Here is a 57,671-nt window from a genome sequence, read left to right as displayed (position 1 = left end):
ATCAAGGCACATGGCGGGAAGCTGGTTGCGGCCGCGGGCGCGGCGGCAACCGGTTCGCAAGTCGTTGCCGTTGACGGCGATCCGCCGAAGCGCGTCGTCATCTATATGTATCCGAGCATGGAGGCGCTTTGGGCCTGGCGAAACGATCCAGCCTATGTGCAGGTTCGAGCCGTCGGCGAGAAATATGCCAGGTACCGCACATTTGCGGTCGAGGGTTCTGTCCCGAATTAACTCTGATCGCGCCGTCGATCGCGGCGACCGGCAACGCGCATCGCCTAGTTTCGAAACACCAGGCAGCGGCCGCCGATCGCCTCGAGTCGTGCGCAGAGCTGATTGGCGCGCTCACGGGTCGTCTCGGCGACCCGGAGCAGATACCAGGTGGCCGAGCCCGGCCCGGCCATATGCGATCTCAGAACAAGCGGCGCGCGATCGCCGAGCACGGGCGCAAATCGTTTCTGAAGTTGCTGGTAGTCGGCGAGGACCCCGGATTGCGACGGGCCGCCGGCCAATTGAAGGCCCCAAGGACCCCACGCGGCTTGCTCTGCGAGTGTCACGGATTGCTTTGGAGCCGCAGGTAGCGCCCTGATCAGCAGGCCGCGCACGATGTCACCGCAGGCCAGCGCAGCGTCGGTGTGGACCCGGTCCTCCACCGAATTCTGCGCCCATTCCTCGGCTGACTTGCCGGTGATGATCATGACATAGGCGCGGGTTTCGCCCGGCAGGTTGCCGCGCCCCGCCAGCCAATCCTGAACGCGCCGCGGGCCGCCATTATAGGCAGCCGCCGCGAGGCCGAGATTGCCGAACTGCGCGCGCAGCTCGCGGAGCCAGCGTGCCGACTCCTGCAACGCAGGCAAAGGCTCGAACGGATCAGCCAGCCCGCGCCAACGCGCGGTGCCGGGCATGAACTGGGCGATCCCCTGAGCACCGGCCCGGCTGACCGAATTCGGATCGAAATTGCTTTCCTGCCAGATCAGCCGGACCAAGAAATCCGGCGGCAGGCCGTTCTCCAATGCGGCTTCCTCCAACGCCTTGCAATATTGCTGCGGCCCATCAAGCTTCGGACCCGCTGGTGCTGGCGCCGAAGACGGAGCGGATGAGGATTGCCGGTCCGCGCCCGCCGATCGGCCTCGCCGCTGTTCTCTCCGACAGTCGGATTCGGACGAGCGGTTTCAGTTTGCACTGGCTCGGCGTGTTGCCCGGTCGGCGTCAGCGCCGGATTGCCGATCGGTTCTGCGCCGGCCACGCGGACGCACAGCAGCAGGCAAGCCGAGCCGATGGCCGCTCGTCGAAATCGATGAAACCGCCGCGGCCTGAAAAGCGACTGCATGAAGCGATCATCAAAACGGAGTATGTGTCCGCGCGATCATAGCATCGGTGCCGCCTGGCGGGCGGAAAATCTGCCGCTTACAAGCTGCCGACGATCGATGCGCGGCGGGACAGCTCGATCCAGTTGCCGTCGGGATCGAGGATCATGGAGATCCGCGCGACCTCGCCGAGCGTTACCGGCGCGAGGCCCTCGCGCACGCCCTTGGCGCGCAGCTCGTCATGCACGGTGTCGATGTCGGCAACCTGCAACGTGATGTACCGCCAGCCGCGCGCCTGCCGGGTTTGATCGACACTCGCGGCGCGATCTTCCCTGAGCAGGATCAGACTGTCGCCGAGGCGAAAGGCCGGGCCGCCCGACCAGGATTGCTCAGCGAAGCCGAGGATGTCGCCGTAGAACCTGCGGTGCGCGGCGAGGTCGCGCACTGCCATCGCGACCGCGATCCCGGTGATGCCGTCGTGTCCGGGCGCGACGAGACAAACGCTGTTGCCGTCGGGGTCGGCCATGCGCCGCGGCGCCGCAATTCCCTCACGCGCGACGATCAGCTCGCGATAGCCGCTCGGTGCCGCATCGGGCAGCGGCTCGACATGATGGTTGAGCTTGATGACCGAACCGTGCGCGTCGTGCCGGTACTGCTTCTGCCCGCGCCGGATCGGCAGCACATGATCGAAGCGCAGCCCGGCATCCTGCTGCCAGAACCGCAGCATCGGCTCGAGATTGTTGGTCGAGAGGCCGACGTCGATGACATTCTTTGCCAGTTGCATTTGCCTGCAGCCCTCACACATAGTTCCGCGACGGACCGGACCAGCTATGCGGGGATCAGGACCTCCGCGCAAGCACCAAGACATCCCCGATCCCGACGCAGTCACTCCAGTGAGGACCGAAATGCCTGCGAGCCTCGTTCAGACCTTTCGAGCTTTTGCGTACAACAATGCCTGGGCCAATCATCGCCTGCTCACGGCATGCGCCAGCCTCAACCAGGCGGAGTTCGCGGCGGCCCGGACCGGCTTCTTCCCGAGCCTGCAGGCGACGCTGAACCATATCCATGTCATCGATCTCTTCTATGTCGACGCGCTCGAAGGCGGCTGGCTCGGGCCGAGGGCGTGGGCCAATGAAGTTCCCTACCCGTCGGTCGCGGCATTGCAAGGCGCGCAGCGCGCAATCGACCAGCGGCTGATCGTGCACTGCGATGCGCTGACGCCGGGCCGGCTCGATGAAGTGGTGAAGGTCAATCGCGACACATCGGTACAGACCGAGCGGCGTGACCGCCTGCTGATGCATCTGTTCCAGCACCAGATCCATCATCGCGGCCAGGCCCACGCGATGCTGTCCGAAACCACGGTCAAGCCGCCGCAGCTCGACGAATTCTTCGCCGCCGGCGAAGCCCCGCTCCGGGAAGCCGAGTTCAGGGAGCTCGGCTGGAGCGAGGCCACCGTGTGGGGCGGCTGAGAGCTCTGCGCGCAACGCCATTGCGGAATGGTTCCCATTTCGGAACGAGGCCTTGAAACAGCCCGTCTCCACGCTCACCTCAGGTGAAACGTGGGGAACTCTATCAATGCCTTTTGCCAATCACCGGGGCCAGCGCATCCATTACACCGTCGAAGGATCCGGGCCGCTGATCGTACTGCAGCACGGCCTGCTGCTCGACGCGGCGAGCTGGAAGCAATGCGGCGTGGTCGACGCGCTTGCGGATCGCTTCCGCGTGGTCTGCGTCGATTCGCTTGGACACGGCTTGAGCGACAAGCCCGCCGATCCCGAGTTCTATGATCAGGCGCAGCGCGCCGGCGATATCGTTGCCGTGATCGACGATCTCGGCGACGAGCGCGCCCATGTGGTCGGACACTCGATGGGCGGCTGGGTCGCGGTCGGCGTCGCCCGGTTTTCCCGGCGCGGCTGGCATCGCTGGCGATCGGCGGCTGGGACTTTCTCACCGGACTCCCGCGCGGCAACGCCGGCCCGCTGACCTATGGCGCCTTCATCACCTTTGCCCGCCGCACGGTGCCCGAGCTCGCCGAATGGGTGACGCCCGATCTCGAAGGCGGCGTGCGCGCCTGCTTCGACGCGCTCGGCCAGGTCGACGGCGCCAAGGACGCCGTGCTGTCCTCGCGCGTGCCGGTGCTGCTGTGGAACGGACAGGACGACGGACCGCATGCGCCGATGCAGCGCTTTGCCGCGGAGAACGGCCTGTATGCGATGTCGGTCCCCGGCGATCATCTCGGTGCGCTCCTGCAGCACGGCGCGGCGATCGGCCGCGGCATCGGCTCGTTTGTCGGACGCGGCTGAGCGGACACGTCTGGGATCGTGCGACAGCATCCCGTTGGCTGGCCCGCGGATCGCGAAATTCCGGTTGACTGCATTGCGCTGTCGTCATGCTCGCGCAGGGGGAAAAGCGGCCTCGAACACCCCTGAACGCTTGGGGCCTGCGCGGGATCATGTAGGATAGCGGCATGACTCCGCCCGGCGACGCCGCCGGCCGACCCTGGGACCGCTTGATGACCGCGCATGTCATAGTCACCGACGAAGTCGCCACACGCGTGATCCGGCTGCGCAGGCCCGAAAAGAAGAACGCGATCACCCAGGAGATGTTTCGCGCGATCAGCGACGCGATCGACAAGGCGCAGAACAATCCGAAGATTCGCTGCCTGATCATCACCGGCGGCTCCGGCGTCTTCACCGCCGGCAACGACATCGAGGACCTGCTCGCGCAGGGCACCTCGGCCGGCGAGGCGCCGCCCGCCTCCGACCTCGTCAAGTTCCTGTATTCGTTGGCCCACAATGTGAAGCCTATCATCGCCGCGGTCGACGGCGTCGCGATGGGCATCGGCACCACGATGCTGTTTCACTGCGACTATGTGCTGGCCAGCAAGACCGCGCTGTTCTCGACGCCGTTCTCCAATTTCGGCCTGGTGCCGGAAGGCGCCTCCAGCCTGTTGATGCCGCGCATGATGGGCCACCAGCGCGCCTTCGCGATGCTGGTGATGGGCCGCACCATGTCGGCCGACGCGCCCGCGTCGCCGGCTTCGTCAACACCGTGGTGGCGCCGGGCCATGCCGAGGTCGAGGCGCACAAGGTCGCGCGCGAGATCTGTGCGCTGCCGGCGGAGGCGGTGGCAACCTCGCGGCGCCTGATCCGGCTGCCGCCGGAGGACGTCACCCGTCGCATCGAGCAGGAGAACCACCTGTTCAGCGAGCGGATGCGCTCCAACGAAGCGATCGCCGCGTTCAAGGCATTCATGGCGCGCCCCAAAGATTGAACGAAGCGCCGGAATTGAAACGAAGCGTCGCAAAATTGTAGTGGCGTCGCGCCATGATCGTGTGTTCCATAGACCGGTCATGAGACAGCCCCGCCTTACGCTATTCGCCGCGCTCTGCGCGCTTGGCCTCGCTGCGACTGGCCCTTGCCTGGCGCAGAGTGCCGCAGCGCCGGTGGATTTGCGCATTCTCGCGATCAACGATTTCCACGGCTATCTGCGGCCGCCTCCCGGCGGCATCCGCATCACCGATCCCGCTGATGCGACCAGGAAGATGATGGTGCCCGCCGGCGGATCGGAGCGGATCGCCACCCTGGTCAAGCAACTGCGCGAAGGCCACAAGAACAATATCTTCGTCGCGGCCGGGGACCTGATCGGCGCGAGCCCGTTTCTGTCGGCGATGTTTCATGACGAGCCGACCATCGAGTCGCTCTCGATGATGGGGCTTGCGATCTCCTCGGTCGGCAATCACGAATTCGACGAGGGCAAGAACGAGCTGCTGAGGATGCAGAATGGCGGCTGCCATCCGGTCGACAAGTGCCAGGGCCCGCACCCGTTCACGGGCGCCAAATTCCGCTATCTCGCCGCCTCCACGATCGACAAGGCCACCGGCAAGACGGTGTTTCCGCCCTACGAGATCAAGGAATTCGACGGCATTCCGGTCGCCTTCATCGGCTTGACGCTAAAGAACACGCCGAACCTGGTGTCGCCGGCCGGCGTCGCCAGCCTCGAATTCCGCGACGAGGCCGAGACCGTCAATGCGTTGGTTCCCGAGTTGAAGGCGAAGGGCGTCGAGGCGATCGTGGTCTTGATCCACGAAGGCGGCTTTCCGACCGGCGACTATAATGAATGCCCCGGGATCTCAGGACCGATCGTCGACATCGTCAAGAAGTTCGATCGCGCGGTCGACGTCGTGATCTCCGGCCACACCCATCAGGCCTATGTCTGCGAGATCGACGGGCGGCTCGTCACGTCAGGCGACAAATACGGCACGCTGGTCACCGCGATCGATCTTCAGCTCGATCCGAAGAGCCATGACGTGATCAGCGCCAAGGCCAACAACACTATCGTGAAGATCGGCGGCATCGCCAAGGATCCCGAGCAGAGCGCGCTCCTGGAATCCTATGACCGGCTGGCCGCACCGATCGCCAACCGCGCCGCCGGCTCGGTCACCGAGACGCTCTCGCGCACCCCCGGCGAGACCGGCGAAAGCGTGCTCGGCGATATCGTCGCCGACGCGCAGCTCGCAGCGACCGCTTCGGAGCCGAATGGCGGCGCGGTGATCGCCTTCACCAATCCGGGCGGCGTCCGCACCGACATCGTCAAGCGCGAGGACGGCGCGGTCACCTATGCCGACATCTTCGCAAGCCAGCCGTTCCGCAACCAGCTGGTGACGATGACGCTGAGCGGCAAGCAGCTCAAGGACGTGCTGGAGCAGCAATGGGCCGACCCGAAGCGGCCGCGCGCCCTGCAGGTCTCGAAGGGCTTTGCCTATGCATGGGATGCGAGCAAGGGCGACGGCGCGCGCATCATCGCCGCCCGGATGTCGCTCGACGGCAAGCCGATCGACCCGGCCGCGAGCTACCGCGTCACCGTGAACAATTATCTCGCCGAGGGCGGAGACGGCTTCACCGTGTTCAAGGAAGGAACGGCGCAGCAGTTCGGCATCTACGACGTCGATGCGCTCTATGCCTACTTCAAGGCCAACAGCCCGGTCGGCCCGACGGCCGGAAAGCGCATCGAACGGATCAATTGAGCCGCAACCTGGGCACTCCCTGTCGAGCGGGCGAGCGGAACGATACGGCGAGATCGAAGCTTGGGCCTTTCCGGTGGGCGGGTAACGGCCTAGATTAGGGGTCGTTCGCGAATGATCCTCGGAAACCCGCTGCGCATGTTTCCGGATCATGAGTCCTCGCACGCGCCTCCATTGCGCCGGGAATTTGCATGACCCTGCTTCTGACGCACTCCGCCTGCCTCGATCACCTGACCCCACCCGGACATCCCGAACGCCCCGACCGGCTGCGCGCGGTTGCCGAGGTGCTCGGCGAAGACCGCTTCAAGGCACTGGTGCGCGACCTCGCGCCGGAAGGCGACCTCGACACCGTGCTGCTCTGCAATGGTGAGCACTATGTCGGCGAACTGCGCCACATCGCGCCGACTTCGGGCATGATCTATATCGACGGCGACACCTCGATGTCGCCCGGCACCTGGGAAGCCGTGATGCGCGGCGTCGGCGGCGCGGTGGCCGCCACCGATGCGGTGATGGAGGGCAAGCACCAGAACGCCTTCGTCGCGGTGCGCCCGCCCGGGCATCACGCCGAGAAATCGACGCCGATGGGCTTCTGCTTCTTCGACAATGTCGCGATCGCCGCGCGCCACGCGCAGCGCAAATACGGCATCAAGCGCGCCGCCATCATCGATTTCGACGTCCATCACGGCAACGGCACTCAGGACATCTTCTGGGCCGATCCGACCGTGATGTACTGCTCGACGCATCAGATGCCGCTTTTTCCGGGCACCGGCGCGTCAGGCGAGCGCGGCGAGCACGACACCGTCGTCAACGCACCGCTCGCGCCCGGCGACGGCGGCGCCAAATTCCGCTCCGCGTTCGAGAACCTGATCCTGCCGCAGCTCGAAAAATTCTCGCCCGAACTGGTCGTCATCTCGGCCGGCTTCGATGCGCATCACCGCGATCCCCTGGCCTCGATCAACCTGACGGGCGAGGATTTCGGCTGGGTCACGCGCAAGCTGATGGATCTCGCCGACAAGAGCGCCGGCGGGCGCGTCGTCTCCGTCCTGGAGGGCGGCTACGACCTCGAGGGCCTGAAAGAGTCGGTGGCATCTCACGTCACCGCATTGATGGGCGCCTAAATCCCCGCCACAATACGCCCGCAAAAATTCGATTGATTCTGCGCCGGGGCAAGCATGGCCCGCGACGGGTCATGCTTGGACGACAAGATCCGATCACGGTCTGATCGGCGCACTGGGAACATATAATGGCCGAAAATACTCAAGCCGACGTCAAGAAACTCTCCTTTGAACGCGCGATCGAAGAACTCGAATCGATCGTCAAGCGGCTCGAGGACGGCAAGGTCCCGCTTGAGGAATCGGTCGCGATCTACGAGCGCGGCGAGGCATTGAAGCGGCGCTGTGAGGAATTGCTGCGCCAGGCCGAAGCCCGGGTCGACAAGATCACCACCGACGCCTCCGGCCAGGCAACCGGGACCGAACCGCTCGACGTGCAGTAGCGCCGCAGACCACCGCGACCATGCGACAGGATGTCCGCCACGGCGGGCAATTGTTGCTGCGTATTTCCATTGATTGATCGCGCCGTGGGGTGACCGCGCCGACCCGCGCAGCCGTGAATCGGGCCGTTCCGGACCGGCTAGTTGCCGCTAAAATGGCCAAATTGGAACCCGCTCCAAGCCCCAACCATTGAAAAATATAGGTTTTTCAAGACAACGCATAGGAACCCTGCGCCGCCTATCGGGTTGGCTTTGGTTACGGCTTTGGTGTAATGCTTCCAGTTCTATGGGCATTTGAGGGTGGCGGGCGGCCCGAAGTTTTCGGGCGGCATGCATCTCAAATGGTTCGACAAAACTGAACCGGGACGGGTGAAGAGCGACCAAGGTGATGCGTATCACGTGGTCCAATCCGGAGTGAATCTAGGCTTACAACCAGGCACGGTCTGCCGGGGCGGCACCCAGTGTCTGGCTTTCGCTGCGCGATGTGCGCGCCAACCCATCTCGCGTCGGGCGGTTCGTTCCGACAGGCAAAAATTGGAAATTCGCTGTGACCACATTTAGTAAAACGCCGCTTCTTGACACTATTCACACGCCGGACGACCTGCGCAAGCTGAAGGTCGAACAGGTGCAGCAAGTTGCCGACGAGCTCCGCCAGGAAACCATCGACGCCGTGTCGGTGACCGGCGGCCATTTCGGCGCCGGCCTCGGCGTGGTCGAGCTGACCACCGCAATCCACTACATCTTCGACACCCCGCGCGACCGCCTGATCTGGGACGTCGGCCATCAGGCCTATCCGCACAAGATCCTGACCGGTCGCCGCGACCGCATCCGCACCCTGCGCACCGGCGGCGGCCTCTCCGGCTTCACCAAGCGCACCGAGAGCGACTACGATCCGTTCGGCGCCGCGCACTCGTCGACCTCGATTTCGGCCGGCCTCGGCATGGCCGTGGCGCGCGATCTCTCCGGCGGCAAGAACAACGTTATCGCCGTGATCGGTGACGGCGCGATGTCGGCGGGCATGGCCTACGAGGCCATGAACAACGCCGGCGCGATGAACTCGCGCCTGATCGTGATCCTCAACGACAACGACATGTCGATCGCGCCGCCGGTCGGCGCGATGAGCGCCTATCTGTCGCGCCTCTACTCCGGCAAGACCTACCGCTCGCTACGCGAGGCCGCCAAGCAGATCAACAAGCGCCTGCCGAAGATCCTCGCCAACCGCGCCAACCGCGTCGAGGAATATTCCCGCGGCTTCATGATGGACGGCGGCACGCTGTTCGAGGAGCTCGGCTTCTACTATGTCGGCCCGATCGACGGTCACAATCTCGACCATCTGCTGCCGGTGCTGAAGAACGTCCGCGACATGGAGACCGGGCCGATCCTGGTCCATGTCGTGACCCAGAAGGGCAAGGGCTACGGTCCGGCGGAAGCGTCCGCCGACAAGTATCACGCCGTCGTCAAATTCGACGTCGCGACCGGCACCCAGGCCAAGGCCAAGCCGAACGCGCCAGCCTACCAGAACGTGTTCGGCCAGAGCCTCGTCAAGGAAGCGCAGAAGGACGACAAGATCGTCGCCATCACCGCGGCGATGCCGTCGGGCACCGGCGTCGACATCTTCAACAAGGCGTTCCCGGACCGCACCTTCGACGTCGGCATCGCCGAGCAGCACGCGGTGACCTTCGCCGCGGGCCTCGCCACCGAAGGCTACAAGCCGTTCTGCGCGATCTACTCGACCTTCCTGCAGCGCGGCTATGACCAGGTGGTCCACGACGTCGCGATCCAGAGCCTTCCGGTCCGCTTCGCGATCGACCGTGCCGGCCTGGTCGGCGCCGACGGCGCGACCCATGCTGGTTCGTTCGACAACGCCTATCTCGGCTGTCTGCCCAACATGGTGATCATGGCCGCCGCCGACGAGGCGGAAATGGTCCACATGGTGGCGACCCAAGTTGCGATCAACGATCGTCCGAGCGCGCTGCGCTATCCCCGCGGCGAAGGCCGCGGCGTCGAGATGCCGGAAGTCGGCGTTGCCCTGCCGATCGGCAAGGGCCGCATCGTCCGCGAGGGCAAGAAGGTCGCACTGCTGTCGTTCGGCACCCGCCTCGCCGAGTGCGAGAAGGCCGCCGACGAGCTCGCCGCCCATGGCCTCTCCGCCACCATCGCCGATGCGCGCTTCATGAAGCCGCTCGACGAAGAGATGATCATGAAGCTCGCCCGCGACCACGAGATCCTGATCACAATCGAGGAAGGCTCGATCGGCGGCTTCGGCTCGCATGTCATGCAGTTCCTGTCCGACAACGCGATGCTCGACAGCGGCATGCTCAAGTTCCGCTCGATGATCCTGCCCGACGTGTTCCTCGACCATGACACGCCGGCAGCGATGTATGCCCGCGCCGGTCTCGACGCCAAGAGCATCGTTGCCAAGGTGTTCGAAACCCTCGGCAAGGACTACAAGACCGAGACCGTCAAGCTCGCGTAATCGTTTCGGGCAGCACGAGCATTTCCGGTTCTGATTGGATCAGAACCGGAGCTCCGGTTTCCTGTTCGCGCGAAACGCCATAGCACCGGCAAGTCCATGAGAATCTATCTGGCAGGTCCTGACGTATTCCTGCCGGATGCCGTGGAGATCGGCCGCCGCAAGGCGGAGGTTTGCGCCTATCACGGGCTGACCGGGCTGTATCCGCTCGACAACAGCATCAATCCCACCGTCGCCGGCGCCTCGCTCACCATCTTCAAGAGCAACGAGGCGATGATGGAGTCTGCCGACGCCATCATCGCCAATTTGACGCCGTTTCGCGGCCCCAGTGCCGACGCAGGCACCGTCTACGAACTCGGCTACATGGCGGGACGCGGCAAACTGTGCTTCGCCTATTCGAACGATCCCACGTCCTACGCTAACCGCGTGGCGCGGCTCGGCCAGGTCGTGCCGGCATCCGACGGACGCCTGATCGACGCGGAGGGCCTGACGGTGGAAGAGTTTGGATTGCCGGACAATCTGATGATGATGCACGCGCTGGATCTGCACGGCAGCCCGCTGGTGACGCCGCGGGAGCCGGCGACCGACCTTTGGCACGACCTCACCTCCTTCGAGGCCTGCGTGCGGCTCGCCGCCGCGCAGCGCCAGCAGAGCGTCATGTGAGCAGGCAGGTGACCAAGGCGGGCGCCAACGACAACGCCACATCCGCCGGTAAGCGCATCGACGTGCTGCTGGTCGAACGTGGCCTGTTCGAAAGCCGGGCACGGGCGCGCGCAGCGATCGATGCCGGGCTCGTCACCGCCGACGGCAAGCCGATTGCGAAGGCCTCCGAAATCGTCGCTCCCGGCGCCGAGCTCACGGCCGAGCCGGCGCATCCCTATGTCTCGCGCGGCGGCGTCAAGCTTGCCGGCGCGCTCGAGCACTATCCGATCGACGTCGAGGGCCACGTCTGCCTCGATGTCGGCGCCTCGACTGGCGGCTTCACCGAGGTGCTGCTCGCCAACGGGGCGAGCCTCGTGTTCGCCATCGACGTCGGCCACGGCCAGTTGCATCCCTCGCTGCAAGGCCATCCGAAGATCGTCTCCATGGAGGAGACCGACATCAGGAACTATGAGGGGAAGCGGTTGCCGGCGCGGCCCGATGTCGTCGTGATCGATGTCAGCTTCATCTCGTTGAAGCTGGTGCTGCCGGTGGCGCTGTCGCTGGCGGCAGCCCCGATGCATCTGCTGGCGCTGATCAAGCCGCAATTCGAGGCGGCGCGCAAACATTCCAAGCGCGGCGTCATCCGCAACGCGATGGTGCACCAGGAGATCTGCGACGATATGACGGCCTTCGCCGCCTCGCTCGGCTGCACCGACATCGAGGTGTTCCCGTCATCGATACCGGGCGGCGACGGCAACATCGAATTCTTCCTCGGCGCCCGCCGTGGCTGAGCTTCTTACCATCGACCATGTCGGCCACCGCGGCGACGGAGTCGCGATCGACGGATCGCAGTCGATCTTCGTGCCTTATGCGCTGGCCGGCGAAACGGTCGAGGTCGAAGGCGTCCCCGGGCACCATCCCGACCGGCGGCGGCTGGTACGCGTCAGGCATGCGAGTCCCGAGCGCATCGCGCCGTTCTGTCCGCATTTCGGCGTCTGCGGCGGCTGCGCGATCCAGCACTGGAGCGAGGAGCCCTACCACGCCTGGAAGCGCAACATCGTGGTCGAGACGCTGGCACAGGCAAAGATCGCAGCTGACATTGCGCCGCTGCTCGACGCGCATGGCGCGGGCCGCCGCCGCATCACGCTGCACGGACGCATGGGCACCCATGAGGTGCTGAAGGTCGGCTTTGCCGCGGCTGGTTCGCACGACATCGTTCCGGTCGATCGCTGTCCGATCCTCGATCCCGCGCTCGACGGCGCGCTCGAAGCGGCCTGGGCTATCGCCGAGCCCCTGATCTCGACCGGCAAGCCGCTCGACATCCAGGTAACGGCGACGCTCAACGGCCTCGACATCGACGTGCGCGGCTCCGGCGCGCTGCCCACCAGCCTGATCACCACTTTGTCGCGGGTCGCCGAGAAACACCGGCTGGCGCGGCTGACGCGGCACGGCGAGCTGGTGCTGCAACGCGCCTCTCCGGAGGTTGCGATCGGAAAGGCGAAGGTCGTGCTGCCGCCGGGCTCGTTTCTGCAGGCAACCGTCAAGGGCGAGGAGACGCTGGCGGCGCTGGTTCGCGAGCATTGCGGACGCGCCAAGCACATCGCCGATCTGTTTTGCGGCGTCGGTCCGTTCGCACTCCGCCTCGCGGAGAGGGCGCGGGTCGCGGCCTTCGACAGCGATGCCGGCGCGATCACGGCACTTCAGAAGGCCGCGCAGTCAACGCCGGGGCTGAAGCCGCTCAAGGCCGAGGCACGCGACCTGTTCCGCCGCCCGCTGATGCCGCAGGAGTTGCGCGACTATGACACCATCGTGTTCGATCCGCCACGGCAGGGTGCGCAGGCGCAGGTCACCCAGCTGGCGGCGAGCAAGGTGCCCGTGATCGTTGCGGTATCCTGCAATGCCGCGACCTTTGCGCGTGACGCGAAGATCCTGATCGACGGCGGCTACAGGATCGCCGGTGTCACACCGGTTGATCAGTTCCGCCACACCCCGCATGTCGAGCTGGTGGCGCGCTTCGCACGCTGAAGCATCGTTGCGCCTATCGCGGCGTGCGGTGGTCTCGCTATAATCCGCATAGCATGTCCCACGATCCGCTGCTCGCGCACATCATTCCCGTCCTCGCCGCCGTGCCTGGTGTCGCTGCCATCGTGCTCGGCGGCTCGCGGGCGCGCGGCACGGCGCATGACGCCTCTGATTACGATCTCGGCCTCTACTACCGGAACGGCACCGCTCTCGATATCGATCGGCTGCGCGCGGCCGCGACCGGCCTGGTCGACGACCCCGCTGCCGTGAATGTGACACCAGTCGGCGATTGGGGGCCGTGGATCGTCGGCGGCGCCTGGCTCGCGATCGGCGGCCACAAAGTCGACCTGCTCTACCGCAGCGCCGAAGGGGTCACTGATGTCATCGAGGCCTGCCGGAACGGCGAGATTGGCATGCATTACCAGCCGGGCCATCCGCACGGCTTCTGCTCGGCGATCTGGATGGGCGAGGTCGCGCTGTGCCGTGCGCTGCATGATCCCGACAGCCTCGTCGCAGCAATGAAGGCGAAGACCACGCCCTTCCCGCCGGCCCTGCGCGACGCACTGCTCCGGCGCTTTCAATGGGAAATCCTGTTCGCAATCGAGAATGCCGAGCTTGCCGTACCGCGCGGCGACGGCACGCATATCGCAGGGTGTGCCTACCGTGCGCTGGCCTGCACCGCACAGGTGCTGTTCGCACTGAACGGGCAGTATCTGATCAACGAAAAGGGCGCGCTGGCGCAGGCTGCGAATTTTCCGGTGACGGTCCGGGACCTCGCCGCGCGCGTCGCCGAGGTCTGGCGGCAGATCGGAGCGGCGGACTACGCCGCCGCATTGCGGACGCTGCGGATGCTGGAGACTGAGCTAGGCGAGAGATCGGCAGAACCGTAGGATGGGTAGAGCGCAGCGAAACCCATCACTTCGAACCCGCGGCACGATGATGGGTTTCGCTGCGCTCTCCCCATCCTACATGATCGCTATCGTCCCCAGCGGTCCTGCCAGATCTTCTCGCCGATCGTGCAGCTGACCCGCGGCTCCTTCTCGGCGGTCCGCACCACCGGGCGCTCGGGGGTGCGGCCGGCGACTTCGAGCAGCAGCTTGGTGCGGATCGCCTCCTTGAACTTCTCGCGATCCTTGATCGTCACCACGAAGGAGCCGGGCCCGCCGATCACGCAATCCTCGTAGTAGTAGTCGAGATTCTCGATATCCATCGTCGAATAGGACGGCTCCTTCACCATGATCGGCAGACCGTTGATGACGATGCCCTTGTCGAGCGCGGCATCGCGCGCCGGCGTGATCGGCGCGCCGTTATTGTTGGGCCCATCGCCGGAAATATCGATCACGCGGCGAATGCCGCGATGCGGGTTCTCGTCGAACATCGGAATCGCAAAGTAGATCGCGCCCGAGATCGAGGTGCGCGAGGCGCGGCGCACCGGCGTCTTCATGATCTCGGCGGAGACCGCGTCTGCCGATTCTGGGCCGTCGATCACCCGCCAGGGAATGATCACCTTCTGGTCGTTGGACGCGGCCCACTCGAAATAGGTGATCGAGATCTTGCCGTTCGGGCCGGCCTTCAGCGCCTGCAAGAAATCCTTGGACACGATTGCCTGCGCGTAGCCCTCGCGCTGGATCGCGAGCTCGTCCATGTCCATCGAATAGGAGACGTCGACCGCAATGATCAACTCGATGTCGACGCTCGGCGTGGATTCCTTTTCCGCAACGCGATGGCCGGACTGATTGCCCGGGCCGGGCGCGGCAACACCGGCCACATCGCCGCTGGCCAACATGCCCGCGACAAGCACCGCTCCGATCGAGACATACCAGCGCATTGCGGCCCTCCCGTCGTATCCCGTCATGGTGACACGCAAATCAGGCGGCGAAAAGCGCGGATATCATCTATCCTTCACATTCAAGTTAGACGCCTGCAGGTTAGACGTCACGCATGAGGCAACGCGCGCCGTGCCGTTGCCGCAATGACGCCGTGCAAATCGAACGGTTCCAAGATGTGCCGGGAGACGGTAGTCTTACGGAGCAATCGCGAGGGAGTGCGATGCCCGATAGCGTCGTCAAGCCGAAAACCAGGACGAAGACCAAGGTCGAGCGGCCGCGCCTGCACAAGGTGATCCTGGTCAACGACGACTACACGCCGCGCGAATTCGTCGTCACCGTGCTGAAGGGCGAATTCCGCATGACCGACGACCAGGCCTATAAGGTGATGCTGACCGCGCATCAGCGCGGCGTCTGCGTGGTCGCCGTGTTCACCAGGGACGTCGCCGAGACCAAGGCGACGCGGGCCACCGACGCCGGCCGCGCCAAGGGCTACCCGCTGCTGTTCACCACCGAGCCCGAGGAATAGCGCGGCAGCGCCAGTTTGCCGCAGGCCTTGCCGGGCATTTTATCGATCGCAGCCACCCCTGCTTTAGGGATCGCATGGCACCAACGCGGCATGACTGTCGCACTGCGCCAACAGCTTTCACTGCGGAAAACCCGCCCGGAGACCTCGTTCGGGCCGTTTCGCCCCCTACCCGCTTTGCCTTGGCTCGTCATGGCGACGGCGATACGGATCGTCGGCTTCGGCAAGCCCGGCCTGACATTGCCCGCACTGGTGCTGGCCGACGTCTGCGTGCTGCTCGCCTTCTTCGCGACGGCACGGGATTCGATCCAGGCTGCCGGGGGCCAATCATCGCTCGGCGAATTGACGCTGGCCGAGCAGATCAGGCTGTCACTATCGATCCTGTGGCGGATCGTGCTTGTGATCATCATCGCGACACTCGCCACTGCGGCGGTCGGCTTCGCCTCGTTTGCGCCGCACCTGCTGTGGGGCCTCGACGGCATGGCCTTCGATCAAGGCGCCGATCTCGGCCGGCTATGGAGTGCTGCGATCGCAGCGCTGGTACTGATGATCATCGTCAACGCCGAAGGTAATGGCGGCCGCGTCGCGCTGTTTGCCGCCGCCAAGGACCTTGGCCGGCACGCGCTCTGGCTTAGTGTCGCAGTGCTCGCGCTTGGTGCGATCAACGTGGCGCTCGGCTACGGGCAGCAGTTTGTGCGCACTGTGATCTGGCAATTCTGGCAGACCTCCGAGGTGGGCCAGCCGATCAAGAACCTGGTCTACGTCGTTTTCATCTTCAGCTTCGCCATGCTGCGGCTGTGGATCACGCTGTCGATCCTGACCTTCGGCCTGAAGCAGTCTTACGCACGCGGCTAGCCGCCCTTCACCGCTCCGCCGGCTGCGCGAGTTGCGTCCGCTGGCTCAGCACGACGTCGGCGACGACCGCGCCCATCACCAGCGCGCCGCCGATCAGGGCGCGCAGCGACGGCACCTCGGCAAACGCCAGCCACACCCAGAACGGCATCAGCGGCGTTTCGAGGGTTGCGATCAGCGACGCCTGCGCGGACGGCAGCAATCTCGAGCCGACCGTAAACAAAGTGAGACCGAGCCCGACCTGGCATGCGCCGAACATCGCGAGCACGCCGAGATCGGCGCCGCCGACCGCGCCGATGCCGAGCCCCAGCGGCAGGCTGACGGCACTGCCGAGGAAGTTGGAGAGCGCCGCGGCTGGTATCATCGGCGTGCCCTTGTGCCGCCGGATCACCACCGTCATCAGCGAAATCGCCAGCACCATCACGCAGGCAAGCCCGATGCCCCTGTAATCCGTGATGCCGCCAGCGCCGCTCACGGTGATAGCGACGCCCGCGAGTGCTACGAGACTTGCCAGCAAGGTGCCGGGCCGCGCCCGTTCGCGCAGCCAGAGCCAGGCGATCGCGGCGGCCGCAAATGGCTGCATCGCGATGAGAATTGCGACATTGGCGACGCTCGTCAGTTGCAGCGCCGGAATGAACGTCACCATGCCGAGGGTCGAGAGACCGGCCACCAGCCATCCGCTCAATGGCATCGCGACGAGATCGCGCGCGCCGCGCCGGCCTTGCGTCGCGACCAGGAACAGCACGATCGCACCGCCGCCGAACAGCCCGCGCCAGAACAGGATGGTCCAGGAATCGAAGTGCAGCAGCCGGGTAAAGAACGGCGCGGTGCTCCAGGCGGCCGCGGCCGCCACGACCAGCGCAATCCCGGTGCGATGCTGCGCGTCCGTGTCAATCACCTACGCTGCACCTAACTGGCCGCAGCAACCGGCGCCTCGTCGAACAGGCCATAGACCCGTTCCGCCTTCGAGAACCCCGCGATCGGAAACTCGCCGAGATCGCTCCAGCCGCCGTCATGGATACCGGCGAAGCGCTCGGAGGCCACCACAGTGCGGCCGAGACGCCCGGCGATCTTCTCCAGCCGCGCGGCGAGGTTGACCGCCGGACCGATGCAGGTGAAGTCGAGCCGGTTGCCGCCGCCGATATTGCCGTAGAGCACGCGCCCGAGATGCAGCGCGACGCCGAAGCGGAAGCGCTCGACCGCGTCGCCATTGGGGAATTGCAGCGCCTCGACGCCGGCGCGGGACGCCCGCGCGGCGTCCAGCACCCGCGAGCAGACCTTCGCCTCGTCGCCGAGATATTCGTCGACCGGGAACACTGCGAGCAGGCCGTCGCCCATGAATTTGAGCACCTCGCCGCCATGCTCGCGGATCGCCGTGACCTGGCAATCGAAATAGAGGTTGAGGATCTCCACGACGGTCTCGGCCGGCAGGCGGTCCGACAGCGCGGTGAAGCCGCGTAGGTCCGACAGCCAGATCGCGGCATCCATCGTATCGGCATGGCCGCGCCGGATCTGGCCGCCCATGATGCGCTCGCCGGCACGGTTGCCGACATAGGTGTCGAGCAGCAGCGAGGCGGTGCGGCGCAGCGTCACGATCTCGATATAGCGCGACAGCGGCACGGTGATCGAGCGGATCGCATCGAGCTGTTCGTCGGTGAAGCCACCCGGCTGCTTGGTGGTCCAGCTCGAGGCGTTCGGCGGGCCGTCGGTATTGATCAGCGGCACCGCGAAATAGTCGGTGACGCCCTCTGCCAGCAGGTCCTGGACGATCGGAAAGCGCGCACTCGTGGGGTCGTCGAGCCGCGCGCGCACTTCGACGCCCTGCTTGAGGACGATCGGCAGCGGGCTGACAGCAAATTCCGGGGTGTCCTCGATGTTGTGATCGACGGTACCGGTCTCGACCTCGCCGCCCGATTTCCAGATGAAATGGCGGCCGTAGATCTCGGGATGCAACGTGCGCACGAAGACGCCGATGCGCCACAGCGGCAGGCCGGCCCGCACCAGGCGCTCGCAGCATTCCGCCATCATCTGCTGCGGGGTCGGTGCCGATCGCGCGCCGCCGATCATCCACGTGATGATATCCCGTAGCTCCGACGCATTCATGGTAGTCCCCCAGGGCGGTCTGGTACCGCCACTATATAAGGGATCAGCGTCCGGTCTGCCCGCGGTCGCGCAGAAAATGATCGGCCAGCACGCAGGCCATCATGGCCTCGCCCACCGGCACGGCCCGGATGCCGACGCAGGGATCGTGGCGGCCCTTGGTCAGGATGTCGGTATCGGCGCCCTTGCGGTCGACGGTCCGGCGCGTCGTCAGGATCGACGAGGTCGGTTTCACCGCAAAGCGCACCACCACCGGCTGGCCGGTCGAGATGCCGCCCAGCACACCGCCGGCATGGTTGGACAGGAAGCGCGTTCCGTTGTTGCCGGTCCGCATCTCGTCGGCATTCTCTTCGCCGGTCAGCTCGGCAGCGCCGAAGCCCGCGCCGATCTCCACGCCCTTGACCGCGTTGATGCTCATCATTGCCGACGCCAGTTCGCTGTCGAGCTTTGCGTAGATCGGCGCGCCGAGACCGGCCGGCACGCCCTCGGCGACCACCTCGATGACGGCGCCGATCGAGGAGCCGCTCTTCCTGATGCCGTCGAGATAGCTTTCGAAGAACGCCGCCTTGTCCTTGTCCGGACAGAAGAACGGGTTGTTGGCGATCTCCTCCCAGTCCCACTTCTCGCGGTCGATCTTGTGCGGGCCCATCTGCACCAGCGCGCCACGCACCTTCACCTCGGGCAGCACCTTGCGCGCGATCGCGCCGGCCGCGACACGGGTCGCGGTCTCACGGGCCGAGGAGCGTCCGCCGCCGCGATAGTCGCGCAGGCCGTATTTCGCCTCGTAGGTGAAGTCGGCATGGCCGGGGCGAAACTTGTCCTTGATCTCGGAATAATCCTTCGAGCGCTGGTCGGTGTTCTCGATCAGCAGCGCGATCGGCGTGCCGGTCGTGACCTGCACCCCGCTCTCCGGATGCGCCATCACGCCGGACAGGATCTTCACCGCATCCGGCTCCTGGCGCTGGGTGGTGAAGCGCGACTGGCCGGGCCTGCGGCGGTCGAGGTCGTGCTGGATCTCCTCCACCGTCAGAGGGATCATCGGCGGGCAACCGTCCACCACGCAGCCGATCGCGACCCCATGGCTCTCGCCGAAGGTCGTGACGCGGAACATATGGCCGAAAGTATTGAAGGACATGCCGTGTCGTAACGCGGGCAGGCAGCGGGGTCAAACCTCTGCGCCGTCATTCCGGGGCGGTCCGCACGACCGAACCCGGAATCTCGAGATTCCCTGCGCTATTGCGCACCTGAGGGTTCGCTTCGCGCCCCGGAATGACGAGTCCCCTTAACTATACTTCTGCAGGCCCGCCGCGCCGAACACGTAGACCGCGCCCTGCTCGATCGTGAGGTCGGCGGCCGAGGCCGGGGTCTCGAAGCCGAGCGCGACCATCAGCGCCCGCGCCGTGCCGCCATGGGCGACGGCGACCGTGTCCGATGTCACCGAACCGTACCATTCGGTCATCCGCGCCTGCACGTCGACATAGCTCTCGCCGCCCTCCGGCGCGACCTGCCACTTCTCAGCCAGGCGGCGCGCATAGACCACGGGGTCGGCGGCCCGCGCCTGCGCCAGCGTCGAGCCCTCCCAGATCCCGTAGGCGATCTCGCGCAGCCGCGCGTCGAGCGTGTAGTCGCCCGGCGGCAGGCCAAGCTCGGTGCGCGCCAGCTCCATGGTCGCGCGCGCCCGGATCAACGGGCTTGCGACGAACGGCAGCGTCGTCTTGTCATGGCCGTCGCGCGCCAGGAGATCGGCGAGGATGCGACCGGCATGCACCGCCTGGGCGCGGCCGCGCTCGTTGAGGGCGATGTCCTGCACGCCCTGAAGCCTGCCCTCGGCGTTCCATGAGGTTTCGCCGTGGCGGATGTAGTAGATCGTTGGCACCGGCATTCCCGTAGCGGCTGGTCCCTGCTGAGCGAGCTGTCCGGCGGCTGACCCAAGACTTCCACGCTTGGACTTCCACGCTTCGGCTTCTACGCTTCGAATTTTTTCGGTTCGGAGGTACACCAGCACTTTGGCTGGCGACAAGCCCAAATCGGCCGCAGCAGAGGCGCACTGCGCGCAGGTCGGCGCAACCGGAATAGGCACGTCGTTCGGGTGTTATGTTTGCCAAGGCGGCCATCGCCGCGACCATCGAAGACTGGATGCATGACCGCGTTTCGTCAAAGTGTCGAAGCCATGATTCCAGCGCTCCGCCGCTATGCGCGCGCGCTGGTGCGTGACACGGATATCGCCGATGACCTGGTGCAGGACACGCTGGTGCGCGCGCTGCGCTCGGAGCGGCTGTTTCTCGGCGGGGACGTCAGGAGCTGGCTCTATACGATCCTGACCAACCTGAACAAGAACCGCAGGCGCTCGCTGGCGCGGCGGCCGCCCCTGATGCCGCTGCTCGACAACAACGCCGACGCCAGCGGCACCGAGGCCGAGGGACGCGACATCGAGCGCGCGCTGTCGACGCTGGTCGAGGAGCAACGCTCGGTGCTGCTGCTCGTGATGCTGGAGGGCATGAGCTACCGGGAGGTCGCCGACATCCAGGGCGTGCCGATCGGCACGGTGATGTCCCGCCTCGCCCGTGCGCGCGCCCATGTGCGGGCTTCGATCGAGGGCCAACGCCCGGCGCTCAGGCGGGTGAAATGATAAGGTGCGCGATGGCAGCCGTTACGATGAGCGATTTTCGAACAAGATTTGGCAGAGACGACTGATATGACCGACCCGAACATTCCCGTCACCGAAGACGAGCTGCACGCCTACGTCGACAACGAGCTGCCGGCCGAACGCCGCGGCGATGTCGAAGCGTGGCTCGCCACCCATCCTGACGACGCGGCGCGGGTGCAATCCTGGCGCGCGATGGCCGAGACGCTGCATGCGCGCTACGACAGCGTGCTGGACGAGGCGGTGCCGAAGCGGCTCGAGCTCGAGCGGCTGGTGCGCCAGCCGCGCCGCTGGGTCTATGGCGCGGTGGCGGCGACGCTCGCCGCCTTCATCGCCGGCGGCGGCGTCGGCTGGATCGCGCGCGGCGCCTCAGCAACCCCGTCCACCTTCCAGAGCTTCACGCTCGATGCGCTCGATGCGCATCGGCTCTACGTCGTCGAGGTCCGGCATCCGGTCGAGGTGCCCGGCAGCGAGCGCGATCATCTGCAGCAATGGCTGACCAAGCGCTGCGGCTGGGACGTCCGCGCCCCCGACCTGACCGGGCTGAAGCTGGTCGGCGGCCGCCTGCTGCCCGGGCCGAGCGGGCCGGCGTCGTTCCTGATGTATGAGAGTACGTCCGGTGAACGCTTCACGGTCTACACCGCGAAGGCGAAGACCGAGGCGACGCAGATGCGCTACGCCGTGCAGGGCGGCGACGGCGCGCTGTTCTGGGCCGATCGCGGCGTCGCCTATGTCGTCAGCGGCGGTACCGACCGCACCCGCCTGACCCAGGTCGCCCGGGCGGTCTACGATCAGATGGAGAAGAACGGGGGCTGACCTCCCGTAATTTTACGGGAGATCACGGCGTCGAGTGCACCATTTCGAGCAAGTGAATCCAGCCTCACTCAGCGTCCCAATTCCGACATTGAAAATTTCGATTCGCGTCATTGCCGCGTCTCATTATCGCACCGGATGCTCACGCGAAGATGATCTGCGCCCGATCCGCCGATCGGCGCACGCGGCCTCGATTGGGGTTTTGTGTACCGCGCTGGTCCCCCTCTCGAGGCCGCACTCCTTTTTCCGCCATCCGGTCTGCACGCCGCAGACCAGGAATTCGGACAGCCGGTCATCCTTTGACGCGCTCACGGCGCGGCGTCTACCCCGATAGAGTCCGGGGTAGTTGCAGTTTCGCGTCTTCGCGTCTCTGGAGCGCGCTCCCGGCGGTCAGCGAGATCGCTGCGCGGATTGTAGGGATTTCGCTCCCGCCACGTCTGCATCAATGCCTCAAGCTCGGCATCGTTCCCGTCGGGAAGGATGATGCGGGTCGTGACATAGAGGTCGCCGACGGCGCCGGCCTTCGGCAACCCCTTGCCCTTGAGGCGGAAGGTGCGGCCGCTGGAGGTGTTCTTCGGGATCGACAGCTCGACCGCGCTGCCAAGCGTCGGCACGCGGACCTTGCCGCCCAGCACTGCCTCGTAGAGGGTCACCGGCAGGTCGATCCGCAGATCATTGCCGTCGACCTTGAAGAACGGATGCGGCGCGATCGAGATCGTGATCAGGAGATCGCCGGGCGGGTGTCCTTGCGCCGTGTCGCCCTGGCCCTTCAGCCGGATCTGCTGGCCTGCGGTGACGCCGGGCGGAATCTTGACGTTGAGCTCGCGGCCGGTCGGCAGGCGGACACGCTTGTCGCCGCCCCTGACCGATTCCTCCAGCGACACCGTCATGGCGACCGAAAGATCGAGGTCGACGCCGACCCCGCCGCCGTCAAATTCAAACGGGCTGGCTCGCCCGGCACGGCCGCCAGCGCTGCCACGGGCGGCGTTGCCGAACATGCTGTTGAGGATGTCCTCGAAGCTGCCGCCGCCCATGCCGCCGCCGGGGCCACCACGGAAACTGTACTCGAAGCCGCCGCCCGGACCGGCGCGGCCGCCGGCGCCACCGCCAGGGAAACCCTGGAAGCGCGGCTTGCCCTCGGCATCGATCTCGCCACGGTCGAACTGCTTGCGCTTGTCCTCGTCGCCGACAATCTCGTTTGCCGTGTTGATCTCCGCAAAGCGGGCCGCCGCCTCGGGTCGTTCTTGTTGTTGTCAGGGTGATGCTTCTTGGCGAGCTTGCGATAGGCGCTCTTGATCGTCGCAGCGCTGGCGCTCCGCTGCACCCCCAAGACCTCATAGGGGTCGCGCATCCGTCACGTCTCCTTCACGGGAAAATCAGTCCTGGCCGGGAACCCATCCGAGCCCACTTTACCTTCATGTGGGGGCTCAGTGGCATTTTTGCAACTAGGCCGCTGCCGGCTTCTGCCGGAACTCTCAGGACTTTCTCCAAGGCTTCAAACTATGGATTTCCCACCGCCCTTGTCCAGCCTTGCAGGCGGCCCCCTGTAGCCAGCTCTCGGTGGCTCCATTGACATAGCTGGCGAGGAAATCCCGGCACGTCTTGCCGTCCTCGCCGGAATAGGCCTGGGCCAGCGGCGTCACCGAGCCGCGCGCGCCGGTCTCGGGATTTTCCCAGGGCTGGCTGGAATCCTTGTCACCCTTGGTCAGCACGTCGGAGGCCGCGTTGCGGGCAAACGCCAGATCGCTGTCGGTCGGCATCACAGCACTGACCGGAGTCGGGCTGATCGAGCCCGTCACGTCCTTGTCGTCCATCTTGGCGAAGGCATCGGTGCGCGACAGGCTGCAGCCGCTGGCACCGACGCCGATCAGGATCAATGTCACCACCGCGCCCGCGGGGTGGATCGCCGATAGGCCAACGCGCCCCCATGCCCTATATAGGGCCAGTAGCGCGTTCTCGGACGCGGGCGGATGCAAATCGGGACTCCTGACATGACCGACACGACCTCCATCAAACACCCGACACCGTTAACATCGGGTGATTTCACCGCGGCGGAGGAACCGTTCGCCCTGTTCGCAGAATGGTTTGCGGAAGCGGTCAAGTCCGAGCCGAACGATCCGAACGCGATGGCGCTCGCGACCGTCGACGCCGATGGGCTGCCCGACGTGCGGATGGTGCTGATGAAGGGCTTCGATGCCGACGGCTTCGTGTTCTACAGCCACATTGCGAGCGCCAAGGGCCGTGAATTGGCCGCAAATCCTAAGGCCGCTTTACTGTTTCACTGGAAATCGCTGCGCCGCCAGGTGCGCATCCGCGGGCCGGTGACCCCCGTGACCGATACCGAGGCCGACGCCTATTTTGCCACGCGGCCGAAGCAGGCGCAGATCGGCGCCTGGGCCAGCAAGCAATCGCAGCCGCTGGAGAGCCGCTTCGCCTTCGAGCAGGCGATCGCCAAGGTCGGCGCGAAATACGTCATCGGCGAGGTGCCGCGGCCGCCGGGCTGGAGCGGCTGGCGGATCACGCCGCAGCGCTTCGAGTTCTGGCACGACCGCCCGTTCCGCCTGCACGATCGCATCGAATTCCGCCGCGATGACGCCGGTCACGCGTGGTCGAAGGTACGGCTCTATCCCTGAAAACCCGCCGCGACTGTCATGAAAGGGCGAAAGTGCGAAGCGCGTCTTCGTGTAAGATGACCCCGGCCATCGACGTCATGATCTCCCTATCATTCGAGGACGTCGATGCCCGGCACGGCGCCGCGCATGGCGAGAACGAAAGAAACCGTCGATGACCCGCCCATCCAATGCACCGCGGCGCACGCTGCTCCTGACCGGCGCAAGCCGCGGCATCGGCCACGCCACCGCGATCCGGTTCTCGTCCGCCGGCTGGCGCGTCATCACCCTCTCGCGGCATGCGTTTCCGGAGGTCTGCCCCTGGGGCGCCGGACCGGAAGACCACATCGAGGTCGACCTCGGCAGCCATGACGACACCGTGCGCGCGATCTCGGAGATCCGGCGGCGGCTGGACAACGATGAGCTGCATGCGCTGGTCAACAATGCCGCGATCTCGCCGAAGGCCGCGGGCGGCGGCCGGCTCGGCACCATGGATACCGACATCGAGACCTGGACCCATGTTTTCCACGTCAATTTCTTCGCGCCGATCATGATCGCGCGCGGGCTGATCGAGGAATTGAAGCATGCCAAGGGCGCGGTGGTGAACGTCACCTCGATCGCCGGCTCGCGCGTGCATCCGTTCGCCGGCGCGGCCTATGCGACGTCGAAGGCGGCGCTCGCGGCGCTGACGCGCGAGATGGCATCGGACTTCGGCCGCGTCGGCGTTCGCGTCAACGCGATCGCCCCGGGCGAGATCGATACCTCGATCCTGTCGCCGGGCACCGAGAAGATCGTCGATCAGCAAATCCCGATGCATCGCCTCGGCACCCCGGACGAGGTCGCCAAGATCATCTACGTGCTGTGCACGGAAACCAGCTCCTACGTGAACGGCGCCGAGATCCACATCAATGGTGGCCAGCACGTCTGAGCTTCGGCTTGGATGTGATTTCGGGGGAGAGAGGTTCGAGGCGATCCCGGCCGCCGCCGCGGCCGTAGTTTGAGGGATTGCTTCGATGGCATGCGTAACGACGCGGACGAGGCTTCTGCCTCTAGTAGGCCTCAGCCTCTAGTCCGCATAGAACCGACGCGACTTCTTCTCAGTCCGCTGCAGCGCGACGTCATTCAGCGCGCTGGAGCAGTCGTCTTCGTCCTCGCCATCAAGCAGCGCCGCGTCACAGTAACGGCAAAGTCTCGGCGAGATCGCCTGCACCCTGCCTGCTGCGCGGTCCTGTTGATAGCGCGCAAAGTCGATGACGTTACGCCGTGGCGTTATGATCTTCTCAACCATTGCTGTCCTCCGGCTTCGAGGCGGGCGTTATCGCAGACAAATTTCGCCCAAACGTTCAGCGCAACACTCAAATTTTAGGAGAGGAAATAAGGCAGAAAACGCGTCCCAAAACGCGACGAATGGAACTGCTTTACAGCCACTTTTTCCACTTGAAGATCCAGTACGGCACAACAGCCGCGATCAGCATCAGCACCAGCGCGAACGGATAGCCGTGCGGCCATTCGAGTTCCGGCATGAGCTTGAAATTCATGCCGTAGATCGACGCAATCAGCGTCGGCGGCATCAAGACCACCGCCATCACCGAGAACAGCTTGATGATGTTGTTCTGTTCCAGATTGACCACGCCGAGCATGGCATCGAGCACGAAGGTGATCTTGTTGGAGAGATAAGAGGCGTGGTCGGTCAGTGAGGCCACGTCACGCTGCATGGTCTTGAGCTGCTCGCGCATGTCCTTGGACCATTTCACGCCTTCGACGATCGCGGAGAGAAAGGTGACAAGGCGGCCGATCGAGACCAGGCTTTCGCGCACCTTCGAGGTCAGGTCGCCCTTGCGGCCGATCGCGATCAGGATCTGGGAATATTGCTTGGCGTGGCCGTGGCGCTCGCTCTCCGGCTCGAAAATGTCGTGCGAGACCTGGTCGATGTCGGCCCCGCAGCGCTCCAGCAGGTCGGCGCAACGGTCGATCACGGCGTCCAGCAGTTCCATCAGCACCTGCTCGCCGGTGATGCCGGGGGAGCAGGCGCGGGCCAGCTTGTTCTCGACCAGCGCGAACGGCTTCGGCAGGTCGTAGCGCACCGTCACCAGCCGATGGCTGGTCAGGATGAAGGTGACCGCCGTGGTGCGCGGCATGTCGGTGTCAGACTGGCACATCAGCGTCGCGGTCATGTAGCGGGCGCTGTTCTCGATGTAGAGCCGGCTGGAGATCTCGATCTCCTGCATGTCTTCCCGGGTCGGAACCGCGATTCCCGCGAGCTTCTCGACGGCCCGGTCCTCCTCGACCGTCGGGTTCACCAGATCGATCCAGACCGCGCCCTCCGGCAGCGCGCCCAGGTCGGTGGCGGCGGCCTTCTTGAGCGAAAAATCGGAGGGAACGAACACCGACAGCATCACGAACTCCGAGATACAGGGCAGGAAACAGGGCTGGAGGACCCGCCGACTTAGCGCGATTCTGGCTGGCGCTTCATGACCGGGGCATTAACCGGGCGTCCATATTTGTGGCAGCCGGGTGGCAGTGATGGAGCTCCGACTCGACGACCGTTGCCTGTTTGCACAAAAAACCGACCCACGCCAGAACAGTTGCGGCAAAAAAGCCACAGATCACATCCCGCGATGCGGGAAAGCCATCTAAAGTCTGGGAAGAATGGCGGGTTTCAGGCAATAATGCCCCTCATGGAATCGTGGCGTTTGGGGCGTAATGTTGGCGCTTTCGGGCGCGGATTTTCGATTGGAATGTAATCATGTCGTCGCTCAAAGTTACCTTCGGGATCCTGGCCGCAGGCTGATGTTGTCGGGCTGCATGCAGGCCACGACCTACGAGGCAACCAATACCGCTGCCTTCAAGCCGCGTGACAAGGAACTGCTTGCCAAGACCACCTACGTCAAAACGCCGGTGGCTGAACCGTTCCGGCGCGCCATCGTCGAATATCACCGCAAGGAAGCCCCCGGCTCGATCGTGGTCGATTCCGACAACCATTACCTCTACTACGTGATGAACGACGGTAAGGCGATCCGCTACGGCATCACCGTCGGCGAAGAAGCGATGGCCTGGTCCGGCATTGCCAAGGTCGGCAGCATGACCGAATGGCCGGCTTGGCACCCGACCCCCGGCGAAATCTCGCGCCTCGGCGTTCCGACCTTCGTGGCGCCCGGTCCGGACAATCCGATGGGCTCGCGCGCGATGTATCTCTACTCGGGCGGCAAGGACACGCTGTTCCGCATCCACGGCACGAACCAGCCGGAATATATCGGCTCGTCGATCTCTTCGGGCTGCATCCGCATGACCAACGAGGACGTCATCGACCTCTACAACCGCGTCAAGCTCGGCACCATCGTCGTGGTGCTGGAGCCGAAGCACGGCGACTCGCCCTACAAGCCGCAGATGGCGCTGCAGGGCGCCGGCGGCACCACCTACTGATCCCAATCACGTCGCAATCGCGATCAAAAGCGCCGGCTTTGCCGGCGCTTTTTTGTTGGCTGCGGCTTGGTCTCGGGAGCGCCCTTGGGCACGGCCGCCGCATCACCTGATTTCGCCGCATCCGGCTCGTCGGCCTTGGTGGCATCATGCCTGGATGCATCGGACTTCGCGGCGACCTCGCGCGGCGGCGCCTCTTCCGGTCGCTCGGCCGGCAACAGCGGCGCGACCTGCGGCAGCGGATCGTACACGTTCCACTGGCAGATCCGGTAATTGCTGCGACGCTCGATCAGGTCGAGATGGATGTGATCCTCGTGGTACCAGTCCGAGCCCGGACCGAGCACGGTGGAGAAGCGGGCGCAGACCGAATGCAGCACGGCCTCGCGCAGATCGCGCGGCACGCTGCGGTCGGTCAGCGAGATCGACTTGCCGTTGGAGAGACCGAGAGCGCGCACGTCGAGCGCGTTTGCGCGGCCGTGCTCGGAGAGCTGCGCGCCGGCGACGCGATTGCGGCCGCGACATTCGAACGAGTCGAAATTGTCGAGATTGCTGATCCCGCCGCCGAGGGTCTGCGCCAGCGGCGCGATATCGGTACGGACCCAGTCGGCGACCGCGGCCGCCATCTTGCAGCGGAGGATCGCCGCGGGCTTGACCGCGACCTTGCGCCTGTCCGGCAGCACGATGGCCTCGAGCCGCACCAGATCCTCGCCGCCGCAGCCGCCTGCGCCGTGGATATCCGGAATGCTCGGCGCGATCGCGATCTCCTCGGTGAGCGCCTGCCGGCAGGCCGATAGCTGCGGCTTGGGAGGCTCGGCGGGCCTTGCTGCTTCAGCCGGCTTGGCCATCTCGCGGGGCCTGGCAGCCTCGGCAGGCGCGGCTGGAGGCTGCGTCTCGGCGGCCGGCGGCTCGGGCTCGGCTGCGGCAGGCGCGTCAGCCGGGCGCGGCCTCGGCAGCGGCACCGCCGAACGGCGGACCGCCTTGTGCGCCCTGTGCGGCCGGGTGCCGAACAAATCATCCCACGGAAAGGTTGGCACGCCGCGGGCGGCCTGCGCGGGCCCGGCTTGCATGCCAAGGGAAAGCAAAAGGCAAAGCAGCGCGCCGGCAGCGGTAACCATTGCCGCGGCGGCGCGGCGAAACGCGCCATCAGGCCATTTTCGGCTTGCTTTCTCCGCGCTAAAGTTCATGTCAGTTCCATGATTTTACTGCCGGCCGTCCAAGATGCCGGCGGATCATGTGTGAGGATCGAGGAGGGATTTGCGTATGCTTGGTTTGATGCAAGATTGGCCCTTGCTGTGCCACAAGATTATTGAGCACGCCGCCAAATATCACGGCACGCAGGAAGTCGTGACACGGTCGGTCGAAGGTCCGATTCATCGCACCAACTACGCCGAAATCCATGCCCGCGCGCTGAAGGTCTCGCAGAGCCTCGAGCGCGACGGCATCAAGCTCGGCGACCGCATCGCCACCATCGCCTGGAACACCTGGCGCCACCTCGAGGTCTGGTACGGCATCATGGGGATCGGCGCGATCTGCCATACGGTCAATCCACGGCTGTTCCCGGAACAGATCGCCTGGATCGTCAACCATGCCCAGGACCGCATCGTCATCACCGACCTCACCTTCGTTCCGGTGCTGGAGAAGATCGCGAGCCAGCTGCCGAGCGTCGAGCGCTACGTGGTGCTGACCGACAAGGCGCACATGCCGCAGACCACGCTGAAGAACGCGGTCGCCTATGAGGACTGGATCGCAGCATCCGACGGCAAGTTCGAGTGGAAGACCTTCGACGAGAACACCGCGGCTGCGATGTGCTACACCTCCGGCACGACGGGCGATCCCAAGGGTGTACTTTATTCGCACCGATCCAACGTGTTGCACGCGCTGATGGCCAATTCGAAGGACGCGCTCGGCACCTCCGCCTCGGACACAATGCTTCCGGTGGTGCCCTTGTTCCATGCCAACAGCTGGGGCATCGCCTTCTCCGCACCGTCGATGGGCACCAAGCTGGTGATGCCGGGCCCGAAGCTCGACGGCGCCTCTGTCTATGAGCTGCTGTCGACCGAGAAGGTGACCCATACCGCCGGCGTCCCGACGGTGTGGCTGATGCTGCTGCAATACATGGCCGCCAACAACGTCAAGCTACCGGATCTGCAGATGGTGATCTGCGGCGGCTCGGCGATGCCGCGCTCGATGATCAAGGCGTTCCTCGACATGGGCAGCCAGGTGCGCCACGCCTGGGGCATGACCGAGATGAGCCCGCTCGGCACGCTGGCGACGCTGAAGCCGCCGTTCACCGAACGCACCGGCGAGGAGCGGCTCGACATCCTGCAGACCCAGGGTTACCCGCCGTTCGGCGTCGAGATGAAGATCACCGACGATGCCGGCAAGGAGCTGCCGTGGGACGGCAAGACCTTCGGCCGCCTCAAGGTCTCGGGTCCCGCGATCGCCAAGGCCTATTTCCGGGTCGATGCCAACATCCTCGATGATGCCGGCTTCTTCGACACCGGCGACGTCTCGACCATGGACGAGCACGGCTACATGCGGATCACCGACCGCTCCAAGGACGTGATCAAGTCCGGCGGCGAATGGATCTCATCGATCGATCTCGAGAACCTCGCGGTCGGCCACCCCGCGGTCGCGGAAGCCGCCGTGATCGGCGTCCACCATCCCAAATGGGATGAGCGACCGCTGCTGATCGTGCAGCTCAAGCAGGGCCAGAGCGCCACGCGCGAGGACATCCTGAAGTTCATGGACGGCAAGATCGCCAAATGGTGGATGCCCGACGACGTCGCTTTCGTCGAAGGCATTCCCCACACCGCGACCGGCAAGATCCTGAAGACGGCGCTGCGCGACCAGTTCAAGGACTACACCTTCCCGACCGCCGCGGCGTAGGCGAGCTTCCATCCTCCCCTGGAAGGGGGAGGATCGGTTCGCATGACGCGCACGGAATGCGAACCAAGATGGGTGACAATTCCTCCGAGACAGGCGCCCGTGCTGGGATCACCCGCCGCCGCTCATTTCATTCGCGTCGACCCTCCCCCTGCAGGGGAGGGTAAGACCCTTGAATTCGCCGCAGGTCCGTGGTCTCACACGGTCAGTGGCGGCGGCTGAGGTCGCCGGGGACATCAACCGGCAGATTTTTCAACGATGGCGCGCAGGTTTTCCGCTCCCTACCAGCAGGAGCCCGTGTCCGGCCTCGCCACTTGGTCGCGCAACCTCGCCATCTTCTCCGTCGTCGCGGTGGTGGTCTCGATCCTGATCGTCCGGTTCGGGTTCCTGGAGGTCAAGCCGGCGCTCGCGACCTTCTTCGGCGCGCTGGGCCTCGCCGGCCTGTCGATCCTGCTCGGCCTCGCCGCCTTCGCCGCGATCTGGCAGAACGGCACCCGCGGCATGGGCCGGATCCTGCTCGCGTTCCTGATCGATGCCGCGATCCTCGGCTACCCGGCCTACCTGACCTATCAGTACAACAAACTGCCGCGGCTCTACGACATCACGACCGACCCGATCGACCCGCCGCGGTTCGAGGCGCTGGCGCGGTTGCGCACCGGGGAAGGCACCAACCCCGCCGCCTACGCCGGCCTCGCCTCGGCCGAGCGGCAGCGTATCGCCTACCCGGACATCGAGACCGTCGAGCTCGAGGTCCCGGCTGACCGTGCTTATGAGATGACGCTGCGGCTGGTGAACCGCCGCAAATGGCTCGTCATCGATGCACGCGCGCCGCAGCCGCCGCGCCGCATCGGCCGCATCGAGGCGGTGGCGCGCACGCCGATCATGGGCTTCCGCGAGGACGTCTCGATCCGGGTCACGCCCGACGACGAGGATTCGCGCGTCGATATCCGCTCGGCCTCGCGCTATTTCGACACCGATCTCGGCAGCAACGCCGCACGGGTCAAGAAGCTGATCGAGGACCTCAACACCGCCGCCGAAAACGACAACGCCAAGCCGGCGAAGAAGGCCGCGCCTGCCGCGCCGAAGGCGCCGCCGGCGAAAACGGTGAAGAAGTGACGCCCTAAGCGTCATTCCCCGGTGCGCAATTGCGCACCTGAGGGCGCGCGCAGCGCGAGCCCGGAATGACGGATGCTGGAGGCCGATCAGACCATCCGGTACGTACCGCCGATCACCGGATCGCCGTCGGTTGCCACGATGCCGCGCGCGACCAGGTCCTCCAGATGCGCAAGCACCGAATAGCCGGCGGCGTTGGCGAGGCGCGGATCAAGCCCGATATAGATCGCCCGCACCATGGTCGGAATGTCGGCCTCGCCCTTGCCGAGGCGGTGCAGGATTGAGGCCTCGCGCGCCCGGCGATGCCGCGCCAGGAAGCGGACGAAGCGCGGGCCTTCCGGGATCTCGGGGCCGTGGCCGGAGAGATAAAGCTGCTCGGGGCGCTGTTCCAGCCGCTCCAGCGAGGCCATGTAGTCGATCATCGAGCCGTCGGGCGGCGCCACGATCGAGGTCGACCAGCCCATCACATGGTCGCCGACGAAATTGATGCTGCGCTCTGTCCAGGCAAAGGCCAGGTGATTGGCGGTGTGGCCGGGGGTGGCGACCGCTTCCAGGGCAAAGCCCGCGCCCTCGATGACGTCGCCGTGCTTGATTTCGACGTCGGGCTGGAAATCGCGGTCGGCGCCGGATTCCGGATTGTGCTTCTCGCTCTCGAAACGCGGCCGCGAGGCGCGGTGCGGGCCTTCGGCGTAGACCGGCGCGCCGGTCGCGGCCTTGATCCGCGGCGTGTTCGGCGAATGGTCGCGATGGGTGTGGGTGACCAGGATGTGGCTCACGGTCTCGCCCTTGACCGCATCAAGCAACGCCTTGGCATGCGCCTCGTCATCGGGACCGGGATCGATGATCGCGACCTCGCCCTCACCCACGATGTAGCTGACCGTGCCGGTGAAGGTGAACGGGCTCGGATTGTTGCAGAGCACGCGGCGCACGCCCGGGCGGACCTGTTCGACCACGCCGGGCTTCAGCGAAAAGTCGCGGTTGAACGGGATGTCGTCGTTGTCGGCCATTTGGAATTTCACTCCGACGTCATTCCCGGGCAGCCCGACAGGGCTGAACCCGGAATCTCGAGATTCCGGGTTCGATGCTGACGCATCGCCCCGGAATGACTACAAGATGATCTACGAAAACGCCTGGATGCCGGTGATGGCGCGGCCGAGGATCAGCGCGTGGACGTCGTGCGTGCCCTCATAGGTGTTGACCGTCTCGAGGTTCGCGGCGTGACGCATCACGTGATACTCGATCTGGATGCCGTTGCCGCCGTGCATGTCGCGCGCCATGCGGGCGATGTCGAGCGACTTGCCGCAATTGTTACGCTTGACGATCGAGATCATCTCGGGCGCCATCTTGCCCTCGTCCATCAGGCGGCCGACGCGCAGTGAGGCCTGCAGGCCGAGCGCGATCTCGGTTTCCATGTCGGCGAGCTTCTTCTGCACCAACTGGGTGGCGGCGAGCGGCCGGTTGAACTGCTTGCGGTCGAGCGTGTACTGGCGCGCGCGGTGCATGCAGTCCTCAGCGGCGCCGAGCGCTCCCCAGGAGATGCCGTAGCGGGCACGGTTGAGGCAACCGAACGGGCCCTTGAGGCCGGAGACGTTGGGCAGCAGTGCACTTTCCGGCACCACCACGTTGTCGAGCACGATCTCGCCGGTGATCGAGGCGCGCAAGCTGAGCTTGCCGCCGACCTTCGGCGCCGACAGGCCCTTCATGCCCTTCTCGAGGATGAAGCCGCGGATCTGGTTGTCGTGCGCGGCCGACTTGGCCCACACCACGAACACGTCGGCGATCGGCGCATTCGAGATCCACATCTTGGCGCCGTTCAGCTTGTAGCCGTCGGCGACCTTCTCCGCGCGGGTCTTCATGCCGCCCGGATCGGAACCGGCATCCGGCTCGGTCAGGCCGAAGCACCCGACCCATTCGCCGGTCGCAAGCTTGGGCAGATATTTCTTGCGCTGGTTCTCGTCGCCATAGGCGTAGATCGGATACATCACCAGCGACGACTGCACCGAGTTCATCGAGCGATAGCCGCTGTCGACGCGCTCGATCTCGCGCGCCACCAGGCCATAGGCCACGTAGCTCGCATTGGCGCAGCCATATTCCTCGGGCAGCGTCACGCCGATCAGGCCGAGCTCACCCATCTCGTTGAAGATCTCGCGATCGGTCTTCTCTTCCAGATAGGCCTTGGTGACCCGCGGCAACAGCTTGTCCTGCGCATAGGCCCGCGCGGTGTCGCGGATCAGGCGCTCGTCTTCGGTGAGCTGGTCGTCGAGCAGGAACGGATCATCCCACTGGAAGCTGGCCGCAGCCGGCTTGTCCTTGGCCTGGGGGCGCACGCTCATGAAACATCCTTTCGCATCTTCACTCGGAAATTGGCGGATAAATTAAAGCGCTATGCTGCGAAGCGCAATTGAATTGGGTGAATGCCATGCCCCGGAGCGATGCGCATCGCCCCGGAATGACCCGCATCAGACATCGAACTTTTCGTTCGACACGATCTCGATGCCGAAACCGGACAACCCCTTGTAGTCGTGCACCGACGAGGTCAAATGCCGGATCGAGGTGATGCCGAGATCGCGCAGGATCTGCGCGCCGACGCCGACTTCGCGCCATTGCTTGTTGCGATCGGCCTCTGCCGACTTCTGCTCGCCGACCGGCTGGACCGGAACACCGGCGGCACCGTCGCGCAGATATACCAGCACGCCACGGCCGGCATCCTTGAAGTGCCGCAGCACCGCTTCCATCCGCGCCGGCCCGGTGAACAGGTCCTTCACGATGTTGGGCTTGTGCAGCCGGGTCAGCACGTCCCGGCCGTCGCCGATGCCGTTATAGACGAAGGCCGCGTGCATGATCTCGTCGAACGGCGAGCGGTAGGCATAGCCCTGCAGCGGGCCGATCGGGCTTTCGGTGGTGAAGGTCGCGACCCGCTCGATCAGCTTCTCGCGCGCCTGGCGATAGGCGATCATGTCGGCAATCGTGACGTGCTTGAGCTTGTGACGGGCGGCGAATTTCGCGACCTGCTCGCCCTTCATCACGGTTCCATCGTCGTTCATCAGCTCGCTGATGACGCCGACCGGCGGCAGGCCCGAGAGCCGGCACAGGTCGACTGCGGCCTCGGTATGGCCGGAGCGCAGCAGCACGCCGCCGTCGCGCGCGATCAGCGGGAAGATGTGGCCGGGTCGCGCAAAGTCGTTGGCGCCGGCATTGGGATTGGCGAGCGCGCGGCAGCACGAGGCGCGTTCCTCGGCCGAGATACCGGTGCCGCCATCGGGCTTGTAGTCGATCGAGACGGTGAAGGCCGTGGTGTGGTTGGACTCATTATGCGCCACCATCGGGTCGAGCCGCAGCCGGCGGGCGTCCTCGGTGGTGATCGGCGCGCAGACGATGCCGGAGGTGTGGCGGATGATGAAAGCCATCTTCTCCGCCGTGCAGAACGACGCCGCGACGATCAAATCGCCCTCGCCTTCCCGATCGTCATCATCGGTGACGACGACGAGCTCACCCTTAGCAAAGGCTTGCAGCACTTCCTGGATCGTATCGGCCATTGTCCTGACATCTCGCTTTATGCAGGCAGTGGATTAGCCGGGTTCCGATGTCAGCGCCAGTATCATTATGCAACCCGCCATGCGTCCGGCAGGCATACCAGGACCGGGGACGGACCTCGTTTCCTGTTTGATTTCTTGTTTGAACTTGAACCCGCCAGAGAACGGATGCCCACTTTTCCGGATCGTGCTCGGTAGCCCCGGAGCGAAGCGCAATCCGGGGGTGTTTCCGCGTCCGTGGTCCCGGATTTTCGCTTCGCTCCATCCGGGCTACGCAATCGCGCCAGCGAAGGCGCGCTTGACGGCGCAATCGCCAAGTGGATGCACCCCTTACGGCAGCACCTCGCGCCGGTCGCTGAGCTGGGCATCCATCTCGGCCCGCTTGTCGTCGAGCAGGCCGGCGTCGGCGGCTTCGATCACCGAATAGAGCTCGCCGGCGTCGCTGAGTCGGGTCACCGTCACATAGTCGGCACCGGCCTCGTAGAGATCATCGACGCCGCTGAGGAGATCCGCGGTGGCGACGATCCGCGCGGTCGGATTGAGGGCGCGGACGTGGCGCACCAGCTTCTCATTGTCGGCACCGACCAGGAGGAAGTCCGGCACGCTCAGGATGATGATCTCGGCCTTGCCGATGCCGGCGTGCACGAGCGTGTCCACATTGCTGATGTCGCCATAGATCACGTGCATGCCGCGGTCGGTGAGCGTGCGGAACACCAGCGGATTGAAGTCGATGACGCTGATCTGCTCGAGCAGCGACTGGTTCTGCCGCTCGATCTGGCTGACCAAGGCGCTCGCCGCGCGGAAAAAGCCGAGGATTACGATACGCCTGATCTCGCCGTGTCCCCCCTCCTGGCCGCCCTCGCCCACATGGTCGAGATCGCGCAGCCCGATCCGCTTCAGCGGACCGATCAGGCCACGCACGATCTGGTCGCTGCGGCCCATCGCAAAGGTCGAGAGCACCGCCAGCACCACGAAGGCGAACGAGGCTGCGCTCGCGGTCTCGGTCCCGATGTGGTTGGCGGCAATGCCGGTCTGGATCACCACCAGCGAGAACTCGGAGATCTGCGCCAGGTTGATCGCCGGCAGCAGGCTGGCGCGCAAACCCTGCTTCATCAGGTAGAGCGGCGTGAACGTCGTAACCAGGCGGCTCACCACCGTGAACGCCGCAATGACGAGCGCGAGCCAGATCACCTGTAGGCCCGGGATCGGGATCGTCATGCCGAGCGCGACGAAGAACAGCGTGATGAAGAAATCCCGCAGCGTCGTCACCTTGGCGGTGACGTCGAGCGCGTAGGGAAAGGTCGAGATCGAGACGCCGGCGACCAGCGAGCCCATCTCGCGCGACAGATGCAGCCGCTCGGCGATCTCGCCGATCAGGAAGCACCAGGCGAGCGCACCGAGCAGCACGAGCTCCGGCCGCCGCGCGATCTGGTGGAACAGCCGCGGCAGCACGTAACGGCTCAGCACCAGCGCCGTCGCGACCAGCACCGCAACGCGGGCGATCGACAGCAGCACGACGCTGACCTGAAGATTGTCGAGGCTCGGCTGCACCGCCAGGAACAGGATCGCGAAGATGTCCTGCAGCACCAGCACGCCGAGCGTGATGCGGCCCGGTAGCGTATCGAGCTCGCGCTTCTCGTACAGCACCTTGACGATGATGACGGTCGAGGACAGCGCACAGGCGACGCAAAGATAGACCGCGTCGAACTTGCCGCCGCCGATCGCCAGCCCGATTCCGGCGAAGAATGTTGCGCCGATCAGGCAGCCGCCGATCAGCTCGCCGGCGCGGCGAACAGGATGACCTTGCCGGCGCGGATGATCTTCTTGAGGTCGATTTCCAGCCCGATCATGAACAGCATGAAGATCAGGCCGAGCTCTGAGATGACGCTGATCGACTCCTGGGACTTGACCCAGCCGATGCCGAATGGACCAATGAAAAAGCCGGCGATAAGGTAGGCCAATATCAGCGGTTGCCGGGAGAAATGGGCGAGCAGCCCAATCCCCCAGGCAAACAGGATACAGAGCGTGATATCGGGAATCAGTTCATGCATGCGTCAAAGACTTCCTGTTGCCGCAACCTAGAGGGCCGGGCGTGAGGATCAACCGAGCAATGTGTCACATCCGCGCAGGCGGCATTTTTCTGGCAGTTTTGCTCTGCCTGCTCACCGTGCGCATCACTGAGGCGCTAGCACAATCCCCGGCAAGTATTGAACAAAATTTTGCGAACTCACTCACCGCGGTGCCGTCTGAAGGCCTCACCACATCCGGTGCATTCTACGTGCCGGTGTATTCCAGCGTATCGATGAGCCAGGGCAAGCTCAGGGCCGATTTCTCGGTGACGCTCAGCGTGCACAACGCCTCCGAAACCAGGCCCCTGGTGCTGAAGCGGATCGCCTATTTCGACACATCAGGCAAGATGGTGGAGAGCTACCTCAAGGCGCCGGTCGCGCTAAAACCGTTTGCGACCGTCGAGGTTTCGATCGCCACCACCGATACCCGCGGCGGCACCGGCGCGAATTTCGTGGTCGATTGGGCGGCCGCCGGCGAAATCGCGGAACCAGCGGTCGAGGCTCTGATGGTGGGCAGCGTCGGCGCCGGGCACTACGCCTTCATCAGCCAGGGTCGCCCGGTCCGGCTGACCGGCAAGAACTGAATTGAACTGACTCCACGGAAGGCCGCTTCCCGCGGACCTTCTCAACGACAACAACACGGAGCGAAACGTCCATGTCCACCTCGGCTCAGTTCGACTTTGCACCACTGCTCCCGGCCGGCCTGCCTGCACCGGCCGCGCGCTGGACCGGGCTCGCGAAATACAGCTTCGTCGGCGGCAACAACGATCCCGACCAGGTCCCGGTCGACGGGCTGCTGGAGGCGGTCAACGCCGTGCTGAAGCGCGAAGGCAGGAATCTCGCGACCTACAACCTCGCGCACGGGCCGCAGGGCTACCTGCCGTTGCGCCAGTTCCTGACCGAGAAGCTGAAGCGCGATGCCGGGATCGCCTGCACGCCGGACGAGATCATGATCGTCTCCGGCTCGCTGCAGGCGCTCGACCTCGTCAATCAGACGCTGCTCACCAAGGGCGACACCGTGCTGATCGAGCAGGAGACCTATCAGGGCTCGCTGAACCGGCTGACCCGGCTCGGCGTCAACGCGGTCGGCATCCCCCTCGATGGCGAGGGCATCAGGATCGATGCGCTGGCCGCAGCGCTCGCCGATCACAAGCGGCGCGGCATCACGCCGAAATACATCTACACGATCCCGACGGTGCAGAACCCGACCGGCTCGATCCTTCCCGAAGGCCGCCGCGCCGAGATGCTGAAGCTGTCCAAAGAATACGGCGTGCCGATCTTCGAGGACGATTGCTATGCCGATCTGATCTGGAACGGCGAACGCCCTCCCGCGATCTACGCGATGAGCAAGCACGGCGGCGTGATCCATATCGGCTCGTTCTCGAAATCGATCGCGCCGGCGCTGCGGGTCGGCTTCATCGTCGCGCCGTGGGAGATCATGTCGCGGATGCTGCCGCTGAAGACCGACGCCGGCTCCGGCGCGCTGGAGCAGATGGTGCTCGCCGAATACTGCGCGCCGCATTTTGCGACCCACGTGCCGCGGCTAACCAAAGGCCTGCGCGCAAAGCTCGACACGCTGATGGAGGCGCTGAACGAGCAATTCGGCACCTCGGCCGAATTCGAGGCGCCGAAGGGCGGCATCTTCCTGTGGGTCAAGCTGCCCGACAACGTCGATACGTTGAAGCTCTACCAGGCGGCGCTCGCCGCCGGGGTCTCGATCAATCCCGGACCGGAATGGTCGACCAGCAAGGCCCATTCGGCAGCCGGCTCCGGCTCTGCTTCGCGAGCCCCTCGCACGACCAGATTCGCGAAGGCGTCGCCGTGCTGGCGGAGGTGTGCCGCAAGGAGTTCGGCGTACCCGAGCGCAGCAGCAATGTGGAGAAGCGCGGCTAGAGCGTTTTCGAGCGAAGTGGATACCGGTTCGCGTGAAGAAAACGCGTCAAAATAAGAATCTAGAGCCCCGTTCCGATTCAATCGGAACGGGGCTCTAGGCTGACACCGCCGAGCCCCACTTCAGGGGCCACGTGAAATTCCACGTTCACCTGGCCGCTTCCGCTCGACGGGAAGTAGTCGCAGAGTTGTTCGGCAGGGCCACGGAAATCGTACCAGCCGAGCGCCGCGAACAGCATGATGGTGTCGGCCATCCCGCCTTCGCCGTGACACCGCGTTGCGTAATCGGGAAGCATATCGAGAAACTCCCTATAGCGACGCTGCTGCCAAAGCTCCAGCACGCGCAGATCGACCTGGCGGTTGAACTCGCTGGCGATCGATGTCCAGGCTTCGGGGCCGAGCTTCTTGTTCGGCAACAACCGATGCGACAGCGATCCGCTGGCAAGCAGCGCAACCCGCTCGCCGGACCGCGCGATCGCACAGCGGGTCGCTTCACCGAGCAGCCGGCTCTCCTCCATCGATGTGAACAGCGGCGACGCGACCGAGACCACCTTCGCCCAGCCCTCCGGGTTGAGGTAGTGCATCGGGACGATGGTGCCGTACTCCAGACCAAGGCTTTCGACCCGGTGCGCCATCACGTTGAGGCCGACGCTTGCCGCCTCCTGCGCAATCGCTTCTGCCAGCGCGCTATTCCCCGGCAGATCGTAGCCCAGATCCTTGATCATCTGCGGCGCCTCGTGGCTCGTGAACGAGCCGCGATGCCGGGCATTGGCGTTGATGTGGTAGCCGAAATTCGATAGCCAATGGGTATCAAACACCACAAAGGTCGATACCCTGCGTTCCCTGGCGCGGCGGCCGAGTTCGCGCAATGCCGCGACCGCGCCGGCCCTCACATCGTGCAGCGGATGATCGGCCGGCTCCGACAGCATCAGAGACGGCACATGGCTGACCTTGGCGGCCAGTACGAGTTCGCCCATCAAAGCCATATCCTCTTCCCGGTCAGGCCGCCTTGGTGACAACGTCGCGGAAGGCGTTCAAGATGCGCAGCAAAAGCACGATCGAGACGTTGCCCTTGCCGGCTTCTATGAGCGCAATATAGCGCTGCGACACGCCAGAGCGGCGGGCCAGTTCGCGACGCGTCATGCCGGCATTCGCCCGCGCGCCGCGGACAGCCGCGCCCAGTTGCAGCAGGAAATCACTTTCGGAGAACGGTGCGCTGCCAGGCGCGGAAGTGCGTACCGATCGGTCGATGGAGGAATGATTCCCGGTCACGACGTGCCCCTTTATGATCGCTCATCATCGACCAGCGGGATTTGCTGTCCTTGATGCGGATCAATGACAGGGACCGGCGGGGCGCGCCGTTCACCGCACCGAAAATGGCGCCTGGTAGGGTCGGCCGAACGGCACGCCGTTGACCACGGTCTGAACCGGCTTCAGCTGCAGATTGCCGTCGCGCTTGTTGTTGCGGGTGTCGAGGAAGGTGACCGGGCCTTCGACGAGGTCCATGATCGCGACATCGCCGGGCGCGCCACGCTGCAGCGTGCCGATCTTCGGAGCGCGGTTGATGATCCGCGCCGGCACCGAGGTCGCCATCGCGACGACCTGATCCAGCGAGGAGCCCATCGCCAGGAACTTGCTCATCACGTTCGGCAGGAACGGGATGCCGGGCGAATTGCCCGAGAAGACGTGGATGTCGGAGGAGATCGTATCCGGCGTGCAGCCGGCGGGGATCGCGATCTCGGCCACCGTGAAGTCAAAACTTCCGCCGCCATGGCCGACATCGAACAGCACGCCGCGCTGCTTGGCCGCGAGCGCGGCCGGCAGCAGCTTGCCTTCCTGCACGATGTTGGTGAAGGCGCCGGACATGTTCGGCGCACCGGAATAGGCGTGGGTGAGGATATCGCCCGGCCGCAGCAGATCGAGGATGTCGGACATCAGCTCCCTGGTCTCGACGCCGCCGATATGCACCATCATCCGCGCCGGCCAGCCGCACATCTCGCAGGCCTGGATGCCGCGCTTCAGCGGCTCGATGCCGTGCTTGAAGATGACGTTCTCCGACATCCGCACCTTGACCCCGATCAGGAAGTCCGGATTTTCGGCGAGCGCCATCGCGCAGGCTTCGACCTGGGCATTGTCGATGTTGTAGAGCTCGGCCACCGGGAAAGCCGACAGGCCGTTATTGGCGATGTGGACGAAGGCGTAGATTCGCGCCCGCGACTGCGCCACGATGAAACGCCGCAGCGCCGCGAGATTGTTGACGCCGGCATCGCCGGCCGAGACCACGGTCGTGGTGCCCTGGAATTGCACCAGCTCGTCGGCGGGAATGCCGATCGCCGATCCATAGGGATAGACGTGGCAGTGCAGATCGACGAGGCCGGGCATCACGAGCCTGCCCGATGCGTCGATCGTCTTGGCGGCGCGCGCGGCGGGGATCTCGTCTTCGATGGCTTCGATGAAGCCCCAGCGGATGCCGATGTCGCGCTTGCCGCGCAGCGACTGGCTGGGATCGATCACGTCGCCGCTCTTGATCACGAGGTCGAACTTGTCGTCCGGCCCCATCGCCGCGGCGGCCGGCCCAGCAATGGCGGCGGCAGCGGTCGATCCCGTGGCTTTCAAAAAATCCCGGCGCGAAAATCCACTCACGGCACCGTTCCCCCGACCATTGATTTTTATGGCGCGATGATGCGTCGGACCCGGTAGTTAGGCAAGTCCGCCTGAACAACCGTTCAGAAAACTCCGCCGGTTCCTGAGGAACGTTTCGATGCCTGCCCGGTTGCCTCCTCGCATCATTTGAGGAGGATGAAATGAAAAAGATTGGTTTTGTTCTTGCGGCGATTGGTACGCTTGCAGTGGCCGTTCCGTCGATCGCGAGCGCCGAGACCGTGGTGATCAAGCGCGGCCACCATCACTGGGATCGTGGCTGGGGCGCGCGCGCCGAGATGCGCCACGACCGTGGTTGGCATCGCGGCTGGCATCACGACCACGACCGCACCGTCGTGATCCGACGCGACCGCTACTAACCGACTACACATCCAAGAGACCGACACAACGGAAAATGGCTCCTTTCGGAGCCATTTTCTTTTTCAACGTCTGCGTCGGATGGTCGACGTCTCAATCCCACGCCGGCGCAAAGCCCGGATTGACGCAGCGCATGTCCTTGGGCAGCGCGGCGATCGCCTTGCGGTCGTCGTCATCGAGTTCGACCTTCAGCGCATCGAGATTGGCCTGCTGGCTTTCTGCGCGCGAGGCTTTCGGGATCGCCGCAACGCCGTCCTGATCGAGCAGCCATTTCAGCGCCACCTGCGCCGCGGTCGCACCATGCTTGCGGCCGATCTTCGCCAATGTCTCGTCGGTCGCGAAACGGCCCTGCGCCAGCGGACAATAGGCCACCAGCGGGATCGATTTCGCGGCAAGATATTTCCGCACCGGCGTCTGGTCCAGCATCGCGTGATACTCGATCTGATTACAGGCGATCGGCGCCTTGATGTCCTCGACCACGGTCTTGAGCAGCGCAGTGGTGAAATTGGCGACGCCGATCGCGCGGGTGCGGCCCTCTTCCTTCAGCCGCATCAGCGTCTCGAACACGGCAGGCAGCTTCATGCTCCGCGACGGCCAATGCACCAGATAGAGATCGACGTGATCGAGCCGCAGCTTGTTCAGGCTGGCGTCGAACGCCTTGCGGATCGCATCCGGCGCCAGGTTCTCGTGCCAGACCTTGGTGGTCACATGCAGGTCCTTGCGCGCGATCTTCGAAGCCGCAATCGCCTGTCCGATCGCCTCTTCATTGGCGTACATCTCGGCGGTGTCGATGTGTCGGTAACCGAGCCCAAGCGCGCTCTCGACCGCCGCACGGCAGACATCGCCCTGCATGCGGAAGGTGCCGAGCCCGAGCTGCGGCAGGCTGATGCCCTGTATTTGCAGATTTTCCATGGGATAGCTCCTGACGCGTGGGACGCCGAGGAAATCGACGACGTCACGCCTAGCAAATCGGCTGTAGGGAATGAAATTGGCAGAACTGCCAAGCGACAGTCTGCCCGCAAACCGGTCCGTCGGGCAAGGCACCCCGCAATCAAGATGTCGCGACGGGATGAGGGACGGATCTAGATGTGCTGCGCCAGGATCTGGCCGGGCCGCGCGTCCGGCCGCGGCTCGATGTCGACCGACCAGAGATCATGGTTGTCGACGTCCTTCAGCGTCACCTTCATCACGCCGGTCTTGCCGTCGATGTCGACGCGGCCGAAGAATTGCAGGCCGAAGCACGGCGCGAGGTTGTCGCCCTGCTCGGCCGAGCAGCCCTTCTGGTACATCGCCTTCGGGCCAAAGGTGTTGTCGAGCTCGCCGGGCGACCAGGTGCCGGCATGCAGCGGGCCGGAAACGAACTCCCAGAACGGCTCGAACTCCTGGAACACCGCCCGGTTCGGATCATAGTGATGCGCGGCGGTGTAGTGCATGTCGGCGGTGAGCCACACCGTGTTGCGGACGCCGGCGCGCTTCATGAAGGACAAGAGATCGGCAATCTCGTGCTCGCGCCGCTCGGGCGGCCCGTCGCCGAGCGCGACGGCATCGAGGCTGACGAGCCCGATCGGCAGGTCGGCCGCGATCACCTTCCAGACCGCGTCCGACGCCACCAGCTCCCGCTTCAGCCAGGCAAGCTGCTCTCGCCGAGAATGAAGGCCTGGTCCGGATCGCCCTGCTTGTTCCAGCTCGAATCGCGGTAGGAGCGCATGTCGATGATGAAGACGTCGAGCAGCGGCCCATAAGGGATCTTGCGATAGACCCGGCCGTCGCGCTCCGGCATCAGCCGCATCGGCATGAATTCATGGAAGGCGCGGCGCGCCCGCGCCACCAGGCGCGAGCTGCCGTCCGTGTCGTAGCCAGTCGAATCGGCGGTGCCGATCGGCGACCAGTCGTCGGCGACCTCATGGTCGTCCCATTGCGCAAACATCGGCACTTCGGCGTGGAAGGCGCGGAAATTCTCGTCGAGCCAGTTGTATTTGTAGTTGCCGCGAAACTCCTCGAGGCTGCGCGCGACGACGGATTTCTCCGCGGTGACGATGTTGCGCCAGACCTCGCCGTTCGGCAGCTTCTGCTCCGCCGGCACCGTGCAATCCGCGTAGATGTGATCGCCGGAGTGAATGAAGAAATCCGGGTGCTCGTTCAGCATGGTGCGGTAGCTACGCAAGCCGCCACGCGCAGGGTCGATGCCCCAGCCCTGCCCGACGACGTCACCGGACCAGACGAAGGAGACTGAGCGGCGATCGAGCGGCGCGGTGCGGAAATGCCCGACGCGGCTCTCACCGGCAACGCCGTCGCGGTCCTCGAAACGCACGCGATAGAACAGGTCCTGGCCCGGCGGCAGGCCATCGAGCAGGAGTTTCGCGGTGAAGTCGCGCTCGGGCAGCGCATCGGCGCACGCGGTGCGCAGGATGGTGGCGAAGTTTTCGACGGAAGCGCATTCGATCTGCATCCGCGCGGCGCGGTCAGTGCGGGCCCAGATCACGGCGGAATCGGTGGCGATGTCGCCGGACTGGATGCCCGCGATCGCGGGCCGATCCGCCGCGCGGCTGAGATAGGGTCTCGCCAGCGCGCCCAATCCCGCCAGCGCGGCCGTGGACGCCGAGCGCACCAGAAGCTGACGCCTTGTGAGGCCTCGCCGCCTCGCGGAGATCGCTGTCGGCATCCCGTAACCTTCGCCATATCCTGACGAGGGTTTTGCCTGCGCCGTTTGACTCCGGGCTTACAGTTTCTTGACTCTCCGCCGACGGTTTCGCGACGGCGGGATGACTCAGCGGGGAGCGGCGATCGGAGCCACAGCGCCCGGAAAGCTAGACCCGTCATCCCGAGGAGCGCGCTCTTGCGCGCGTCTCGAGGGATGCACGGCCGCGCTCGTGGCCGATTCATCCTTCGAGGCTCGCTCCGCTCGCACCTCAGGGATGACGGGTTTGGGTACTGGCGGGATGTACGTGGAGATCGGCGCGAGAGCGCCGACTCTCACCGCTGCCAGTTGCAGATGCCGCCGGTCCGGCACGGCCAGGTCTGGATCCGGGTGTCGCGGGCTTCCGCGTTGAGCGGGTTCGAGTATCGCCGCGCGAGCTTGGCGCGGGCGGGAACGTGCGTAGCGGCACGCTTCCGCTCTTGCGGCGCGGTAACCCGGGTGGTCCACAAGGGCTTCTGCTGCTCGACCGTCGGCTCCTCGACCTTGGGCTCGGCGGCTGCATGCTGATCCGGCCCGTGGTCGGTCTTCGCTTCGACCGGAATCGGCTCGAACTGCGCGGGCGGGCCGAGCGGCTTCGGCGACAGCACGGCCCGGGAGAGATCGAGGCTGAAGAACTCGCTCGGACGATAGTCGTGGGCCAACGCCACGCCGGCCAGAGCCAAGGACGCGGTACAAACTGTTGCAACGAAAACGCTTTTCAGGACCGTCAAAAGGGCCTCCTGAAATCACTCGAACAGAACAGCCATCATGTAGGAACCCGGCCGCGCGATTCCAGCCGCTGATTGCGGGCAGGGTTACAGGTCAACCACGGGAACAGCGGAAAGTTCCCGCTGCCCCCGCCCTGGCCTATTCAGCCGCCTGCGCCAGCGGCTGGCCGATCGCGCGCTCCAGCCGCGCGCATTCGGTGCGGTAGCGGGCGACGTTGCCTTCCTTGATGTGGCCATAGCCGCGGACGAGGTCCGCAGCCTTGGCCAGCGCCACGAGGCGCGGCAGGTCGAGCGGCTTGTTGCCGCCGAGATGACGCAGGATCATCGCCGAATACTCCACCGGCAAGGCGCGCTCCATCTTGCGCTCGGCGGTGTAGCCGAAGATGTCGAACGCGGTACCGCGCAGGCCCTTCAACCCCGCGAGCAGGCCGAACGCCTTGAAGATCCACGGCCCGAACTCGCGCTTCTGCAAGCGCCCGGTGACGGGATCGCGTTGCGCCAGCAGCGGCGGCGCCAGCAGCACCTTCAAGCCGGAATTGCCCTCGAACTGCTCCCGCAACGCCTTGCTGAATTCGCCGTCGGAATAGAGCCGCGCAACCTCGTATTCGTCCTTGTAGGCCATCAGCTTGAACAGGCCCTTCGCAAACGCCTCGGTCAGGTCCTGCGAGCCCGGCGCCGCCGCGGTCTCGGCCGCGCGGACGCGCGCGACATCGTCGAGATAGCGTTTGGCGTAGGCGGCGTCCTGATAGTCGGTGAGGAATTTGGCACGGAACGCGATCGCCTCGTCGAGCGTCTTCTTGGCCGGCGCGGAACCTGCGCTCTTGAAGCGCGCGGCGCTGACCACGCGTTGCAGATCGTGCGCGGCAAGCCGGCCCCACGAGAACGCGGTCTTGTTCATCTCGATCGCCGCGCCATTGAGCTCGATCGCCTTCAGGATCGCCTCCAGCGACAGCGGGATCGCGCCGCGCTGGAACGCGAAGCCGAGCATGAACGCGTTGGTGGCGATGCTATCGCCCATCAGCGCGGTCGCCAGTCCCGTGGCATCAAGGATGTCGAGATCGTCAGGCCGCACCGCGCCGTTCAGCGCGTCGCGCATCGAGCTGGCCTCGAAATCGATATCGGGATCGATCACGAAGCTTGCGGTCGGCAGCAGGTCGGCGTTGACGACGGCGCGGGTGACGCCACGCTCGGCACGGCTCAGTGCCGGCACGCTGGTGGCGACAACGAGGTCGCAGCCGAGGATCAGGTTGGCATTGCCGGGCGCGATGCGGACCGTGGTCAGCATGTCGGACGCCGGCGCCAGCCGGACATGGCTCATGACAGCGCCGTTCTTCTGCGACAGGCCGGTGAAGTCGAGCGTCGAGCAGGCGAGCCCCTCGACATGCGCGGCCATGCCGAGCAGCGCGCCGATGGTGATGACGCCGGTGCCGCCGATGCCCGTGATCAGGATGTTGTAGGGCGCGCTGAGCGCAGCCGGGGGCGGTGTCGGCAGGTCGGCGAACAGCGCCTTGGGATCGGCGGCCGTACGGTCCGCCTTGCGCAGCTTCGGGTCCTGCACCATCACGAAGCTCGGGCAGAAGCCCTCGATGCAGGAGAAATCCTTGTTGCAGTTCGACTGGTCGATGCGGCGCTTGCGGCCGAGCTCGGTCTCCAGCGGCTGCACCGAGACGCAGTTCGACGCCACCGAACAGTCGCCGCAACCTTCGCAGACCCGTTCATTGATGAAGACGCGCTTGGCCGGATCGGGAAACAGCCCGCGCTTGCGGCGGCGGCGCTTTTCGGCGGCACAGGTCTGGTCGTAGATCAGGACGGTGAGGCCCTCGATCTCGCGCAAGGTCCGCTGCACGGCGTCGAGCTCGCGGCGATGATGGATGGTGGCCCCGGACGGGAAGTAGTTGGCAGGATATTTGTCAGGATCGTCGGAGACGATCGCGAGCTTCCTGGTGCCCTCGGCCCAGACCTGATGCGCGATCTGCGACACGGTGAAGCCGCCTTCGGCGGGCTGACCACCGGTCATCGCGACCGCGTCGTTGTAGAGGATCTTGTAGGTGATGTTGACGCCGGCCGCAGCGGCCGCGCGCAGCGCCAGCAAACCGGAATGCGTGTAGGTGCCGTCGCCGAGATTCTGGAACACATGCTGTTCGCTGGTGAACGGCGCCTGCCCGATCCAGCTCACGCCCTCCGCGCCCATATGCGAGATGGTCTGGGTGTTGCGGTTCGGCACCGACAGCGCCATGCCGTGACAGCCGATCCCGGCCATGGCACGGCTGCCCTCGGGGATCTTGGTCGACGAATTGTGCGGGCACCCCGAGCAGAAATACGGCGTGCGCGCCAGCTTCGCGGCGCCGGTGCCCTCGGCCGGGCGATCGAACGCCTCGAGTTTGGCGAGGCGCTGCTCCAGCAGCGGGCTGCGGTGACCGAGCTTACGCAGCCGCGCGACGACGGCGGCCGCGACCATGGTCGGCGTCAGTTCGCCCTCGCTCGGCAGCAGCGGTGCGCCGCTTTCGTCGCGCTTGCCAACCACAGAGGGACGCTTCGATGCGTCCATGTTGTAGAGGATGCGAACCAGCTGGTCCTCGATGAAGCCGCGCTTCTCCTCGACGACCAGCACGTCCTGCAAGCCTTCCGCGAAGCGCGCGCGCCGTTGGCTTCCAGCGGCCAGGTCAACGCCACCTTGTAGATGCGCAAACCGAGGTCCTGCGCCTCGGCATCGGTGATGCCGAGATCGGCGAGCGCCTGGCGCAGGTCCAGATAGGCCTTGCCGGTCGCCATGATGCCGAGCCGCGCCGGCTTTGAATCCAGCACGATGCGGTCGAACCGGTTGGCGCGGGCGAAGGCCGCGACCGCCTCCATCTTGGGCCCGTGCAGCCTGCGTTCGGCTTCGAGCGGCGGATCCGGCCATCGGATCGAGAGGCCGCCGGGCGGCATCTCGAAATCGTCGGGCATGATGATCTTGATGCGATCAGGATCGCTGACGATCGAGGCCGAGCTCTCCACCGTCTCGGAGATCGCCTTGAAGCCGACCCAGCAGCCGGAATATCGCGACAGCGCAAAGCCGAGAATGCCGAGATCGAGATAGTCCTGCAGCGTCGCCGGATTGACCACCGGCATCAGCGCCGAGGCGAACACCTGCTCGCTCTGGTGCGCAAGCGTCGAGGACTGGCAGCCATGGTCGTCGCCGGCGAGCGCGATCACGCCGCCATTCGGCGAGGTGCCGGCGGAATTGGCGTGCTTGAGCGCGTCGAGCGAGCGGTCGACGCCGGGCCCCTTGCCGTACCAGATGCCGAACACGCCATCGACCTTGGCCCCGGGGAACATGCCGACCTGCTGGCTGCCCCACACCGCGGTCGCCGCCAGGTCCTCGTTGAGGCCGGGAACGAAGGCGATGTCATGCTCTTTGAGGAACGATTTCGCCCGCCACAGCGCGTGGTCGTACATGCCGAGCGGCGAGCCGCGGTAACCGGAGATGAACCCGGCGGTGTTCAGCCCGTGCGCGCGATCGCGTTCGCGCTGCAACATGGGCAATCGGACCAGAGCCTGGGTACCGGAGAGGAAGATTCGCTTCGTGTCCAACCGGTACTTGTCGTCCAGTCCAACGTCCATCAACGCCATCAGTTTCCCCGTCAGTCAGCCACGCCGGTCCGAACCGGTCTCATTGTCTGTCCATGATCATGCATCAGCATGCACTGATTTTGTTATGCATCAACAGCCCCGTTTCCATGGTCGCAGCACATATCTCGTTGTGCGTTTGCGAGGTGTTGTTGCTCTGCGAGGCCCTGCTGCTCTGCGAGGCTTGCCGAACCCCGGCATCTTTGAAACGGTGGCGCGCAAAGGGAGACCAAGGATGATTAAAGTCGAATCCGCGTTCACGACGGAAATCGTGGAGAATGGCGATCTGCTGGTGGGTCCCTGGCGCAGCCCGAAGCAGATGCTGCAGGCCCAGACCTACGACTCCCACGCGTCGATCCACGACGACGCAACCGCGCAGAAGCTCGGCTTCCGCGGCGGCACCATCGAGGGACCGACCCATTTCAGCCAGTTCGCACCGCTGTGCGAGCGGATCTGGGGCCGCGCCTGGTTCATGACCGGGTGCCTGTCGGCGCATTACCGCAATCCGGTATTCGAGGGCGAAGAGGTGCAGGCCCAGATCGAGAAGCCGAAGCCGGGCCAGACCGTTTGCACGATCGGCATGATCAAGCGCGACGGCACCGAGATCCTGCGCGGCACCGCCTCGATCGACGGCGACGGCAGCGAGACCGCGCTGAGCCACCGGCTCGGCGAATTGAAGCCGCTGACCGATCCGGTGATCCTCGCCGACATCAAGGTCGGCATGAAGACCGCGCGGCAGGCCATCAAGATGGATTTCGACCAGAACATGGGCGATCTCTACCCGTTCTCGCTGACCGACAAGCTCAAGGTGATCACCGAGCCGTCGGACTATTATTCGCTGGAGCACAATCCCTGGGGCCGTGCCGTCATCCCGATGGAGATGCTGAGCGTGCTGTTCCAGTACCGCGCGCGCGAGGACCGGCTGCCGGTCCGTGGCCCTGCCGTCGGGCTGTTCGCCGACCAGGAGATCCGCCTGCTGCGCGGGCCGCTGTTCCCGGGCGAGACCTATTGGGTCGAGCGCGAGGTCGTGGCGCTCTCAGGCAGCAAGCGCACCGAAAGCATGTGGGTGCGCTCGACCGTGTTCGACGCCGACAACGCCGTGGTCGCGACCATGCTGCTCAACGGCGCCAGCATGAAGGACTCCTACGCCAACTACGCCAGCGAACACAAAGCCCTCTACGGCTGAAGTGACAGCCGCCGCCAGACAACGCTAACATTGCAAGCCGCCGAACCAAGGACAACAACAATGGCCCGCCTGCCCTATCTCGAAGCCGACCAGGTCGCACCTGAGTATCGCGACATGCTCAAGCGCAATACCAATCTGCACAAGCTGCTGGTGAACTCGCCGGACATGGCGCGGGCCTTCAACGGAATCGGCGGCTATATCCGCTTCAAGAGCAAGCTCGATCCGCGGCTGCGCGAGCTTGCGATCCTGCAGGTCGGCTGGCTGGAGAAGTCCGAGTACGAATTCACCCACCATGTGAAGATCGGCAAGGAGTTCGGCGTCACCGATGAGGACATCAAGGGCCTGATCGCGGAGACCGACGGCAAGCCGTCGCAGCTCGAGCCGCTGGCAAGAGCGATCCTCAGGGGCGCCCGCGAGATGGTGCGCGAGCTCGCGATGTCGGAGGCGACCTTCGCCGAGATCAAGCAACATCTCTCCGACGAGCACATGACCGACCTGGTGTTGACCATCGCATTCTACTGCGCCGTGGTGCGGGTGCTCGCCACCATGCAGATCGACAACGAACCCAGCTACAAAGAGGTACTGCAGCAGTACCCGATCCCGGGAGTGAAGTGACATGCGCCTGCAAGATCGCGTCGCCATCGTCGTCGGCGCCGGCCAAAGTCCCGGCGAGGGCATCGGCAACGGCCGCGCCACCGCGCTGACCTTCGCGCGCGAAGGCGCAAAGGTGCTGTGCGTCGATCACAACCTGGATTCGGCGCAAGAGACCGTCGATCTGATCGTGGCCAAGGGCGGTACGTCGGTCGCCTTCAAGGCCGACGTCACCAAGAATTCCGACATCAAGGCGATGGTGGCGGATGCGCATGGCCGCTGGGGCAGCGTCGATATCCTGCACAACAATGTCGGCGTCAGCCTCTCCGGCGGCGATGCCGAGTTGCTCGACATATCAGAGGAAGCATTCGACCGCTGCGTGGCGATCAATCTGAAGAGCTGCATCCTCGCCGCCAAGCACGTGATCCCGATCATGCGTCAGCAGCAGAGCGGCTCGATCATCAACATCTCGTCGATGGCCGCGATCACGACCTACCCTTACGTCGCCTACAAGGCGACCAAGTCGGCGATGATCGCCTTCACCGAACAGCTCGCCTACCAGAATGCGCAATATGGCATTCGCGCAAACGTGATCCTGCCCGGATTGATGAACACGCCGATGGCCGTCGATACGCGCGCCCGCGAATTCAAGAAGAGCCGCGCCGAGGTCGAGGCCGAGCGCGACAGCAAGGTGCCGCTGCGTCACAAGATGGGCACCGGCTGGGATGTCGCGAATGCCGCACTGTTTCTCGCGTCCGATGAAGCGAATTTCGTGACCGGTGTCACGTTGCCGGTCGATGGCGGCGCAAGCGTGCGGCGCGGTTAATCGAGACGATTAACCTGTGTGACAATTCGGGATTAATCACTGTGACGAAATCACGCGTTGTTGCACCGCAATGATTCGAAAAAATTGAAGTATTCCAATGACACGGCGATGTGACGGCGCGTCCACATAAATCGAAATCCTGACTCGTTGTGGTCGCACGAAATTCATCTGCGCTCTGTATCTCGCACGCCAAGAACTTCTGGAGTGCCTGGACCAATGAGCGAAGAATTCGAACTCAGACCCGATCAGTGGGATGCGCTGAAAGCGCTGCGGGCTCCCGCAGCAAACCCTTCACGTTTGAACCGGTTTGCCGTCGAAAGCCTGATCACGCTCGGTTATGTCGCTGTACGAGGCGACGCGTTTGAGCTGACGCCCGCGGGCCGCAAGGTGCTGGTCCGCGGTTCGTCACTTCTGCTGCTCGATATCGCAGCCTGATTCCTTCAAAGCTGACATCAAGCTTACACACGCGGCATCATGCCGCGTGTGCCTTTCCGGGGATCGTCGCCTCGCCGTGCTGCGTCAGCGGCTTCATGCCGGTGAGCGTGCGCAACAGCACATAGAACACCGGCGTCAGGAACAGGCCGAACACCGTGACGCCGATCATGCCGGAGAACACCGCGACACCCATCGCGCGCCGCATCTCCGAGCCCGCGCCGGTCGACAGCACCAGCGGCAACACACCCATGATGAACGCCATCGACGTCATCAGGATCGGCCGCAACCGCAGCCGGCTGGCCTCGATCGCCGCTCTGATCGGCGAGCGTCCGGCGAATTCGAGCTCGCGCGCGAATTCGACGATCAGGATGGCGTTCTTGGCCGACAGGCCCACCAGAACGATCAGGCCGATCTGGGTGAAGACGTTGTTGTCGCCCTTCGACAGCCAGACCCCGAACATCGCCGCCAACAGGCCCATCGGCACGATCATGATGATCGACAGCGGCAGCGCCAGGCTCTCATAGAGCGCGGCCAGCACAAGGAACACCAGCAGGATCGCGAGCGGGAACACCCAGATCCCGGAATTGCCGGCGATGAACTCCTGATAGGTCAGGTCGGTCCATTCAAAGGCAAAGCCCGGCGGCAATACTTCGGCCGCGATCCGCGTCGCTGCCTCCTGCGCCTGGCCGGAGGAATAGCCCGGCGCGGCAGCGGCGTTGATATCAGACGACAGGAAGCCGTTGTAGCGAATCGCGCGCTCCGGCCCCGCGCTCTGGCGGACCTTCAGCAAGGCCGACAGCGGCACCATGTCGCCCGACGACGAGCGCACCTTCAACTGCCTGATGTCGTCGGCACGCGCGCGGAACGGCGCGTCGGCCTGCACATAGACCGAATAGGTGCGGCCGAATTTGTTGAAGTCGTTGACATAGTAGGAGCCGAGATAGATCTGCAGCGTGTTGAACACTTCGGTGACCGGCACGCCGAGCTGCAACGCCTTGGTGCGGTCGATGTCGGCGAACAGCTGCGGCACGTTGACCTGGAAGCTGGAGAACACGCCGGCGATCTCCGGCGCCTTCTGCATCGCGGTCATGAACGCCTTGGTGGCGTCGTTCAACGCCTCGTAGCCGAGACCGGCGCGGTCCTCGATCTGCAGCTTGAAGCCGCCGATGGTGCCGAGGCCATTGACCGGCGGCGGCGGGAACATGGCGATGAAGGCATCCTGGATGCCGGCATATTTCTTGTTCAGCGCGGCCGCGATCGCCGGACCGCTCAGCGAGGGATCCTTGCGCTCGTCGAACGGTTTCAAGGTCGAGAACACGATGCCGGCGTTGGAGGAGTTGGTGAAGCCGGAGATCGACAGGCCCGGGAACGCCACCGAGCTTTCGACACCCGGCTGGGTCAGCGCGATCTCGCTCATCTTGCGGATCACTTCCTCGGTGCGGTCCAGCGTGGCGCCATCAGGCAGCCGCGCAAAGCCGACCAGGTACTGCTTGTCCTGGCCCGGCACGAAGCCGCTCGGCACCTGCTTGAACAGCACGCCGGTCACGCCTATCAACAGCACATAGAGACCGATCACCACGGCCTTGCCATAGATCACCTTGGTAACGGTGCGGCCGTAGTTCGCGGACGACTTGGTGAACACCTTGTTGAAGCCGCGGAAGAACCAGCCCAGCGACTTTTCCATGACCCGGGTCAGCCAGTCCTTCGGCTCGTGATGGCCCTTCAGAAGCAGCGCCGACAGCGCCGGCGACAGCGTCAGCGAGTTGATCGCCGAGATCACGGTCGAGATCGCGATCGTCAGCGCGAACTGCTTGTAGAACTGTCCGGTGAGGCCGGAGATGAAGGCGAGCGGCACGAACACAGCGATCAGCACCAGCGCGATCGCGATGATCGGGCCGGACACTTCGCGCATTGCCTGGTTGGTGGCGTCGCGCGGCGACAGGCCGGACTCGATGTTGCGCTCGACGTTCTCGACCACCACGATGGCGTCGTCGACCACGATGCCGATCGCCAGCACCAGGCCGAACAGGCTGAGCGCGTTGATCGAGAAGCCGAACACGTGCATCACCGCGAAGGTGCCGACGATCGACACTGGAACCGCGATCAGCGGAATGATCGAGGCGCGCCAGGTCTGCAGGAACAGGATCACGACCAGCACGACGAGCGCGATCGCCTCGAGCAGCGTATGGATGACGGCCTCGATCGACGAGCGCACGAACTGGGTGGGATCGTAGACGATCTGGTACGACACGCCTTCCGGCATGTTCTTCTTGATCTCGGCCATCGTCGCGCGGACATGGTCGGATATTTCCAGCGCGTTCGAACCCGGCGCCTGGAAGATCGGGATCGCGACCGCCTGCTTGTTGTCGAGCAGCGAGCGCAGGCCGTATTCGGAGGCGCCGAGTTCGATCCGGGCAACATCACGCAGCCGCACCACCTCGCCGGCGGAGCCGGTCTTCACCACGATGTCGCCGAACTGCTCCTCGGTCGACAGCCGTCCTTCCGCGTTGACGGAGAGCTGGAGGTCGATGCCCTTGACGCTGGGCGAGGAGCCGACCACGCCGGCCGCGGCCTCGACGTTCTGGGCCTGGATCGCACGCACGACGTCGCTCGCGGTCAGCGAATGCTCGGCGGCCTTCTGCGGATCGACCCAGACTCGCATCGAATAGTCGCCGGCGCCATAGAGCTGGACGTCGCCGACGCCGTCGATCCGGGCCAGCCGGTCCTTGACGTTGAGCACTGCGTAATTGCGCAGATACGTCATGTCGTAGCGATTGTTCGGCGACAGCAGATGCACGACCATGGTGAGGTCGGGCGAGCTTTTCTTGGTGATGATGCCGAGCTGGCGCACCACCGCCGGCAGGCGCGGCTCGGCCTGCTGCACGCGGTTCTGCACCAGCTGGGTCGCCTTGTCGGGGTCGGTGCCGAGCCGGAACGTCACCGTCAGCGTCATCGCGCCGTCGGTGGTCGCCTGGCTCGACATATAGAGCATGCCCTCGACGCCGTTGATCTGCTCCTCGATCGGCGTTGCCACCGTCTCGGCGATCACCTTCGGATTGGCGCCGGGATAGGTCGCGCGCACCACGACCGACGGCGGCACCACATCGGGATATTCCGAGATCGGCATCGCCACCAGCGAGATCAGGCCCGCCAGGAAGATCAGGATCGATAGCACGCCGGCAAAGATCGGCCGGTCGATGAAGAATTTTGAGAGATTCATGGCTCCGCCCCCGCGCGCAGCGCCTAGCGCTGCACGACGTGCTGGTTGGTTTCAGTGGATGCCTGCTGCATGCCGCGCGCGCCCATCTCGGCGACTTCCATCTTCAGAAGTGCGCCGGGACGCACGCGCTGCAGGCCGTTGACGACGATGCGGTCGCCGGATTTCAGGCCGGCGGTGACGATCCGCAGGCCATCGACCGCGCCGCCAAGCGTGACGGAGCGATAGACCGCGCGGCTGTCGTCGCCGACCAGCATAACGAACTTCTTGTCTTGGTCGGTGCCGACGGCGCGTTCGTCGATCAACACCAGGGTCTGCTGCTTGGGCTGGCCCATGCGCACGCGGGCGAACTGTCCGGGGATCAGGCGGCCGTCGTCGTTCTTGAACACGGCACGGACGCGGATCGTGCCACTCTGGCCGTTGACCTGGTTGTCGATGAGCTGGATATGCCCCTTGGCGCTGAGGCCGCCCGAGGTGACCATGTCGACCGGGATCTGGTCCAGATTGCCGCGCTTGCCGGAGGCATCCGCGATCGAGTTCAGCGCGCGCAGCACGACTTCCTCGTCGGCATCGAAGCTCGCATAGATCGGATTGACCGAGACCAGCGAGGTCAGGACCGGCGACGATGTACCCGCGGCGACGAGATTGCCGACGGTGACCTCGATCCGGCCGACCCGGCCATCGACCGGTGCGCGGACCTCGGTGTAGTCGAGATTGAGCTTTGCGGTCTGCAGCGCGGCTTCAGCCGCCTTGACGTTGGCGATCGCTTCGCGATTGGCGTTGTCGCGCTGGTCGAAATCGCGCTTGGTGACGATGTTGTTGCCGACCAGCTGCGCGCCGCGCTCGACCTCGCTCGTGGTGAACACGACGCGGGCCTTGGCCGCCTCGAGCTGGGCCTGGGCGCGATCGACCTCGGCCGCGTAGGGCGCAGGATCGATCTTGAACAGGATGTCGCCGGACTTCACCAGCGCGCCCTCGGTGAAATTGGTCGAAAGGATCGCGCCAGCGACCCGCGGCCGGAGCTGGACGCGGTCGACGGCCTCGAGCCGGCCCGAGAAGTCATCGAACAGGGTGGTCGGCCGCGGCTGGATCACGGCGACAGTCACCGGAACTGCCGGTTCGGGCGCGGCGGCGGTGGCGGTCGCCTGCGCGGCATGGAAATAATGGCCGGTCGCGATCGAACCGGCGGCGGCCACGGCGCCCAGGATCACGACGCCGCCGACGACGCGTCGGAAACGGCCGGAACGGGGATTTTGGGTTGACGAGGGCATTCACGCGCTCCAGAGATCTGTAGTGTTCGCTACAGATGTGGAGCTGGACGCCGGTTCGCAAGATACTTATGTATCAGACACTATGAAATTATTATCTCATTCATGGGGAAATGGGAAGCCGCGGAAAAACTACTGGTGCAACAAGAGGATAAGCTAGGGACAGTCCGTCACAGAAACGGCCCCCCGCTTACGGAGCAACGAAAAATGGGAATGGGACGCCCCCGCGCCTTCGACGCGGACGCCGCTTTGGACCGGGCCATGGACGTGTTCTGGCGCCACGGATACGAGGGCGCGACGATCGCGCAGCTCACCGAGGCGATGAGCATCAATCCTCCGAGCCTGTATGCCGCCTTCGGCAGCAAGGAAGGCCTGCTCAAGGCCGCGCTCGACCGTTACACCGAAAAGCGCGACGCCTGGATGGACCGGGTGGTCAGTTCCCCGACCGCGCACGAGGTGGCCGAACGATTTCTGATGGAGCATGCGGACGCCCAGACCGACCCCGCCAACCCGCCCGGCTGCCTGCTGGTCCAGGGCGGCCTTGCCTGCGGCACCGGCTCGGAGAACGTTCCGTTCGAGCTGGCGGCGCGTCGCACCCGCACCGAGGACCAGCTGCGCGAACGCTTTGTCCGCGCCAAGGCGACGGTGACCTCGGCGAGAGCGTCGATCCGGCCACGCTTGCGCGCTTTCTCTCCGCGGTGACATCGGGCATGTGCGTGATGGCCTCGTCGGGCGCGAACCGCGAGACGCTGCGTGAGATCGCGGCGGTGTCGCTGAAGGCGTTCGAGGAGCAGACCAAGGGCTGAGCCGCTTCAGCAAGAATTTCGGCGCAGCCGTCGTAAGTCACCTCGCCCCGCTTGCGGGGAGAGGTCGAATTCG

48 protein-coding genes and 8 pseudogenes (1 of these 56 running past the window's edge) are annotated in these 57,671 nt (G+C 65.1%); 31 read left to right on the top strand and 25 right to left on the bottom strand.

What is annotated here, in order from left to right; all coding sequences use genetic code 11:
- Nucleotides 1–231: the 3' portion of a DUF1330 domain-containing protein gene (locus ALC15_RS33210; RefSeq protein WP_244486356.1), read on the top strand. The gene continues 174 nt to the left of window position 1, outside the view; the window shows 231 of its 405 coding nt (coding positions 175–405); its start codon lies beyond the left edge, outside the window; its stop codon occupies nt 229–231.
- Nucleotides 232–275: 44 nt separating this feature from the next.
- Here the strand turns inward: ALC15_RS33210 and ALC15_RS33205 are convergent, their stop codons facing one another.
- The gene (locus ALC15_RS33205; protein ID WP_162240531.1) at nt 276–1,010 is read right to left on the bottom strand and encodes a lytic transglycosylase domain-containing protein; all 735 of its coding nucleotides are present in this window, start codon (nt 1,008–1,010) and stop codon (nt 276–278) included.
- A gap of 59 nt (nt 1,011–1,069) precedes the next feature.
- Between ALC15_RS33205 and ALC15_RS33200 the strand changes: the two genes are divergently transcribed.
- On the top strand, nt 1,070–1,369 hold the full coding sequence (locus tag ALC15_RS33200; RefSeq protein ID WP_050630928.1) for a hypothetical protein: 300 nt from the start codon (nt 1,070–1,072) through the stop codon (nt 1,367–1,369).
- A gap of 35 nt (nt 1,370–1,404) precedes the next feature.
- Here ALC15_RS33200 and ALC15_RS33195 read toward each other — a convergent pair whose 3' ends face one another.
- Nucleotides 1,405–2,088, bottom strand: coding sequence for a VOC family protein (locus ALC15_RS33195; protein ID WP_050630927.1), 684 nt, complete (start codon nt 2,086–2,088; stop codon nt 1,405–1,407).
- A gap of 121 nt (nt 2,089–2,209) precedes the next feature.
- On the opposite strand from ALC15_RS33195, the gene ALC15_RS33190 reads away from it, so the two are divergent.
- From ALC15_RS33190 to ALC15_RS33140, 12 genes and pseudogenes are all read left to right on the top strand, one after another.
- Nucleotides 2,210–2,773: a DinB family protein gene (locus tag ALC15_RS33190; RefSeq protein WP_050630926.1), complete on the top strand. Its 564-nt coding sequence runs from the start codon at nt 2,210–2,212 to the stop codon at nt 2,771–2,773.
- Nucleotides 2,774–2,879: 106 nt separating this feature from the next.
- Nucleotides 2,880–3,287 (top strand): alpha/beta fold hydrolase, encoded by a 408-nt coding sequence (locus tag ALC15_RS46670; protein WP_244486355.1) that lies wholly within the window; start codon nt 2,880–2,882, stop codon nt 3,285–3,287.
- Between the two features lie 35 nt (nt 3,288–3,322).
- A complete protein-coding gene (locus tag ALC15_RS46665; protein WP_244486354.1) occupies nt 3,323–3,607 on the top strand; it encodes a hypothetical protein in 285 nt (94 codons plus the stop codon).
- A 209-nt stretch (nt 3,608–3,816) separates the two neighbouring features.
- Nucleotides 3,817–4,577, top strand: a pseudogene (locus ALC15_RS33180) (crotonase/enoyl-CoA hydratase family protein).
- A gap of 79 nt (nt 4,578–4,656) precedes the next feature.
- Complete coding sequence (locus tag ALC15_RS33175; protein ID WP_050630925.1) at nt 4,657–6,330, top strand: bifunctional metallophosphatase/5'-nucleotidase; 1,674 nt, start codon at nt 4,657–4,659, stop codon at nt 6,328–6,330.
- Between the two features lie 188 nt (nt 6,331–6,518).
- Nucleotides 6,519–7,445: a histone deacetylase family protein gene (locus ALC15_RS33170; protein ID WP_050630924.1), complete on the top strand. Its 927-nt coding sequence runs from the start codon at nt 6,519–6,521 to the stop codon at nt 7,443–7,445.
- Nucleotides 7,446–7,570: 125 nt separating this feature from the next.
- The gene (locus ALC15_RS33165) at nt 7,571–7,822 is read left to right on the top strand and encodes an exodeoxyribonuclease VII small subunit (RefSeq protein WP_050630923.1); all 252 of its coding nucleotides are present in this window, start codon (nt 7,571–7,573) and stop codon (nt 7,820–7,822) included.
- Nucleotides 7,823–8,366: 544 nt separating this feature from the next.
- Nucleotides 8,367–10,295 carry a 1-deoxy-D-xylulose-5-phosphate synthase gene (gene dxs, locus ALC15_RS33160; RefSeq protein ID WP_050630922.1) on the top strand — a complete coding sequence of 643 codons (1,929 nt, stop codon included), beginning with the start codon at nt 8,367–8,369 and terminating at the stop codon, nt 10,293–10,295.
- A 96-nt stretch (nt 10,296–10,391) separates the two neighbouring features.
- Nucleotides 10,392–10,955: a nucleoside 2-deoxyribosyltransferase gene (locus tag ALC15_RS33155; RefSeq protein ID WP_050630921.1), complete on the top strand. Its 564-nt coding sequence runs from the start codon at nt 10,392–10,394 to the stop codon at nt 10,953–10,955.
- On the top strand, nt 10,952–11,725 hold the full coding sequence (locus ALC15_RS33150) for a TlyA family RNA methyltransferase (RefSeq protein ID WP_244486353.1): 774 nt from the start codon (nt 10,952–10,954) through the stop codon (nt 11,723–11,725). The genes ALC15_RS33155 and ALC15_RS33150 overlap by 4 nt, the downstream gene beginning before the upstream one ends.
- On the top strand, nt 11,718–12,959 hold the full coding sequence (locus tag ALC15_RS33145) for a class I SAM-dependent RNA methyltransferase (RefSeq protein ID WP_050630920.1): 1,242 nt from the start codon (nt 11,718–11,720) through the stop codon (nt 12,957–12,959). The genes ALC15_RS33150 and ALC15_RS33145 overlap by 8 nt, the downstream gene beginning before the upstream one ends.
- 53 nt (nt 12,960–13,012) lie before the next feature.
- Entirely contained in the window at nt 13,013–13,846 is an 834-nt protein-coding gene (locus tag ALC15_RS33140; protein WP_050630919.1) for a nucleotidyltransferase domain-containing protein, read from the top strand.
- Nucleotides 13,847–13,932: 86 nt separating this feature from the next.
- Here the strand turns inward: ALC15_RS33140 and ALC15_RS33135 are convergent, their stop codons facing one another.
- On the bottom strand, nt 13,933–14,784 hold the full coding sequence (locus tag ALC15_RS33135) for a DUF1194 domain-containing protein (RefSeq protein WP_050630918.1): 852 nt from the start codon (nt 14,782–14,784) through the stop codon (nt 13,933–13,935).
- Between the two features lie 221 nt (nt 14,785–15,005).
- Here ALC15_RS33135 and clpS point away from each other — a divergent pair, with 221 nt between their 5' ends.
- Together clpS and ALC15_RS33125 are read left to right on the top strand one after the other, a co-directional pair.
- Nucleotides 15,006–15,311, top strand: coding sequence for an ATP-dependent Clp protease adapter ClpS (clpS, locus tag ALC15_RS33130; RefSeq protein ID WP_024580653.1), 306 nt, complete (start codon nt 15,006–15,008; stop codon nt 15,309–15,311).
- A gap of 189 nt (nt 15,312–15,500) precedes the next feature.
- Nucleotides 15,501–16,163, top strand: a complete 663-nt coding sequence (locus ALC15_RS33125) for a hypothetical protein (RefSeq protein WP_050630917.1) — start codon at nt 15,501–15,503, stop codon at nt 16,161–16,163.
- Nucleotides 16,164–16,170: 7 nt separating this feature from the next.
- On the opposite strand, the gene ALC15_RS33120 is transcribed toward ALC15_RS33125, so the two are convergent.
- The 4 genes from ALC15_RS33120 to ALC15_RS33105 form a co-directional block, all read right to left on the bottom strand.
- A complete protein-coding gene (locus ALC15_RS33120; RefSeq protein WP_050630916.1) occupies nt 16,171–17,058 on the bottom strand; it encodes a DMT family transporter in 888 nt (295 codons plus the stop codon).
- Nucleotides 17,059–17,069: 11 nt separating this feature from the next.
- Nucleotides 17,070–18,263, bottom strand: coding sequence for an adenylate/guanylate cyclase domain-containing protein (locus tag ALC15_RS33115; RefSeq protein ID WP_050630915.1), 1,194 nt, complete (start codon nt 18,261–18,263; stop codon nt 17,070–17,072).
- A 43-nt stretch (nt 18,264–18,306) separates the two neighbouring features.
- Nucleotides 18,307–19,395: a chorismate synthase gene (gene aroC / locus ALC15_RS33110; protein WP_050630914.1), complete on the bottom strand. Its 1,089-nt coding sequence runs from the start codon at nt 19,393–19,395 to the stop codon at nt 18,307–18,309.
- Nucleotides 19,396–19,542: 147 nt separating this feature from the next.
- Nucleotides 19,543–20,142 carry a histidine phosphatase family protein gene (locus ALC15_RS33105; RefSeq protein WP_050630913.1) on the bottom strand — a complete coding sequence of 200 codons (600 nt, stop codon included), beginning with the start codon at nt 20,140–20,142 and terminating at the stop codon, nt 19,543–19,545.
- Nucleotides 20,143–20,400: 258 nt separating this feature from the next.
- Between ALC15_RS33105 and ALC15_RS33100 the strand changes: the two genes are divergently transcribed.
- Together ALC15_RS33100 and ALC15_RS33095 are read left to right on the top strand one after the other, a co-directional pair.
- Entirely contained in the window at nt 20,401–20,889 is a 489-nt protein-coding gene (locus ALC15_RS33100; protein WP_050402366.1) for a sigma-70 family RNA polymerase sigma factor, read from the top strand.
- A 66-nt stretch (nt 20,890–20,955) separates the two neighbouring features.
- Nucleotides 20,956–21,720, top strand: a complete 765-nt coding sequence (locus ALC15_RS33095) for an anti-sigma factor family protein (RefSeq protein ID WP_050630912.1) — start codon at nt 20,956–20,958, stop codon at nt 21,718–21,720.
- Between the two features lie 392 nt (nt 21,721–22,112).
- On the opposite strand, the pseudogene ALC15_RS33090 reads toward ALC15_RS33095, so the two are convergent.
- Both ALC15_RS33090 and ALC15_RS33085 read right to left on the bottom strand, forming a co-directional pair.
- Nucleotides 22,113–23,068: pseudogene (locus tag ALC15_RS33090) on the bottom strand (DnaJ C-terminal domain-containing protein); the annotation flags it as partial.
- A gap of 124 nt (nt 23,069–23,192) precedes the next feature.
- On the bottom strand, nt 23,193–23,603 hold the full coding sequence (locus ALC15_RS33085) for an RT0821/Lpp0805 family surface protein (protein ID WP_244486352.1): 411 nt from the start codon (nt 23,601–23,603) through the stop codon (nt 23,193–23,195).
- A 105-nt stretch (nt 23,604–23,708) separates the two neighbouring features.
- On the opposite strand from ALC15_RS33085, the gene pdxH reads away from it, so the two are divergent.
- On the top strand, nt 23,709–24,350 hold the full coding sequence (pdxH, locus tag ALC15_RS33080; RefSeq protein ID WP_050630911.1) for a pyridoxamine 5'-phosphate oxidase: 642 nt from the start codon (nt 23,709–23,711) through the stop codon (nt 24,348–24,350).
- 151 nt (nt 24,351–24,501) lie between these two features.
- Complete coding sequence (locus tag ALC15_RS33075) at nt 24,502–25,254, top strand: SDR family NAD(P)-dependent oxidoreductase (protein WP_050630910.1); 753 nt, start codon at nt 24,502–24,504, stop codon at nt 25,252–25,254.
- A gap of 138 nt (nt 25,255–25,392) precedes the next feature.
- On the opposite strand, the gene ALC15_RS33070 is transcribed toward ALC15_RS33075, so the two are convergent.
- Both ALC15_RS33070 and ALC15_RS33065 read right to left on the bottom strand, forming a co-directional pair.
- Entirely contained in the window at nt 25,393–25,614 is a 222-nt protein-coding gene (locus ALC15_RS33070) for a hypothetical protein (RefSeq protein ID WP_021076769.1), read from the bottom strand.
- A 130-nt stretch (nt 25,615–25,744) separates the two neighbouring features.
- Complete coding sequence (locus tag ALC15_RS33065) at nt 25,745–26,722, bottom strand: magnesium transporter CorA family protein (protein WP_050630909.1); 978 nt, start codon at nt 26,720–26,722, stop codon at nt 25,745–25,747.
- Between the two features lie 350 nt (nt 26,723–27,072).
- On the opposite strand from ALC15_RS33065, the pseudogene ALC15_RS33060 reads away from it, so the two are divergent.
- A pseudogene (locus ALC15_RS33060) lies at nt 27,073–27,749 on the top strand (L,D-transpeptidase).
- 23 nt (nt 27,750–27,772) lie between these two features.
- Here the strand turns inward: ALC15_RS33060 and ALC15_RS33055 are convergent.
- A complete protein-coding gene (locus ALC15_RS33055) occupies nt 27,773–28,930 on the bottom strand; it encodes an extensin family protein (protein ID WP_050630908.1) in 1,158 nt (385 codons plus the stop codon).
- Between the two features lie 76 nt (nt 28,931–29,006).
- On the opposite strand from ALC15_RS33055, the gene ALC15_RS33050 reads away from it, so the two are divergent.
- On the top strand, nt 29,007–30,635 hold the full coding sequence (locus ALC15_RS33050) for a fatty-acid--CoA ligase (protein ID WP_050630907.1): 1,629 nt from the start codon (nt 29,007–29,009) through the stop codon (nt 30,633–30,635).
- Nucleotides 30,636–30,890: 255 nt separating this feature from the next.
- Nucleotides 30,891–31,748: a DUF1499 domain-containing protein gene (locus tag ALC15_RS33045; protein WP_050630906.1), complete on the top strand. Its 858-nt coding sequence runs from the start codon at nt 30,891–30,893 to the stop codon at nt 31,746–31,748.
- Between the two features lie 86 nt (nt 31,749–31,834).
- On the opposite strand, the gene ALC15_RS33040 is transcribed toward ALC15_RS33045, so the two are convergent.
- The 4 genes and pseudogenes from ALC15_RS33040 to ALC15_RS33025 form a co-directional block, all read right to left on the bottom strand.
- Nucleotides 31,835–32,752, bottom strand: a complete 918-nt coding sequence (locus tag ALC15_RS33040) for an MBL fold metallo-hydrolase (protein ID WP_050630905.1) — start codon at nt 32,750–32,752, stop codon at nt 31,835–31,837.
- A gap of 111 nt (nt 32,753–32,863) precedes the next feature.
- A complete protein-coding gene (locus ALC15_RS33035) occupies nt 32,864–34,078 on the bottom strand; it encodes an acyl-CoA dehydrogenase (RefSeq protein ID WP_050402375.1) in 1,215 nt (404 codons plus the stop codon).
- 126 nt (nt 34,079–34,204) lie between these two features.
- The gene (gene ribB / locus ALC15_RS33030) at nt 34,205–35,281 is read right to left on the bottom strand and encodes a 3,4-dihydroxy-2-butanone-4-phosphate synthase (RefSeq protein WP_050630904.1); all 1,077 of its coding nucleotides are present in this window, start codon (nt 35,279–35,281) and stop codon (nt 34,205–34,207) included.
- 327 nt (nt 35,282–35,608) lie between these two features.
- A pseudogene (locus ALC15_RS33025) lies at nt 35,609–37,329 on the bottom strand (cation:proton antiporter domain-containing protein).
- 59 nt (nt 37,330–37,388) lie between these two features.
- Between ALC15_RS33025 and ALC15_RS33020 the strand changes: the two are divergent.
- Together ALC15_RS33020 and ALC15_RS33015 are read left to right on the top strand one after the other, a co-directional pair.
- Nucleotides 37,389–37,931: a DUF3124 domain-containing protein gene (locus tag ALC15_RS33020; protein WP_050630903.1), complete on the top strand. Its 543-nt coding sequence runs from the start codon at nt 37,389–37,391 to the stop codon at nt 37,929–37,931.
- Between the two features lie 71 nt (nt 37,932–38,002).
- Nucleotides 38,003–39,240 (top strand): annotated as a pseudogene (locus ALC15_RS33015) (aminotransferase-like domain-containing protein).
- A 77-nt stretch (nt 39,241–39,317) separates the two neighbouring features.
- Here the strand turns inward: ALC15_RS33015 and hpaD are convergent.
- The 3 genes from hpaD to ALC15_RS33000 all read right to left on the bottom strand — a co-directional run bounded on the left by hpaD (nt 39,318) and on the right by ALC15_RS33000 (nt 41,880).
- On the bottom strand, nt 39,318–40,214 hold the full coding sequence (gene hpaD / locus ALC15_RS33010; RefSeq protein WP_050630902.1) for a 3,4-dihydroxyphenylacetate 2,3-dioxygenase: 897 nt from the start codon (nt 40,212–40,214) through the stop codon (nt 39,318–39,320).
- 22 nt (nt 40,215–40,236) lie between these two features.
- Nucleotides 40,237–40,509: a helix-turn-helix domain-containing protein gene (locus ALC15_RS43650; protein WP_244486351.1), complete on the bottom strand. Its 273-nt coding sequence runs from the start codon at nt 40,507–40,509 to the stop codon at nt 40,237–40,239.
- Nucleotides 40,510–40,599: 90 nt separating this feature from the next.
- Nucleotides 40,600–41,880, bottom strand: coding sequence for an amidohydrolase family protein (locus ALC15_RS33000; protein WP_050630901.1), 1,281 nt, complete (start codon nt 41,878–41,880; stop codon nt 40,600–40,602).
- A 161-nt stretch (nt 41,881–42,041) separates the two neighbouring features.
- Between ALC15_RS33000 and ALC15_RS32995 the strand changes: the two genes are divergently transcribed.
- A complete protein-coding gene (locus ALC15_RS32995; RefSeq protein WP_050630900.1) occupies nt 42,042–42,257 on the top strand; it encodes a hypothetical protein in 216 nt (71 codons plus the stop codon).
- 91 nt (nt 42,258–42,348) lie between these two features.
- Here the strand turns inward: ALC15_RS32995 and ALC15_RS32990 are convergent, their stop codons facing one another.
- The 4 genes and pseudogenes from ALC15_RS32990 to ALC15_RS32975 all read right to left on the bottom strand — a co-directional run bounded on the left by ALC15_RS32990 (nt 42,349) and on the right by ALC15_RS32975 (nt 49,272).
- On the bottom strand, nt 42,349–43,167 hold the full coding sequence (locus ALC15_RS32990) for an aldo/keto reductase (RefSeq protein ID WP_050630899.1): 819 nt from the start codon (nt 43,165–43,167) through the stop codon (nt 42,349–42,351).
- 170 nt (nt 43,168–43,337) lie between these two features.
- Nucleotides 43,338–44,917 (bottom strand): annotated as a pseudogene (locus tag ALC15_RS32985) (alkaline phosphatase D family protein).
- Nucleotides 44,918–45,228: 311 nt separating this feature from the next.
- Complete coding sequence (locus ALC15_RS32980; protein WP_244486350.1) at nt 45,229–45,615, bottom strand: hypothetical protein; 387 nt, start codon at nt 45,613–45,615, stop codon at nt 45,229–45,231.
- 184 nt (nt 45,616–45,799) lie between these two features.
- Nucleotides 45,800–49,272: pseudogene (locus ALC15_RS32975) on the bottom strand (indolepyruvate ferredoxin oxidoreductase family protein).
- Between the two features lie 232 nt (nt 49,273–49,504).
- Between ALC15_RS32975 and ALC15_RS32970 the strand changes: the two are divergent.
- The 4 genes from ALC15_RS32970 (at nt 49,505) to ALC15_RS32955 (ending at nt 52,307) form a co-directional block, all read left to right on the top strand.
- Nucleotides 49,505–50,455: a hotdog family protein gene (locus ALC15_RS32970; protein WP_050630898.1), complete on the top strand. Its 951-nt coding sequence runs from the start codon at nt 49,505–49,507 to the stop codon at nt 50,453–50,455.
- 60 nt (nt 50,456–50,515) lie between these two features.
- Nucleotides 50,516–51,070, top strand: a complete 555-nt coding sequence (locus tag ALC15_RS32965) for a carboxymuconolactone decarboxylase family protein (RefSeq protein WP_050630897.1) — start codon at nt 50,516–50,518, stop codon at nt 51,068–51,070.
- Nucleotide 51,071: 1 nt separating this feature from the next.
- Nucleotides 51,072–51,872: an SDR family NAD(P)-dependent oxidoreductase gene (locus ALC15_RS32960; protein WP_050630896.1), complete on the top strand. Its 801-nt coding sequence runs from the start codon at nt 51,072–51,074 to the stop codon at nt 51,870–51,872.
- Between the two features lie 216 nt (nt 51,873–52,088).
- Nucleotides 52,089–52,307 (top strand): hypothetical protein, encoded by a 219-nt coding sequence (locus ALC15_RS32955; RefSeq protein ID WP_050423097.1) that lies wholly within the window; start codon nt 52,089–52,091, stop codon nt 52,305–52,307.
- Between the two features lie 37 nt (nt 52,308–52,344).
- On the opposite strand, the gene ALC15_RS32950 is transcribed toward ALC15_RS32955, so the two are convergent.
- The gene (locus ALC15_RS32950; RefSeq protein ID WP_050630895.1) at nt 52,345–55,527 is read right to left on the bottom strand and encodes an efflux RND transporter permease subunit; all 3,183 of its coding nucleotides are present in this window, start codon (nt 55,525–55,527) and stop codon (nt 52,345–52,347) included.
- A 23-nt stretch (nt 55,528–55,550) separates the two neighbouring features.
- Nucleotides 55,551–56,795: an efflux RND transporter periplasmic adaptor subunit gene (locus tag ALC15_RS32945; protein ID WP_050630894.1), complete on the bottom strand. Its 1,245-nt coding sequence runs from the start codon at nt 56,793–56,795 to the stop codon at nt 55,551–55,553.
- A 204-nt stretch (nt 56,796–56,999) separates the two neighbouring features.
- Here ALC15_RS32945 and ALC15_RS32940 point away from each other — a divergent pair.
- Nucleotides 57,000–57,598 (top strand): annotated as a pseudogene (locus ALC15_RS32940) (TetR/AcrR family transcriptional regulator).
- Nucleotides 57,599–57,671: the final 73 nt, after the last annotated feature.

The sequence above is a fragment of the Bradyrhizobium viridifuturi genome, from assembly GCF_001238275.1.
Lineage (GTDB): Bacteria > Pseudomonadota > Alphaproteobacteria > Rhizobiales > Xanthobacteraceae > Bradyrhizobium > Bradyrhizobium viridifuturi.
Note: the sequence above shows the minus strand (reverse complement) of the source record. Positions and strands in the feature narration are given on the sequence as shown.

Bases quoted from the DNA above. Each gene is read 5' to 3' on its own strand.
- ALC15_RS32945 (WP_050630894.1), bottom strand. From the start codon at position 56,795: ATGCCCTCGTCAACCCAAAATCCCCGTTCCGGCCGTTTCCGACGCGTC.
- ALC15_RS32955 (WP_050423097.1), top strand. From the start codon at position 52,089: ATGAGCGAAGAATTCGAACTCAGACCCGATCAGTGGGATGCGCTGAAA.
- ALC15_RS33140 (WP_050630919.1), top strand. From the start codon at position 13,013: ATGTCCCACGATCCGCTGCTCGCGCACATCATTCCCGTCCTCGCCGCC.
- ALC15_RS33055 (WP_050630908.1), bottom strand. From the start codon at position 28,930: ATGAACTTTAGCGCGGAGAAAGCAAGCCGAAAATGGCCTGATGGCGCG.
- ALC15_RS32970 (WP_050630898.1), top strand. From the start codon at position 49,505: ATGATTAAAGTCGAATCCGCGTTCACGACGGAAATCGTGGAGAATGGC.
- ALC15_RS32965 (WP_050630897.1), top strand. From the start codon at position 50,516: ATGGCCCGCCTGCCCTATCTCGAAGCCGACCAGGTCGCACCTGAGTAT.
- ALC15_RS33100 (WP_050402366.1), top strand. From the start codon at position 20,401: ATGACCGCGTTTCGTCAAAGTGTCGAAGCCATGATTCCAGCGCTCCGC.
- ALC15_RS33075 (WP_050630910.1), top strand. From the start codon at position 24,502: ATGACCCGCCCATCCAATGCACCGCGGCGCACGCTGCTCCTGACCGGC.
- ALC15_RS33040 (WP_050630905.1), bottom strand. From the start codon at position 32,752: ATGGCCGACAACGACGACATCCCGTTCAACCGCGACTTTTCGCTGAAG.
- ALC15_RS32995 (WP_050630900.1), top strand. From the start codon at position 42,042: ATGAAAAAGATTGGTTTTGTTCTTGCGGCGATTGGTACGCTTGCAGTG.
- ALC15_RS33115 (WP_050630915.1), bottom strand. From the start codon at position 18,263: ATGAATGCGTCGGAGCTACGGGATATCATCACGTGGATGATCGGCGGC.
- clpS (WP_024580653.1), top strand. From the start codon at position 15,006: ATGCCCGATAGCGTCGTCAAGCCGAAAACCAGGACGAAGACCAAGGTC.
- ALC15_RS33095 (WP_050630912.1), top strand. From the start codon at position 20,956: ATGACCGACCCGAACATTCCCGTCACCGAAGACGAGCTGCACGCCTAC.
- ALC15_RS33135 (WP_050630918.1), bottom strand. From the start codon at position 14,784: ATGCGCTGGTATGTCTCGATCGGAGCGGTGCTTGTCGCGGGCATGTTG.
- ALC15_RS33175 (WP_050630925.1), top strand. From the start codon at position 4,657: ATGAGACAGCCCCGCCTTACGCTATTCGCCGCGCTCTGCGCGCTTGGC.
- ALC15_RS33170 (WP_050630924.1), top strand. From the start codon at position 6,519: ATGACCCTGCTTCTGACGCACTCCGCCTGCCTCGATCACCTGACCCCA.
- ALC15_RS33045 (WP_050630906.1), top strand. From the start codon at position 30,891: ATGGCGCGCAGGTTTTCCGCTCCCTACCAGCAGGAGCCCGTGTCCGGC.
- ALC15_RS33070 (WP_021076769.1), bottom strand. From the start codon at position 25,614: ATGGTTGAGAAGATCATAACGCCACGGCGTAACGTCATCGACTTTGCG.
- ALC15_RS32950 (WP_050630895.1), bottom strand. From the start codon at position 55,527: ATGAATCTCTCAAAATTCTTCATCGACCGGCCGATCTTTGCCGGCGTG.
- pdxH (WP_050630911.1), top strand. From the start codon at position 23,709: ATGACCGACACGACCTCCATCAAACACCCGACACCGTTAACATCGGGT.
- ALC15_RS32990 (WP_050630899.1), bottom strand. From the start codon at position 43,167: ATGGAAAATCTGCAAATACAGGGCATCAGCCTGCCGCAGCTCGGGCTC.
- ALC15_RS33035 (WP_050402375.1), bottom strand. From the start codon at position 34,078: ATGAGCGTGCGCCCCCAGGCCAAGGACAAGCCGGCTGCGGCCAGCTTC.
- ALC15_RS33165 (WP_050630923.1), top strand. From the start codon at position 7,571: ATGGCCGAAAATACTCAAGCCGACGTCAAGAAACTCTCCTTTGAACGC.
- ALC15_RS33155 (WP_050630921.1), top strand. From the start codon at position 10,392: ATGAGAATCTATCTGGCAGGTCCTGACGTATTCCTGCCGGATGCCGTG.
- ALC15_RS33050 (WP_050630907.1), top strand. From the start codon at position 29,007: ATGCTTGGTTTGATGCAAGATTGGCCCTTGCTGTGCCACAAGATTATT.
- ALC15_RS33190 (WP_050630926.1), top strand. From the start codon at position 2,210: ATGCCTGCGAGCCTCGTTCAGACCTTTCGAGCTTTTGCGTACAACAAT.
- ALC15_RS33105 (WP_050630913.1), bottom strand. From the start codon at position 20,142: ATGCCGGTGCCAACGATCTACTACATCCGCCACGGCGAAACCTCATGG.
- ALC15_RS32960 (WP_050630896.1), top strand. From the start codon at position 51,072: ATGCGCCTGCAAGATCGCGTCGCCATCGTCGTCGGCGCCGGCCAAAGT.
- ribB (WP_050630904.1), bottom strand. From the start codon at position 35,281: ATGGCCGATACGATCCAGGAAGTGCTGCAAGCCTTTGCTAAGGGTGAG.
- ALC15_RS46670 (WP_244486355.1), top strand. From the start codon at position 2,880: ATGCCTTTTGCCAATCACCGGGGCCAGCGCATCCATTACACCGTCGAA.
- ALC15_RS33125 (WP_050630917.1), top strand. From the start codon at position 15,501: ATGGCGACGGCGATACGGATCGTCGGCTTCGGCAAGCCCGGCCTGACA.
- ALC15_RS33020 (WP_050630903.1), top strand. From the start codon at position 37,389: ATGTGTCACATCCGCGCAGGCGGCATTTTTCTGGCAGTTTTGCTCTGC.
- ALC15_RS33065 (WP_050630909.1), bottom strand. From the start codon at position 26,722: ATGCTGTCGGTGTTCGTTCCCTCCGATTTTTCGCTCAAGAAGGCCGCC.
- ALC15_RS33195 (WP_050630927.1), bottom strand. From the start codon at position 2,088: ATGCAACTGGCAAAGAATGTCATCGACGTCGGCCTCTCGACCAACAAT.
- aroC (WP_050630914.1), bottom strand. From the start codon at position 19,395: ATGTCCTTCAATACTTTCGGCCATATGTTCCGCGTCACGACCTTCGGC.
- hpaD (WP_050630902.1), bottom strand. From the start codon at position 40,214: ATGGGCGAACTCGTACTGGCCGCCAAGGTCAGCCATGTGCCGTCTCTG.